Source organism: Larsenimonas suaedae (assembly GCF_023712105.1).
In the GTDB taxonomy this organism is placed as follows: Bacteria; Pseudomonadota; Gammaproteobacteria; order Pseudomonadales; family Halomonadaceae; genus Larsenimonas; species Larsenimonas suaedae.
Genome location: NZ_JAMLJI010000005.1, coordinates 1 through 56,415, shown reverse-complemented (window position 1 = coordinate 56,415; position 56,415 = coordinate 1). Strand labels below are relative to the sequence as shown.

Sequence of the window (56,415 nt, the reverse complement as noted above, 5' to 3'; positions counted from 1 at the left end):
GCACCTCGACGCCTGCGCCTAAAAACATTCATGTGGGCCAGTACCTGCCACCGACCACGGTGCGTGTACTGATCGATCAATCAGGCAAGGATCTGTCCGCCAGCGTCTCCTTCGGCGGGCTCGCGAAAAACCTTCAGCACGTCAAGAAAGGCATCGCACGCAACCTGATCAAGGACCGTCATACTCTGGTGCGCGACCTTATGGATCAGGCCGAGCAGCACGCGGACGCCTCGCTCAAGAGCGTCGTGAACGACGCCCACGCCGAGATGAGTGACACGCTTGACGCGGAAATCGATCGACTGACGGCGCTTTCACAGCGGTTCGGCAGCGTGCCCGAGGCGGAAGTCGACCTCATGCGTCAGGAAAAGGCGCAGCTTAGTGACGCCATTCGTACCTCGCGCCTGCGGCTTGATGCCGTACGCGTGATCCTGACCGTGGATGTTCCGGCCTGATCATCGCCCGTTGACGATGGCGGAGAACGCGCCATCAAGCTCTGGGTAGCGAAACTCGAAGCCCGCCGCCTCAAGGCGTGCGGGCTTCATTCGTGCCCCCGTCAAAAGAAGCCGAGACATTTCTCCCATGGCGGCTTTCAGGGCAAACCCGGGTATGCGCCAGGGCGCCGGCCGGTGCAAGGCATGGGCCAGAGACTTGGTAAAAACGCGATTGGTAACCGGGTTCGGAGCGCCGGCATTGAACGGCCCCTCGAGGGTGTCATGCGCCAACAGAAACTCGATGATTCGGATTAGATCGGTGCGATGAATCCAGGGCATGTACTGCGTCCCCGACCCAAGCGTCGCTCCTAGGCCAAGCTTATACACGGGAAGCATCGGCTTTAACGTGCCACCATCGCGCTCGAGCACCAGCCCAATACGTATGATCGCCGTCCGCACGCCAAGCGCCTCGATACGGCGTGCGGCGTCTTCCCATTTCTGACACAGCTCATGCGCAAACTCAGGGTTTGGAGGCGTTTCTTCCGTCACCTCCCGCTCGCCCTGGGCGCCGTAATAGCCCATGGCCGAACCGGACACCAGCACCTTGGGCGGCGTGCTCATTGCCTGACAGAGCCGCTCGAGTGCCCTTGTTGTTTCAACCCGGCTATCAATGAGGGTCTTCTTGCGCGAGTCGGTCCAGGGGCGACCTGCAATCGATGCGCCCGCCAGATTGATGATGGCATCGATCGGTTCATCCTTGAACGCCATGGGGTCGTCCTGTGCCTTGACCGGCATGCCAAGTTGTTCAGATACCTTTTCCGGTGAACGGCTTACCACCAATAGCCGGTGCCCCTTGGCATCAAGCGCCTTGCATAGGGGGACACCGACAAACCCGGTGGCCCCTGTTATTAAAATATTCACTGCCTGCCACTCCCTCGATGTGCTGGTAGGTTTTTTTCAACATAGTGCCTGCTAGCCTATACACGCTAGAAGAAACCTGTACCAGACTGATACATTATGACCTCACATCGATTCAGGGAAGGCTATGGCGTCGCCAAAGATTGCAGTCATTGGGGCAGGCATTTCAGGCTTGAGCGCTGCTCAAACGATAAGCCGTGCGGACTTGTCGGTCAGCGTGTTCGAAAAGGCGCGCGGCCCCGGAGGCCGCATGTCGTCGCGCCGCGAGCGCGAATGCACCATTGACCTCGGTGTGCCCTGCTTCTCGGCGCGAAGCACAGAGTTCAAGCGCACTGTGGAGCGCTGGCTGTCGGCGGGCATCATTTCTCACTGGCCCCTGTCGCCCAAGCGTCTTAAAAATCGCCAGATCCACGACTACGACATGCAGCATCTGCGCTTTGCAGGCAATCCCCGCATGAGTGCGATTACGCGCTACATGTCTCAGGGATTGAACGTTACGACTCAGGCACACGTGAGCGCCATCGAGTACGCAAACGATCAGGTTTATCTAGAGTTTGAAAATGGCCAGCGTGCCGGCCCATTCGATCATGTCATTCTGGCGCTTCCTCCTAAACAGGCATTCGCGCTTCTGCCCGAGAGCGAGCAGGACCTAAAAGCCCTGTGCAGTAAAACGGCCTTTCACCCCTGCTGGAACGTCCATGCAGTATTGAATGAATTTCCGGAGCTTGATTGGGACGCGCTCTACATCGAAAGCGGCCCGATCGGCTTTGCCGAATACCAGTCGGCCAAGCCAGGGCGCGAAAACTCACCGGCCATTCGCCTGATTGCCCGACCGGAATGGAGCCGCACCCATCTTGAAAAAACGCCGGATGCCATTGCGGCCACGCTTTGGCGCACGTTCCTGGATCGCTACCCTGACTCGTTGCCAGGCGCCATACGTCTGAAAGCGCATCGCTGGCGCTATGCCGAACCCTTGGTCGAGCGTCGATCACCCGAACATCATCCGCCGTCGTCGAGGCATTTAAGTGTGTGTGGTGATTGGTGTCTCGGTAATAACGTTGAAGCCGCCTGGCTCTCCGGCCGCACCTGCGCGCGTAACGTATTGACCCGCCTTCTTTCCAACTAAGCCTTTAATCGAGATCTTTTTTTCATGAAAACCGCATATGTCCTCATGGCCCATGGCTCCCCCGATACCCAATGGCAGCAGCCGTTCCAGGAACTGGAAGCGCATTTGAAGCAGCGCGCCGAGGCTCGAGTCGAAATGGCTTATATGGAGCTTTGTGACCCGCTTTTGGAAGACACCATTGCCAACCTCGACAAGGAAGGCTTTGAACGTATCGACATTCTTCCCCTGTTCTTTGCTGTAGGTCGCCATCTCCGCAAGGACGTTCCTGCTCAAATTGAGGCCATGAGTGAACGCCATCCAGGTTTATCGATTCAGCTCATGCCGCCGGTTGGGCAGCACCCCGCGTTCACTGATGCACTCATTCGCATCATTGAAGAAGGTATCGGTGGGCAAAACGTGGATTAATCTTGTACAATAGCGATCACGTGTACAAAATTTTACTCAAGATACAGCATTTATTTCGCGATGCGGCACTGAATGTCCGACGCTGGAATGGTGTCGAGAGCCCAGACTCAAGTGTATTTTAGAACTCTCGCTACGTTTCCAATGCTGCACCGGCAGTCATTCTGGCCCTTGCTGCATCACGAAAAGGAGGCATCACCGACATGAGCGATCAAAGCGTCACGGAAACAGGCGGCCCACTTTATCCGATCCGCGAAGTTTCCCGATTGACCGGCGTCAACTCGGTCACGCTTCGCGCCTGGGAACGGCGATATGGTCTGATTCAGCCACGTCGCACACCCAAGGGCCATCGCTTGTACGGTCGAACTGACATCGAGCGCGTCGAGCGCATCGTTCAGTGGTTGAACCGCGGTGTGCCTGTAAGCCAAGTCAGTGATCTTCTCGATAAAGAGCTTCCTGAAGACACAGCCGCTTCAGAAGCCTCGCCCGAGGCCAAGCATGCAGAGGCCCCAGCCTCACTTGAGCAAAGCGGTGAATGGTCCGAGATTGCCAATGACATACGCGCACTGATCGAGCGATTCGACGAGCAGGGGCTGGATCAGTACTACACCACGCTATTGGGCCGCTATCCGATCACTACCGTGCTCAATAACGTTTTGCGTCCCGTGGTCAATCAACTCGAGAACGCCGACTCTGAACACTCAGCGTCACGCTTGTTTCTTGAAAGCTTTCTGCGAACGCGGCTGTCACTTCGTCTTTATTACACCAACCTTGAGATCAGTACGCCGCGCCTACTTTTAGCGCCCTACCCCGAGCGTGGCGACAACCTGAGTCTTCTCATGCTTGCCAGCGCACTGTCAGCCGGTGGCTTTCACATTACGTTGATCGATCATCACATTGATGCAGACGCCTTCCTGTCGCTGTTGCAGCGCTGTCGTACCGATATTGCCGTATTTGCTGGCGCCGCTCATGACGGCACGGCCTCCAAAGACGTCGCGGACGCGGACGCTGGCATCGAGCAGATCATGAAAAATACGCACGTCCCTGTCTGCGTATATGGCTCGATGGCCTCTACCGATTCCAAAACCCTCAAGGCACATGGTGTGCAACCCCTTGAAATCGATCTCACACGCAGCGTTCGGTTGATTCGCCATTTGATCGACTGACCCGAGTATCCCCCTGACACGATGAACACGGAGGTTGTCCATGTCGGGAAACCAACTGGTCTGGTTTCGAACGGATCTTCGAATCCACGACCATGCCGCTCTTTCGCGGGCGGCTGCTCGCGGCCCCTGCATCGCCGTTTGTACGCTAACACCGTCACAATGGCGCGAGCACGGACACGGTGATAACAAGCTTTCATTCTGGTACCGAGGCATCGAGGCCTTGAGCACCGACCTGAAATCACTTCGAATCCCACTGAAACTGATTTACGCCGACACTTACGATAATTGTCCAAAGGCGCTGCTCGAGTTGGCCCAATCGCTTGAGTGCACCGATCTTCACTTCAGCAATCAATACGGCGTCAACGAACGCACACGCGATGAGGCTGTTACCACGCTCTTTCAGGACAACGACCTCAACGTCCACCGCGATGACGCCAATCTAGTAATGGCGCCAGGGTCGCTGACCACGAACGACGATGCGTACTACAAGGTATTCACGCCCTTTTACAAGGCATGGCTGAAAGCCGTTGGCGATGATGAACTCTCGCTGTATGACACGCCCAGTCGGCAGGCGCCGATCAAAGGCGTGGAAAGCGACACCCTTGAAATGCCAAAGCTCGAGTCAGCCATTGATGAAAGTCAGTGGCCTGCCGGCACTGAAGAAGCAGAAAATCGACTCGAGTATTTCTTGAGATACCGCGTACGCCATTACGATGACAAACGCGATTTTCCCTACGCGTCATCCACCAGCACTCTATCGGCTTACCTGGCCCTTGGCATGATCTCGCCAAGGCAGTGCATTGCCGCCGCCATGGGCCGCAATGATAATCGGCTCGGTGATGGCGACGCCTCGATTGTCAGCTGGATCAGCGAACTGGTCTGGCGCGAGTTCTATCAACACGTACTGGTCGGTTTTCCCAGAGTCAGCATGCATCAGCCATTTCAGGAACAAACCAAAAAGTTCAAATGGCGCCAGAGCACCAAGGACTTCGACGCCTGGTGCGCCGGAGAAACCGGGTATCCGCTGGTCGATGCGGCCATGAAGCAGCTGATCAAGACCGGCTGGATGCATAATCGCTTGCGCATGGTGACCGCCATGTTCCTAACCAAACATCTTCTAATCGATTGGCGCTGGGGAGAACGCTTCTTTCTTGAACACCTGGTCGACGGTGAACTCGGCGCCAATAACGGGGGGTGGCAGTGGTCAGCCTCAACCGGCACCGATGCAAGCCCGTATTTTCGTATCTTCAATCCGACCACTCAGTCTGAACGATTCGATCCGGAGGGCCATTTCATCGTGCAGTACCTCCCCTGCCTCGAACCGTTGGCCAAGAAGCACCGACACGCCCCGCGCAAGGAGCAGCGCAAGGAGTGCGGCTACCCTGAGCCCATTGTCGATCACAAGGCCGCACGGGAAAGAGCGCTGGACGCCTTCAAGGCGCTTTGACGCCCTACGACGTATTAACATCGAAACCCGGCCTGATTGTGTGCAATAATGCATTCGGTTGTGTATAGCCGACAGGCAGCCGAGGCTGCCTGTCTTCGTTAATGCAGATTAGGACGCGCTCCAGAGAGAGAGCATAATCCTTACTATTCTCGGAACGAGTCAGTGACCAAGCAACACTCTTTTACGCGTGATGAGCTGCTTCAATGTAGCCAAGGCGAGCTTTTCGGCCCAGGTAATGCCCAGCTCCCGGCCCCCAATATGCTGATGCTCGATCGCATCACGCATATCCATGAAGAAGGTGGCCAGTATGGCAAGGGCGAACTCATTGCCGAGCTGGATATTCGTCCCGACCTCTGGTTCTTCGAATGCCATTTTCCCGGCGACCCGGTCATGCCCGGCTGCCTGGGACTTGATGCCATGTGGCAACTTGTCGGCTTTCATCTAGGCTGGCTGGGACACCCAGGTCGTGGCCGAGCCCTCGGTTGTGGCGAGGTCAAGTTTTCGGGCCAGATTCTTCCCGATGCCAAGAAAGTGACGTATCACATCAACATCAAACGAGTGATTACTCGTCGTTTGATTCTTGGCATTGCGGACGGCACAGTCAGTGTCGACGATCGGCCGATCTATCAGGCCAACGACCTCCGCGTCGGCCTGTTCACATCTACGTCGAACTTTTAATCGGGAGGCTCCCATGCGACGAGTGGTAGTCACCGGCCTGGGCATCGTTTCCTGCTTGGGCAACGACCAGCACCAAGTCCTTGATGCCCTGAAAAATGGCCGCTCGGGTATACGCTATCGCGAAGAGTACGCTGAACGCGGAATGCGAAGCCATGTTGCCGGCGCTGTCGATATCGATCTCGACGCGCTCGTGGATCGCAAACGTCGCCGCTTCATGGGCGATGCAGCCGCATACGCGTACGTTGCGATGCAACAAGCCATCGAAGACGCCGAACTTTCTCACGATCAGGTTTCCAATGAACGAACGGGGCTGATCGCAGGTTCCGGCGGCGCGTCCTCGGCCAATCAGGTCGAAGCCGCTGACATCCTGCGCGAGAAAGGGCTTCGCCGCGTTGGCCCCTATCGTGTCACCCGCACGATGGGCAGTACCGTATCTGCGTGTCTGGCGACGCCGTTCGAGATCAAGGGACTCAATTACTCGATCTCCTCGGCCTGCTCCACCTCGGCACACTGCATCGGCAGCGCCATGGAACAGATCCAGCTTGGCAAGCAGGACATCGTGTTTGCCGGCGGCGGCGAAGAAGAGCACTGGACCCTGTCCTGTCTCTTTGACGCGATGGGCGCTCTATCCACCGGCTATAACGATACGCCGGACAAGGCCTCTCGCCCTTACGACACCTCGCGTGATGGATTTGTCATTGCAGGCGGTGGCGCCATGCTCGTGCTCGAAGAGCTCGAACACGCCAAGGCTCGCGGTGCCAAGATCTATGCGGAGCTGACCGGTTACGGCGCAAACTCCGACGGGCACGACATGGTTGCTCCCTCCGGTGAAGGGGCAGTGCGCTGCATGAAGCAGGCGATCTCCACCTTGAGTGATCCAAAGATCGACTACATCAACACGCACGGCACCTCAACCCCGGTTGGCGACATGGCCGAGTTGAAGGCGCTTAGGAGCCTGTTCGGCGATAACGTTCCGGCAATCTCATCGACCAAGTCTCTGGCTGGCCACTCACTCGGCGCTACGGGCGCTCAGGAAGCCATCTACTCGCTGCTCATGATGAAAAACGATTTCATCTGCGCCTCGGCCAATGTCGATGAAAAGGATCCGGATGCGGACGGTTTCGATATCGTGACCACTCGACGGGACAACGTTCGCCTGAACCGGGTACTGTCGAACAGCTTCGGTTTCGGCGGCACCAATGCCTGCCTGATCTTCGAGCGGTATCAAGCCGACTGAACCTGTCGCATGAGCCCCACTAAAAAAGCCGGTGTCCATCACCGGCTTTTTTACGTCAAACACTGCACCAACGACTACTTGGGCGGCGTATAGTCACGCGATATACGCATCAGCTGCTCATCCGACCAGCGCTCGACCTCTTGGATAACCTCTTTGGCACTGCGGCCATTAGCGTGAATCGGCGCACCGATAACGACGGTAATGGTGCCCGGACGCTTGATGAAGGTCTTGCCGGGCCAGCAGTCACCAGCATTATGCGCGATAGGCACGACCGGCACCCCCGCATTCGAGGCAATTAAAGCACCACTTTTATTGAATCGCCGACGCTTCCCAGGTTCAACCCGTGTTCCTTCGGGAAAGATCAGAATCGACAATCCGCTTTTCAAACGCTCTCCTCCTTCCGAAATAACCGCACGTAACGCCGCTGAAGGATTAGATCGATCTAGAGGGATCGGATTGAGCAGTCTAAGTGCCCAACCAAAAATGGGCAGACTGAGCAGCTCTTTCTTGAGCACCGTACACACCGGCGATGTAATCAGCTGCAGATATAAGGTTTCCCACTCACTTTGATGATTGGACAGCATGACAAAGGTGCCCTTGGGCAAAGGAGCCTGGTATTCAACCTTATAACGCACGCCGCACGTCCACTTTAACCACAACACCGCAAAGCGGTTGTAGCTATTAAGCAGCGCGAACCGACGACGCAGCGGTAAAAATGCAGCGATCGGGCCAAACAACACGCCAAAGAAAACGATGCCGGCAAAATAGCCGATATAAAACAGAACACTTCGAAGCGCGCTCATAGGTTGACCTCACCCGCCTGTGCCTGCTCACACCAGTGCTTTAATAACCGTTCAAGCTCGACGCGCCAAGGGCGCTGGTGCACCCCATAGGTCTCAAGCAAACGCTGACAGTTCAACACCCGGCGCATCGGTTGATCGTGATGGTGACTGAGTGCGCGAACGTCACCCAGCGGGCGCTCCAACCCCTGACCGCTCAGAAGCGTATCCAGCTGCGTGCGCACCATCGATGAAAATGCGAACGGCGTAACCGGCTCGATACCGGCCAGATGGTACGCCCCCCAATGCGTCGCCCCATAATTGATTTGAAGCAGGATACCGGTCAGCGCCATGGAGAGCGCCTCGACTGACGTTGGGCCGACCACGACATCCTGTGGGGCGCTGATCGTTTTCTGGGCCAGCAATGTGTCGATGATGTTCGGCAACCATGCGTCTTCGCCCTCGATGCCAAAGAGCGGGCCGACACGCAAGATGATGTGCTTGGCCTTGCGCGCACGAATCATCGATCCGGTTTTCACAAGCCGGCGGAGCCCTGAATCGATCGGCTCGGGAATCAAGCACTCCTTGATCGGCTCATCACCGCCGGCTTCAAACATCTGGTCGCTGACACACCACACCAATGGCAGATCATGACGCGCACAATGATCGAACACATGCTCGACCATTGCAGCATGATCGAACACTCGTGCGGGCTCTGCGCTTGCAGGATGCGACAGCGGCGGTACGACAATTGCATCGATGTCCGGCTGAGACCACCCCAGATCATCAGGCGTTGCAGGGTCGTAGGTTTCAATGGACATATCGGCTCGGCGCGCGCCGTCTCGTACAAGCGCGCGGCTCAAGCAATGTGTCGCCCCAAGAACTAGAACTTTCACACTCACCCTTTTTTCAGAACCATCGAAGATCGAACACGTCTGTAGAAAAGACACCTCACTATACATTGGCAGTCGTGGGTTGTCCCTAGAACGCCCGGTGCGCGCCCCAGGATGCGATGACCATCACTTGATACGAGAGAATGGTTCCAAAAAAAGCCCGCGTGTCAGCGGGCTCTTTAACCGGAAATTCATGACACGCCAAGCGCGCGTCTCTCAGAACGGGATCTCATCGTCGAAATCGTCAAAGCCACCCGGCTGGGGCGCATTGGCGTTCTGATTCTGCTGCTGAGTCGGAGCCTGGCGGGTTGAGTTGTTGGACTGACCGTAGTTGCCGCCCTGCTGCCCACCTTGCGAGCCCTGGCCATAGTTTTGCTGCTGGCCTTGGTTGTAATTGCTCTGCTGGCCCTGGTTGTAGTTGCCGCCCTGCTGAGGCTGATCACCACCGCTACGGCCATCGAGCATCTGCATGTCATTGGCAACGATCTCGGTGCTGTAGCGATCCTGACCGTTTTGATCCTGCCACTTGCGTGTCTGCAGGCGTCCCTCGATATAGACCTTGGAGCCTTTTTTGACGTATTGCTGAGCCACTTCCGCCAGCTTGTTGAACAGCACAACCCGATGCCATTCGGTGCGATCCTGACGCTGACCGGTTTGACGGTCCGTCCAGCTGTCAGACGTTGCCAGATTCAAGTTGGCAACCGCTGTGCCTGAGGGCGTAAAACGAACTTCAGGGTCTTGCCCGAGATTTCCGATCAGAATTACCTTGTTAATACCACGAGCCATGAAGATCTCCCTTCGTTAGCGACGCATCACACGTGCCGAACTCATTGCTGGATAGTGTCTAAAACCCTGTAGTGTAACACAGCAACGGTCTCTGACCGACGCTTGCGAATCAATTGTGTGAATGCTTTGCGACTCGACGAGCCCGCCTCCTATACTGGCACTTTTATACTGGCCGAGTAGGGTTATATGGATCAGATCTTTGTGCGCGGCGCGCGCACGCATAACTTGAAAAACATCGACGTAGACCTGCCTCGAGACAAACTGATCGTCATTACCGGCCTGTCCGGTTCCGGCAAATCGTCGCTTGCCTTCGACACGCTCTACGCTGAAGGCCAACGCCGTTACGTTGAATCGCTCTCGACCTATGCCCGCCAGTTCCTGTCCATGATGGAAAAACCCGACGTCGACCATATCGAAGGTCTGTCACCGGCCATTTCCATCGAGCAGAAATCGACCTCGCACAACCCACGCTCGACCGTCGGCACCATCACCGAAATCTATGACTACCTGCGCCTTCTGTATGCCCGCGCCGGCACCCCCCGCTGCCCCGATCACGGCACCGACCTTGAGGCTCAGACCATATCCCAGATGGTCGACCAGATCCTGACGCTGCCGGAAGGTACCAAGGCCATGCTGATGGCGCCGGTCATCAGTGGACGCAAGGGTGAACATCAGCAGTTGATCACCGAGCTTCGTGCACAAGGGTTCGTTCGCGCGATGGTCGATGGCCAGATTGTCGAATTCGATGATTTTCCGACGCTTGAGAAAACCAAGAAGCATGACATAAGCGTCGTCGTTGACCGCTTCAAGATTCGAAATGATCTCCAGCAGCGGCTTGCGGAGTCGCTTGAAACCGCCCTCGGGCTTTCAGAAGGCAGCGCACTTCTGCATTTCATGGACAGCGAGCACGACGATATGGTGTTTTCGTCCAAGTTCGCCTGCCCAATGTGTGGCTACTCCATCGCCGAGCTCGAGCCCCGCATGTTTTCGTTCAACAATCCGGCAGGTGCCTGCCCAAGCTGTGAAGGGCTTGGCAGCTACCAGTTCTTTGATCCGGAGAAATTGATCCGCCAGCCCGAACTCTCCCTGGCCGAGGGAGTGATCAAAGGCTGGGACCGACGCAGCATCTATTATTTTTCGCAGCTCGAAGCGGTGGCCAAGCACTACGGTTTTGAACTTGAGACGCCGTGGCAGGCGCTTGATACACGTATACAGAAAATCGTGCTGCACGGCAGCGGCAAGGAGGCGATCTCCTTCAGCTACGTCAACGACCGTGGCCGCAAGGTCGAACGCCAGCACCCGTTCGAGGGCATTTTGCCCAATATGGAACGCCGGTACCGAGAGACCGATTCCAACATGGTCCGCGATGACCTGGCCAAACTGCTGTCGGTACAACCCTGCCCCAGCTGCGATGGCAGCCGATTGAGAAAGGAATCGCGCAACGTATTCGTTGCGGAGCGCGCACTGCCTGATGTGGTCCGCGACCCGATCGGCGAAAGCCATACGTTTTTTGAGAACCTCGAACTACCGGGCCGCAAGGGCGAGATTGCGCTCAAGATTCTCAACGAAATCACCAGTCGATTGCAGTTTCTGGTCAACGTCGGCCTCGAATATCTAACGCTCGAGCGCAGTGCCGACACCCTCTCAGGCGGCGAAGCGCAGCGTATCCGACTGGCCAGTCAGATCGGTGCCGGCCTGGTTGGCGTCATGTATATCCTGGATGAACCGTCGATCGGCCTGCATCAGCGTGATAATGATCGCCTGCTCGGGACGCTCAAGCGCCTTAGAGATCTTGGCAATACGGTGATTGTGGTCGAACACGATGAAGACGCCATACGCGCTGCGGATCACGTCCTTGATATCGGCCCCGGCGCTGGCGTACATGGCGGCCAAGTCGTCTCCCAGGGCACCCCTGAGCATATTGCAGCCGATACGGCGTCACTGACGGGGCAATACCTGTCAGGCACTCGTCAAATCGAGATTCCGAAAACCCGAAAACCGGCTCACCCGGAACAGCAGCTCGTGCTTGAGGGCGCCCGGGGCAATAATCTTCAAAACGTCACACTTACTCTGCCGTTGGGCATGTTCGTATGCATCACGGGCGTCTCGGGCTCGGGCAAGTCAACGCTGATCAATGGCACCTTGATGCCTACCGCGGCCCGTGAGCTTAATAAGGCAACCAGCCTTAAACCTGCCCCCTACCTCAAGATTCACGGTCTGGATCAGCTCGACAAGGTCATCGATATCGATCAGAGCCCGATCGGACGAACTCCCCGCTCGAACCCGGCCACCTACACCGGTATTTTCACTCCGATTCGCGAGCTGTTCGCCGGAACGGAAGAGGCTCGATCACGAGGCTACAAACCCGGGCGTTTTTCGTTCAACGTCAAGGGAGGGCGCTGCGAGGCCTGTCAGGGTGAGGGGATGATCAAGGTCGAGATGCATTTCCTGCCGGATATCTATGTGCCCTGCGATGTCTGCAAGGGCAAGCGTTATAACCGCGAAACGCTCGACATCCACTACAAGGGCAAAAATATTCACGAAGTGCTCGAGATGACCATTGAAGAGGCACTCGAGTTCTTCAGCCCGGTACCAGCCATCGCGCGGCGACTTCAGACGCTGATGGATGTGGGACTCTCCTATGTCAAGCTGGGTCAAAGTGCGACAACGCTCTCCGGCGGCGAGGCCCAGCGCACCAAACTGGCTCGAGAACTTGCCAAGCGGGATACCGGACGCACCCTATACATTCTCGATGAGCCAACCACAGGACTTCACTTCGAAGACATCCGTCAATTGCTGGCCGTGCTGCATAAGCTACGAGATCAAGGCAATACCGTAGTCGTGATCGAGCATAACCTGGATGTCATTAAAACGGCCGATTGGCTGGTCGACCTCGGCCCGGAAGGCGGCTCTGGCGGCGGGCAAATTATCGCCGAAGGGACACCCGAAGAGGTGTGCAGGGAAACGGCGTCTCACACCGGGCATTTCCTGAAGCCCTTGCTCGAACGCGGGTACTGATCATCTAACGCTCCAGCTCGGCCAATTGACCGGAGGCAATGTGTCGAGCTGTGGGCGGGCAAAAAAATATCCCTGCTGGAGGGTGATCCCGTGGTCAAAAAGCCACTGAGCGTCACCCGCCGTCTCTACGCCTTCAGCCACTATTTTCGTTGCCTCGCCATCAAGCATCACCAGCATGGCATTGGCAATTTTCTGTTTGCGACGATCACTGCCGATACCATCGACGAGTGCTCGATCCAACTTCAAATAGTCAGGCGTTACGTGTACCAGAGTTTCTAGATTCGAGCTGCCCGAACCGAAATCATCCAAGGCTACCTTCAACCCGAGGGATCTATACGTATTCACGATATCAGCGAGATGATCAAACCTTGGAATCAGCTCAGTTTCGGTGATTTCAAAAATGATGTTCTCAAGCGGCCAGTGAAGCTTCTTGGCAATGGCAATGGTCGAGCGCAGACATGTTTCGGGGTCATAAACAGCATTCGGCATGAAGTTGATAGACACCGGATGGTGACTTTCAAGTGCAGAAATCTGTTTTAACGACTGAGTGCGACAGGCCTGATCGAATCGATAGACATCATCGCTTTGAACACGAGAGAGAATACTGTGCGCGCCTTCGCCATTAACGCCTCGAACCAGCGCTTCATAGGCATGAATGTCTCTTTTGGAAAGATCGACGATGGGCTGAAATGCCATTCTGATGTCGAACCCAAGAGGCCGATGGCACAGACACGACTGCTCGGAGGCACAGGAAGACATAGAGAGTAGGCCAGGGTCAGGAATTCCTACTCCATATCGGCCTGATGACGCGCACCTATAATGGTTTGATCATAAAAAAACCGGCCCTAAGGCCGGTTTTCACTAACGAACACGAGCGATTACTCGTCGTCGCTTTCAACAACGGGGCGATCGACCAGCTCGACAAACGCCATAGGCGCGTTGTCGCCGGCACGATAGCCGCACTTGAGTACGCGAACATAACCGCCGGGACGGGCGGTGTAACGCGGACCCAGTTCGTTGAACAGCTTACCTACAGCTTCTTTTGAACGCGTGCGATCAAAAGCAAGGCGACGGTTGGCGACGCTGTCGTTCTTGGCCAAAGTGATCAGCGGCTCGATATGACGACGCAGCTCTTTAGCCTTGGGGAGTGTGGTCTTGATCACTTCGTGCTCGACCAGGGAAACGCACATGTTCTTGAACATGGCGCTTCGATGCGAGCTATTACGATTTAGTTGGCGACCACTCTTACGATGACGCATGGTTGTGATTCCTTACCAGTCTTGGACTCGAGTCACCCGTTTAGGCGGAGGCCTTATCGTCTTTTAAACTCGCGGGCGGCCAGTTATCCAACCGCATGCCGAGCGACAGACCACGTGCTTCAAGTACATCCTTAATTTCATTCAAGGACTTTTTACCGAGGTTCGGCGTCTTCAACAGCTCAACTTCGGAGCGCTGAATAAGATCACCGATATAGTAAATGTTCTCGGCCTTGAGGCAGTTGGCGCTGCGAACGGTCAACTCGAGATCGTCTACAGGGCGAAGCAGGATCGGATCGATCTGCTCCTCTTCCTCTTCGACCTCTTGTTCCTTATCGGCTTCGAGGTCAACGAATGCTGCCAGCTGTTCTTGCAAGATAGTGGCGCTGCGACGAATAGCTTCTTCCGGATCGAGCGTGCCGTCAGTTTCCAGATCGATAACAAGCTTATCAAGGTCTGTACGCTGCTCGACACGAGCGGCCTCAACGGAATAGGAAACCCGACGCACGGGGCTGAAGGTAGCGTCAAGCTGCAAGCGACCGATCGGACGGGATTCGTCGTCGTCCTGGGCACGAACGTCGGCAGGCTCATAACCACGGCCACGCTGAATGCGCAGCTGCATCTTGAGCTCACCACCGTCGTTCAGGTGGGCAATGACGTGATCCGGGTTAACGATCTCGAGGTCATGATCGACCACGATATCGCCCGCCGTAAGTACGCCAGGGCCCTGCTTGCTCAAGGTAACGGTCGCTTCATCACGGCCGTGCATCTTGAACGCCACATCCTTCAGGTTCAGGAGGATCTCAATGACATCCTCCTGCACCCCTTCTACTGCACTGTACTCATGCAAGACGCCTTCGATCTCGGCTTCCACGACCGCACAACCTGGCATGGAAGACAAGAGGATACGACGCAATGCGTTCCCCAACGTATGGCCAAATCCGCGCTCGAATGGTTCGAGAACGATTTTTGCGTGGTTGGCGTTGACTTCTTCGACCTTGATATCGCGCGGGCGAAGAAACTCTGTCACTGAACGCTGCATAAGAACACCTTTAAGGCTGCCAAACGGATACTCTTCGTTGCGGCTTGGGGATTACTTGGAGTACAGCTCAACGATCAGATTCTCGTTGATGTCGGCAGACAGGTCAGAACGTTCCGGAAGCGCCTTGAAGGAGCCTTCCATTTTCTTGCTGTCCACATCGATCCAAGCCACATCACCGCGGTTGCCAGCGATTTGCAGTGCACTCTGGATACGAGACTGATTCTTGGCTTTCTCGCGAACGGATACGACATCGCCAGGGCGAACCTTGTAGGAAGCCACGTTGACGGTCTTACCGTTTACAGAGATCGCCTTGTGGCTGACCAGCTGACGCGCTTCGGCACGGGTAGCTCCGAAGCCCATGCGGTAGACGACGTTATCCAAGCGGGTTTCCAACAGCTGAAGAAGAACTTCACCAGTGGCGCCCTTTTGACGAGCGGCCGCTTTGTAGTAGTTGCGGAACTGTTTTTCGAGTACGCCGTACATACGACGAACCTTTTGCTTCTCACGAAGCTGCATGCCGTAGTCGGAAAGACGTTGACGGCGCTGGCCATGTTGGCCCGGGGGCTGTTCGGACTTGCACTTCTTCTCGAACGGGGTAACACCACTCTTCAGAAAGAGATCGGTACCTTCACGGCGAGAAAGTTTGCAACTCGGTCCTGTATAACGTGCCATAAGTCCTTCTCCTTAAACGCGGCGTTTTTTAGGCGGACGGCAACCGTTGTGGGGAACGGGTGTCGCGTCTGTGATGCTTTGCACGCGGAAACCGGCGGCATTCAATGCGCGCACGGCGGACTCACGGCCCGGGCCCGGGCCCTTGACCAGCACGTCGACGTTTTTCACACCATACTCGGCTGCAGCAGTCGCTGCACGTTCGCTTGCAACTTGGGCAGCGAACGGGGTGCTCTTACGAGAACCACGAAAACCCGACCCACCGGCAGTGGCCCAGGAGAGGGCGTTGCCCTGGCGGTCTGTGATCGTAACGATCGTATTGTTAAAAGAGGCGTGGATATGCGCTACGGCATCCACAACCTGCTTTTTAACCTTTTTGCGATTAGTACGCGGGTTAGCCATGTTGATGTTTCCTGATGTCAAACGCCGGAACGTGCGTTATTTGCGAATCGGTTTACGCGGCCCTTTACGGGTACGCGCGTTCGTCTTCGTGCGCTGTCCGCGCATCGGAAGACTGCGGCGATGGCGCAGACCTCGATAGCAACCCAGGTCCATGAGACGCTTAATGTTAAGCGTGATTTCACGGCGAAGGTCACCTTCTACGACATACTTGCCGACCTCGCTGCGCACTTCGTCGAGTTGCTCAGCGGACAGTTCGCCCACCTTTGCACTCGGCTCGATGCCAACAGCAACACAGATTTCCTGTGCGCGAGTCCGACCGATCCCGTAGATGTAAGTCAGCGAGATCGCCGCGTGCTTGTTGTCCGGGATATTGACGCCTGCAATACGGGCCATCAGCTTTCTCCGACTATTGAGCGGCTTGCTCGGTTGATAACTATAAAAAGGCGCGACAGTATATCCCCTCATCTGCCATCAGGCAAGAGTCAGAATATATGCCGCACCCTTTTTACTGAAACAGAGTCAGGGCTTAACCCTGACGCTGCTTGTGACGAGGTTCAGTGCAAATAACACGAACCGCACCACGACGCCGAATGATCTTGCAATTTCGGCAAATCTTCTTAACAGAGGCTCGAACTTTCATCGTTCACTCCAGTTTGCTTAGCGGGCGCCTCAGCGCATCACGCCGCCACTGCCATATCCCTTGAGATTGGCTTTTTTCATCACCGACTCATATTGATTCGACATCAAATGGGACTGCACTTGAGCCATGAAGTCCATGATCACCACGACAACGATCAGTAGCGATGTGCCTCCGAAATAGAAAGGCACCTGCCATGCGACCATCAGGAACTGAGGCATCAAGGAAACAAGCGTGATATACAAAGCGCCAAAAAGCGTTAGTCGCGTCATAACCTTATCGATATAACGCGTCGTTTGCTCACCTGGCCGAATGCCGGGCAAAAAGGCGCCGGACTTCTTCAAGTTATCAGCCACGTCTTTAGGGTTGAAGACGAGCGCTGTATAAAAGAAGCAGAAGAATACTACGGCAACTGCAAAAAGCAAGATGTAAAGCGGCTGCCCTGGGCCAAGAGCCTGAGACACCGTTTGCATCCATTCCATTCCAGGCGTCTGACCGAACCACTGGCCGACCGATGCCGGGAAAAGAAGGATACTGGATGCGAAGATCGGAGGGATAACACCCGCCATATTGACCTTCATCGGCAGATAACTGCTCTGCCCAGCATACATCTTGTTTCCTACCTGACGCCTTGGGTAATTGACCTTGATACGGCGCTGACCCCGTTCGATGAAGACAACGAACGCGACCGTTGCAATTGCAAGGACGCCCAATGCGAGAATAGGAAGAACATTCCATGCACCATCGTTACGGGCAAGTTCGAAAGACTGACCAAGCGCGCTTGGAAGCCCTGCAACGATGCCTGCAAAGATGATCAATGAAATGCCATTGCCGATACCCTTCTCGGTGATTTGCTCACCAAGCCACATCAAAAAAACGGCACCTGCCACAAATGTGACGACAGCAGTAAAGTAAAAACTGATATCGGCACTGTAGGCGACTCCATTTCCGACCAGACCTACTGCCATACCGATCGACTGAATCAGGGCAAGAATGACCGTGCCATAGCGGGTGTACTGACTGATCTTGCGGCGACCAGCCTCCCCCTCTTTCTTCAACTGCTCAAGCTGGGGCGACACGACGGTCAGCAACTGCATGATAATCGACGCGGAAATATAGGGCATGATACCCAGCGCGAAGATACTCATCCGCTCCAGGGCACCACCTGAGAACATATTGAATAGACTCAGGATGGTGCCTTGGTTTTCCCTAAACAGGGCAGCAAGCTGGTCAGGATTGATACCGGGAACCGGGATGTGGGCACCGATACGGTAAACCACGATAGCCAGAAACACGAAGCGTAAACGAGCCCAAAGCTCGGAAAGACCACTTTGTGCGTTCGCCGGCATTTTTCCTGACTTGGCCATTTAGTCCTCTACCTTGCCGCCAGCAGCTTCGATTGCAGCTCGGGCACCTTTGGTGACCTTGAGTCCGCGCACGGTGACTGCCTTATCCAGTTCCCCGGAAAGGATGACTTTCGCGAATTGCGTAGCATCTTTCAGGACATTTGCTGCTTTCAGGCTTTCCAGATCAGCCACGTCGCCATCGACAAGGCCCAGCTCAGCAAGGCGAACTTCCTGAGATTTGAGCGCTTTATGCGACGTAAAACCGAACTTGGGAAGACGACGCTGAAGCGGCATCTGACCGCCTTCAAAGCCCGGCTTAACGCTGCCACCAGAGCGAGATTTCAAGCCCTTGTGACCGCGACCGCCTGTCTTACCCAAGCCAGAACCGATACCACGACCAACGCGCTTTGCAGCGTGCTTGGAGCCCGGAGCCGGGCTAAGTGTATTCAGTTTCATGGATTACTCTCCCTCAACACGTACAAGGTAATTTACCTTGTTGATCATACCGCGTACGGCAGGGGTGTCTTCCAGTTCGACAGAATGATTGATGCGGCGCAGACCAAGACCACGTACAGTGGCCTTGTGCTTTTCCAGAACACCAATCGTGCTGCGAACCTGCTTAACTTTGATTGTCGCCATGGTGATTACCCCGTAATCGCTTCGACGGAGAGGCCACGCTTGGCAGCAACGTCTTCAGGCGAGCGCATGGACGCAAGCCCTTTTACCGTTGCACGTACTACGTTTACCGGATTGGTAGACCCGTAGCACTTCGCCAGAACGTCGTGGACTCCAGCCAATTCGAGCACAGAACGCATCGCACCACCGGCGATAATACCTGTACCCTCGGAAGCAGGCTGCATGTAGACCTTAGATGCGCCGTGGTTGGCCTTGACCGGATACTGAAGGGTATGGCCCTTCAGTTCGACCTTGACCATATTACGGTGCGCCTGGTCCATGGCTTTTTGAATCGCGATCGGCACTTCACGCGCCTTACCACGACCGAAGCCGATGCGGCCTTTGCCATCGCCAACGACAGTCAGTGCGGTGAAGCCGAAGATCCGACCACCCTTGACCACCTTGGCGACACGGTTGATCTGCACGAGCTTCTCTTGCAGTTCACCGTTCGCTTTCTGTTCGTTATTCGCCATCGTAGAACCCTTTAGAATTGCAAGCCGCCGTCACGGGCAGCGTCTGCGAGCGCCTTGACCCGACCGTGGAAACGAAAACCGGAACGGTCAAAGGCGACGTCAGTGATCCCAGCTTCTTTCGCACGTTCTGCGAGCAGGGAACCGACTTTAGCAGCAGCTTCGACGTTTCCAGAGGTCTCACCACGCAGGGATTTATCCAGAGTGGAAGCGCTTACGAGTACTTTACCGCCGTCCGCAGAAATGATCTGCGCGTACATATGACGCGGCGTGCGGTTGACACACAAGCGGTTGACACCAAGCTCGCGAATCTTTGCACGCGTACGGCGGGCACGACGGAGACGAGATTCTTTCTTCGCGTTCATAACCCTGCCTTATTTCTTCTTGGCTTCTTTACGGCGAACTTGCTCGTCGCCATAACGAATACCTTTGCCCTTGTACGGCTCCGGCGGACGGAAAGCACGGATTTCAGCCGCTACCTGCCCCAGACGCTGTTTATCAGCACTTTTCAGAACGATAACAGTGTTCTTCGGCGTCTCGGCGGTTACACCTTCCGGAAGTTGATATTCAACCGGATGGGAAAACCCGAGCGTCAGATTCAGCGTGCTGCCATTGACTTGGGCACGATAACCGACACCGTTGATTTCAAGGGTCTTGGTGAAGCCAGTGGATACACCGACGACCATGTTGTTGACCAGAGCACGAACTGTGCCGGCCATAGCCCAGCCCTTAGCGGACGGGCTCGGCTTGAAGGTCAACTGACCATCTTCCTTGGCAACAATCACGTCGTTGTGAATTGCTGTTTCAAGCTGACCCTGGCTGCCTTTGACGGTCAACTTATCATTGTCGAGATTTACCTCAACACCGTTAGGCAGCGTAACGGGATACTTTGCGATCCTGGACATCTATCACTCCTAGAATACGGTGCAGATCACTTCACCGCCAACGCCGGCCTGACGCGCTGCGCGGTCAGTCATAACACCATTGGAGGTGGAGACAATGGCTACACCGAGGCCGTCAGCTACGTTAGGTAGCTCGTCCTTGCCCTTGTAGATACGCAACGAGGGCTTGGAAACACGCTGGATATGCTCGATGACAGGCTTGCCTTCGAAATATTTCAGCGTAACGACCAGCTGCGGCTTCTGTTCACCTTCAACAACCGCTTCTGTGATATAGCCTTCTTCTTTCAATACACGGGCCACTTCAACCTTGAGCTTGGAAGACGGCATGGAAACCGTCTCCTTGGTTGCGGCCTGCGCATTACGGATACGGGTCAACATATCCGCCAGAGTGTCTTGCATGCTCATGTAGTGCGCTCCTAATAAACGTGGTTACCAGCTGGACTTGGTCAGACCAGGAACGTCACCACGCATGGCTGCTTCGCGAAGCTTGTTACGGCCAAGGCCGAACTTGTTGTAGTAGCCATGGGGACGACCGGTAATGCGGCAGCGGTTACGCTGACGCACCGGGCTGGAATCACGCGGCAGCTTCTGGAGTTGAAGCTGTGCGTCGAAGCGCTCTTCATCAGAAGCATTGACATCTTGGATGATGGCCTTGAGCTGAGCGCGCTTGGCAGCGTATTTATCTACCAGTTTGGCGCGCTTCAGTTCACGCTCAACCATGCTCTTTTTAGCCATGATCTCAACCTTATTTCTTGAACGGGAAGTTCAGTGCACTAAGGAGCGCACGACCTTCGTCGTCGGTGTTAGCACTGGTTGTGATCGTGATGTCCAGACCACGAACCCGATCGACCTTGTCATACTCGATCTCCGGGAAAATGATCTGCTCACGAACACCCATGGAGTAGTTTCCACGGCCATCGAACGATTTGGGGTTCAGGCCTCGGAAGTCACGAACACGCGGAATCGCGATGTTCACGAGACGATCGAGGAATTCCCACATGCGTTCACGGCGCAGGGTTACCTTCACACCGATGGGCCAACCTTCACGGACTTTAAAGCCCGCGACGGATTTACGTGCCTTGGTGATGATCGGCTTCTGGCCGGAAAGTTTCTCGAGATCCGCAGCGGCGTTCTCGATCAACTTCTTATCGCTGGTCGCGTCACCCACTCCCATATTGAGAGTGATTTTAGTGATGCTTGGAATCTGCATCACGCTGTCATAGCCAAACTCTTCTTTCAGTTTGGCTTTGACTTCGTTTTGGTACTGTTCTTTCAAGTTCGCCATATTGCCACCCGAGTCGCTTTAGGCGTCGATCTGCTTTTGAGTCGACTTAAAGATACGGACCTTAGTACCGTCATCTTGCACCAAAAAGCCGACCCGATCCGCCTTGCCAGTCTCCGCATTGAAGATAGCAACGTTAGAACCATGGATCGGAGCTTCGCGCTCGACGATACCCCCTTGAGTACCCAACATCGGGTTTGGCTTAGTGTGACGTTTCACCATGTTCACACCAGAGATAACAAACCGGCCGTCTTGCAGTACACGCTTTACTGTACCGCGCTTGCCCTTGTCCTTTCCGGCGATAACGATTACTTCGTCGTCACGTTTGATCTTGCGCATATTCCGCCTCGCTCCTTACAGCACTTCGGGCGCCAAGGAAATGATTTTCATGAACTTCTCGTTGCGAAGCTCACGAGTCACTGGCCCAAAGATACGTGTACCGATGGGCTGCTCGTTAGCATTGTTCAGCAGAACGGCCGCATTCCCATCGAAGCGAATCAAAGAGCCATCCGGACGACGAACGCCACTACGTGTGCGAACGACCACAGCCTTGAGTACCTGGCCTTTCTTAACGCGGCCACGCGGAATTGCTTCCTTGACCGTCACTTTAATGATGTCGCCTACACGTGCATAGCGCCGATGAGATCCACCAAGCACCTTGATGCACTGGACCCTGCGAGCGCCGCTGTTGTCGGCGACATCCAGCATTGTTTGCGTTTGAATCATTGGTTTTCTCCAAACCTAACTGTCTGCACTGGAGAGGCCAGCCGGGATTAACCCTTGGCCTGCTCCACCACTTCGACCAGAGTCCACGCTTTCTTTTTGGAAAGCGGACGACACTCTTCAATTGAAACAGTGTCACCAAGACGTGCCTGGTTGGTTTCGTCGTGGGCGTGCAGCTTCGTAGAGCGTTTCATGTACTTTCCGTAGATCGGATGACGCTCACGACGCTCGATCATTACAACGATGGATTTCTCCATCTTGTCGCTCACCACCTTGCCAGTGAGTCGACGTGCATTTGTTTCTTCGGCCATCTCAATCACCTGACTTCTCGTTGAGCGTGGTTTTGACGCGAGCGATATCGCGACGAACCTGCTTTAGCAAATGAACCTGGGTCAGCTGACCGGTATTTTTTTGCATCCGCAGATTGAACTGCTCGCGGAGAAGCTCCAGCAGCTGGTCCTTAAGCGCCTCGACTGACTTTTCGCGAAGTTCCTGAGCTTTCATCACATCACCGTCCGTTTAACAAAGGTGGTGGATACCGGCATTTTCTGAGCAGCCAGCGTGAATGCTTCACGAGCCAGCGATTCAGAGACACCTTCGATCTCGTAAAGCACCTTGCCCGGCTGGATCTGAGCAACCCAGTATTCTACTGAGCCCTTACCCTTACCCATACGAACTTCAAGCGGCTTTTCGGAAATCGGCTTGTCCGGGAACACGCGAATCCAGATTTTACCACCACGCTTTACGTGACGGGTGATTGCGCGTCGACCCGCCTCGATCTGGCGCGCCGTAATACGACCACGACCTGTTGCCTTGAGACCAAACTCTCCGAAGCTTACATCGCTACCGCGATGCGCGAGGCCGCGGTTGCGACCTTTTTGCTGCTTACGGAACTTGGTACGTTTGGGCTGTAACATCGACTACCCCCTTACTTAGAACCTTTCTTCTTGGGTGCAGAAGGTTGCTGTGCCTGTTTCTGCTTGGCACGCACTTCTTCGATACCCCCAAGGATTTCGCCTTTGAAGATCCACACTTTGACGCCAATGACGCCATACGTGGTGTGGGCTTCATACGTCGCGTAGTCGATGTCGGCACGCAGTGTATGAAGTGGTACGCGTCCTTCGCGATACCACTCGGTACGAGCGATCTCGGCACCACCAAGACGACCTGACAGCTGAACCTTGATACCTTTAGCACCCAGGCGCATCGCATTCTGTACCGCGCGCTTCATGGCACGACGGAACATGACACGACGCTCGAGCTGACCAGCGATGTTCTGAGCAACCAGAGCAGCATCGAGTTCAGGCTTGCGAATTTCTTCGATGTTAACGTGAACTGGCACGCCCATCATCTCAGTCAGTTCGCGACGAAGACGGTCAACGTCCTCACCCTTCTTGCCGATCACGATACCCGGACGGGCAGTGTGAACGGTAATACGCGCATTGTTTGCCGGACGTTCAATTTGAATACGGCTCACAGAGGCGTTTTTCAGACGATCTTCAAGAAAACGACGGACTTGGAGATCGTTGTTCAGCTTATCTGCGTAGGCTCCGCCCTCGGCGTACCAGACCGATGTATGGTCCTTAACGATCCCGAGGCGAATGCCAATTGGATTTACTTTCTGACCCATCTGGTCGACTCCTACTTCTCGGCTACCTTGACGGTGATGTGGCAAGTGCGCTTCAGAATCCGGTCTGCACGGCCTTTGGCGCGCGGACGGATGCGCTTGAGCGTCATGCCCTCATCGACGCAGATGGTCGAAACACGCAGCTCATCGATGTCCATGCCGTTATTTTCTTCAGCGTTAGCAACCGCTGACTGCAATACTTTCTTCACCAAATGCGCTGCTTTCTTTGGTGAGAAGGTCAGCAGTTCAATCGCTTCTGCGACCGGCTTTCCGCGTACCTGATCAGCAACCAAACGGGCCTTCTGAGCAGAGAGGCTAGCGCCGCGCAATGTAGCAGCTACTTCTTGCATTTCTTCGCTCCTTACCGCTTGGCTTTCTTATCTGCCGCGTGACCGCGGTAGGTACGGGTGGCAGCAAATTCACCGAGCTTGTGACCAACCATCTCTTCAGAGATGTAAACCGGCACATGCTGGCGACCGTTATGGACGGCAATGGTGAGTCCAACCATGTTTGGAAGGATCATCGAACGACGCGACCAAGTCTTGATCGGTTTACGGTCGTTCTTTTCCACAGCCGCCTCAACCTTCTTCAAAAGATGAAGGTCAATAAAAGGACCTTTCTTCAATGAACGTGGCACAGCCGTTACCCCTTAATATCCTGTTACTTGGCTTTGCGGCGACGGACAATAAGCTTGTCAGTACGCTTGTTTTTGCGCGTCTTATGACCCTTGGTCGGCATACCCCACGGGCTAACCGGATGACGACCGCCACTTGTGCGACCTTCACCACCACCATGCGGGTGATCGACCGGGTTCATCGCGACACCGCGAACGGTAGGACGAACGCCTTTCCAACGCTTGGCACCAGCTTTACCCAGCTGACGCAGGCTGTGTTCTGAGTTACCGACTTCGCCCAACGTGGCACGACATTCGGAAAGAACACGACGCATTTCGCCAGAGCGCATGCGGATTGTGGCGTAGTTACCTTCGCGCGCTACCAGCTGAGCACTGGCACCTGCACTACGCACCATCTGAGCGCCCTTACCAGGCTTGAGCTCGATGCAGTGGATAGTGGAGCCCACAGGAATATTGCGAAGCGGCAAGGTATTGCCCCGCTTGATCGGCGCATTAACACCGGATTCAAGGCGATCGCCTGCTGAAACACCTTTGGGAGCGATGATGTAACGACGCTCGCCATCGAGGTACTTGAGCAGCGCAATGTTGGCACTACGGTTCGGATCGTATTCGATACGCTCGACCGTTGCTGCGACACCATCCTTGCTACGCTTGAAATCGATCAAGCGATAGTGCTGGCGATGACCACCACCAACGTGACGTGTAGTGATACGACCGTTGTTGTTTCGGCCGCCGCTGCGATGCTGTGCTTCGAGCAGAGGCGCATAAGGACGTCCTTTATAGACGGTCTCGTCAACAATTTTGACCTTGTGACGACGGCCCGCAGACGTCGGTTTTGTCTTGACTACTGCCATGATCTGTTCTCCTGCCTCACTCGTTGCCAGTGAAGTCGTCGAGCGTCTCGCCCTGCGCCAAGGTGACGTAGGCTTTACGATACCCCTGACGGCGACCTTCACCACGAATGCTGCGCTTGACCTTGCCTTTCATGTTCAGAACCTGAACACCTGCGACCTTGGTCTCAAACAGAGATTCAACGGCCTTTTTAATTTCAGGCTTGGTCGCGTCAGCGGCCACTTTGAACACGTACTGATTGCTGTTTTCAGCAACTGAAGCCGCTTTCTCGGTCATGTGTGGGCCGAGCAGGACTTTAAAAATACGTTCTTGGTTCATGCCAACTTCTCCTCGAACTTCCGCAGCGCCGGCACTGTCATCAGGACCTTGTCGAACGCAACCAGGCTGACAGGGTCAGCTGCGGCCACGTCAACAACATCGACATTGGGCACGTTACGAGCAGCAAGGAACAGATTTTGATCAACGTCCTCGGTAACAATAAGAACTTTTTCGAGGTTAAGTTCTTTAAGCTTACCGACCAACTGTTTGGTCTTGGGCGAATCGACCGCAAATGATTCAACCGCGACCAGGCGGTCTTGACGGACCAGCTCGGACAGGATCGAACGCATTGCCGCGCGATACATCTTACGGTTGACCTTCTGCGAGAAGTCCTGAGGACGAGCAGCAAAGGTCACACCACCGCTGCGCCAGATCGGCGAGCGAATCGTACCCGCGCGAGCGCGGCCGGTGCCCTTCTGACGCCACGGCTTCTTGCCACCACCGCTTACGTCACTACGATTCTTTTGAGCACGAGTTCCTTGGCGAGCTGCTGCCATATAGGCAGTAACTACTTGATGCACCAACGACTCATTGAACTCTTTACCAAAGGTCGCATCGGAAAGTTCAACTTCCCCTGCGCCTGAACCAGTGAGATTCAAATTCATCGGAAATAACCCCTCAGCGAGCTTTAACAGCACTGCGCACGACAACGTCGCTACCGGTAGCACCAGGTACCGCGCCACGAACCAGCAGCAAGTTGCGTTCAGCGTCTACACGCACGACTTCAAGACCCTGCACTGTGGAGCGCACATTACCCAGCTGACCCGCCATCTTCTTGCCTTTGAAGACACGACCGGGGGTCTGACACTGACCAATGGAGCCAGGTGCACGGTGAGCGAGGGAGTTACCGTGAGTATTGTCCTGGGTACGGAAGTTCCAGCGCTTAACTGCGCCAGCAAATCCTTTACCCTTGGACGTACCAGTCACATCAATCTTTTGACCGGCCTCGAAGAGGGATACAGTGAGTTCACCGCCGACTTCAGGTGCTTCATCACCTTCAGACAGACGAAACTCGGAGAGGGCCCGACCAGCTTCAACACCCGCTTTCGCGTACTGACCACGTACGGAAGCAGTAAGGTGCTTGGCCTTGCGGGATCCGGAAGTGACCTGAATAGCGCGGTAGCCATCGACTTCAAGTGTCTTGACGGCAGTTACGCGATTCGGTTCGACTTCGATTACGGTTACGGGGACGGACGTGCCGTCTTCGGTGAAGATACGGGTCATACCGCTCTTCTTGCCGACTAAACCGATAGTCATGCTCAGTCTCCTATAGTGTACGGGGCTATCACCCGCTATGGCTGCCCTTTCCAGAGCATTCCACTAGCACATTGTATGGCGCCATCTCGGCGCGTCGGCTTTAAGCCGAAGTGACTAGTGTAATTTAATTAATCAACCTTGATCTGAACATCCACACCAGCAGCCAGATCCAGCTTCATCAAAGCATCAACTGTTTTCTCAGTCGGCTCGACGATATCTAGAACGCGCTTGTGCGTGCGGATTTCATACTGGTCGCGCGCGTCTTTGTTGACGTGCGGTGAAACCAAGATGGTGTAACGCTCGCGATTGGTCGGCAGCGGAATTGGACCACGAACCTGTGCACCAGTACGCTTCGCGGTATCCACGATTTCTTGTGCGGACTGATCAATCAGGCGGTGGTCGAACGCTTTCAACCGAATGCGGATTTTTTGGTTCTGCATTAGCCCTAAACTCCAACGGATTAAGGCGGCCCGACAGCTGAAGTTGACCGCCCGCCTACGCATTTAAAGGATGCGCATTATAGGCAGACCATCTTCAACTGTCAAACACGCACGACAAAGGGGCCCTTTCGAGCCCCTTCTTTTAAACATCAAGCGATAGGATCACTCAATGATCTTGGCAACAACACCAGCGCCAACGGTACGGCCGCCTTCACGAATCGCGAAGCGCAGACCGTCTTCCATAGCGATCGGTGCGATCAGAGTAATGACCATCTGGACGTTATCGCCCGGCATGACCATCTCAACGCCTTCCGGAAGTTCACAAGTACCGGTTACGTCAGTTGTACGGAAGTAGAACTGCGGACGGTAGCCCTTGAAGAACGGAGTGTGACGACCGCCTTCTTCTTTGGACAGGATGTAGACTTCGGATTCGAACTTGGTGTGCGGCTTGATCGTTCCGGTTTTCGCCAGAACCTGACCACGCTCGACGTCGTCACGCTTGGTGCCACGCAGAAGCGCGCCGATGTTCTCACCCGCACGACCTTCGTCGAGCAGTTTACGGAACATTTCAACACCGGTAACGGTGGTCTTGGTGGTGTCGTGCAGACCAACAACTTCAACTTCGTCGCCAGTCTTGACCAGACCACGCTCAACACGGCCAGTAACAACAGTACCACGACCAGAGATTGAGAAGACGTCTTCAATCGGCATCAGGAACGGCTGATCGATGGCACGCTCAGGTTCCGGAATGTACTCATCCAGCGCCTTGATCAGGTTGGCAACGGCAGTAGTACCCATGCCGTTGTCGTCCTTGCCTTCAAGCGCCATCAGAGCAGAACCGATGATGATCGGCGTGTCATCGCCCGGGAAGTCGTACTCGTTGAGGAGTTCACGTACTTCCATTTCGACCAGCTCGAGCAGCTCTTCGTCATCGACCATGTCCGCCTTGTTAAGGAAGACAACGATGAACGGAACGCCAACCTGACGAGACAGCAGGATGTGCTCACGAGTCTGCGGCATGGGGCCGTCAGCTGCAGAACAGACCAGGATAGCGCCGTCCATCTGAGCAGCACCAGTGATCATGTTCTTGACGTAGTCAGCGTGTCCCGGGCAGTCAACGTGTGCGTAGTGACGCACTTCGGACTGGTACTCAACGTGCGCAGTCGCGATAGTGATACCACGCTCACGCTCTTCCGGAGCGTTATCGATGGTATTGAACTCACGCCAGTCGCCGCCGAAAACTTCGGCAGATACGCGAGTAAGTGCCGCAGTCAACGTGGTTTTACCGTGGTCAACATGACCGATGGTACCGACGTTTACGTGCGGTTTGGAACGTTCAAATTTTTCCTTAGCCACTGCTATAACCTCTTTAACTTAACTAACGGTCATCCGTTTTGGTTAATGACGGCATCCACGATGCTTGAGGGCGCCTCATCGTATTTCGCAAACTCCATGGAGTAGCTTGCGCGGCCCTGGGTTTGTGAGCGCAGATCAGTTGCGTAACCGAACATCTCACCCAGCGGTACCGTTGCACGAATGATCTTGCCTGAGGAAGAATCATCCATACCCTGTACCAAGCCACGGCGACGGTTGAGGTCGCCCATAACATCACCCATGAACTCTTCAGGGGTAACAACTTCAACCCGCATGACAGGCTCGAGAAGTACCGCCCCAGCCTTGCGAGCGCCTTCTTTGATCGCCATGGACGAGGCAACCTTAAAGGCGTTTTCGTTGGAGTCCACGTCGTGGTAGGAACCATCGAACAGCGTAACCTTGACGTCAATCATCGGATAACCGGCAATGACACCGTTTTGAAGCTGCTCGTATGCACCTTTCTCGACGGCAGGCACGTACTCTTTCGGCACGACGCCACCAACGATCTCAGAGGCGAACTTGAAGCTCAGCTCTTCGTCTTCGCCCTTGTCTTCAGCCGTAAGGGGCTCAATACGAAGGAAGACATGACCGAACTGACCACGACCACCTGACTGACGAACAAACTTGCCTTCCTGCTCGACCTTGGTACGGATGGTTTCACGATAAGCAACCTGCGGCTTACCGATGTTCGCATCGACCTTGAACTCGCGACGCATGCGGTCAACGATAATATCCAGGTGAAGCTCACCCATACCGGAAATGATGGTCTGACCGGTTTCTTCATCGGTTTTAACACGGAAAGACGGATCTTCCTGAGCCAGCTTACCGAGTGCGACGCCCATCTTTTCCTGGTCCGGTTTGGACTTCGGCTCAACCGCAACCGAGATAACCGGATCCGGGAATTCCATACGTTCAAGAATGATCTTGTCATTCAGGTCGCACAGAGTATCACCGGTGGTTACATCTTTAAGGCCAATGCACGCCGCGATATCGCCTGCATACACTTCCTTGATCTCTTCACGAGAGTTGGAGTGCATCTGAACGATACGACCAACGCGCTCTTTCTTGCCCTTGACCGAGTTGAACACGCTGTCACCGGACTTGAGTACGCCCGAATAAACACGCATGAAGGTCAAAGTACCAACGAACGGGTCGGTTGCGATCTTGAACGCCAACGCAGAGAACGGTGCACTATCATCCGCTTCACGCGTAGCGATAGTGCCATCTTTGTCGTCGAGCTCACCCTCGATCGCCTTAACTTCTGTGGGAGACGGCATGTACTCGATAACACCGTCAAGTACCGCCTGCACGCCCTTGTTCTTAAAGGCACTACCACAGGTAACCAGAACGATTTCGTTCTCGAGCGTACGGCGGCGCAGACCTGCCTTGATTTCTTCGATGGAAAGCTCGCCTTCTTCAAGGTACTTGTCCATCAATTCTTCAGAGGCTTCGGCAGCCGCTTCGACCATCTCTTCACGATACTTCTCAGCAGTCTCTTGAAGCTCTGCCGGAATATCGACGAGGTCGTAATTCATGCCGAAGTTCGCCTCATCCCAGAGAATCGCCTTCATCTGGATAAGATCGATAACGCCCTTGAAGCCGTCCTCAGCGCCCCAGTTGATCTGGATAGGCACTGTGTTCGCGCCAAGACGTTCCTTGAGCTGATCGACGACCATAAAGAAGTCAGCGCCAGCGCGGTCCATCTTGTTGACGAAGACCATACGCGGAACTTCGTATTTGTTGGCCTGGCGCCATACGGTTTCCGTCTGCGGCTGAACGCCGGAGGAACCGCAAAGCACAACGACCGCACCATCGAGAACACGCAGTGAACGCTCAACTTCGATCGTGAAGTCAACGTGTCCAGGTGTATCGATGATGTTGATGCGGTGTTCATCAAACTGCTTGTTCATACCCTGCCAGAAGCAGGTAGTTGCAGCCGATGTAATGGTAATACCGCGCTCTTGCTCCTGCTCCATCCAGTCCATGGTGGCTGCCCCTTCGTGGACCTCGCCAACCTTATGGGACAGACCGGTATAAAACAGGACACGCTCGGTAGTGGTGGTCTTACCAGCGTCGACGTGTGCAACGATACCAATATTCCGGTAACGCTTAAGTGGAGTCTTACGTGGCACGATAGCTAATCCTATGGTTTAGAAGCGGTAGTGGGAGAAAGCCTTGTTGGCTTCTGCCATGCGATGGACGTCTTCACGCTTCTTAACAGCGGCACCTTTACCTTCTGCCGCGTCCAGAATTTCGCCAGCCAGTCGCTGAACCATGGTTTTCTCGCCACGATTACGTGCCGCATCAACCATCCAGCGCATTGCCAACGCACTACGACGCGAAGGACGAACTTCGACGGGCACCTGATAGGTCGCACCACCAACACGACGAGACTTAACCTCAACCATGGGCTGAATGGTCTCAAGTGCCTTTTCAAACATGTCCAGCGGCGCCTCATTGGAGCGTTCGGCGACGCGATCCAGCGCACCATAGACGATGCGCTCGGCCGCGGATTTCTTGCCGCTGATCATCAGGTGGTTCATGAATTTGGCGAGACGCGTGCTTCCGAACTTCGGATCAGGCAGGATCTCACGCTTTGCAACGATACGCCTTCTAGGCATGACAAGCCCTCTTTTTTAAGGGTCCTTCAGGTAACCTCGGAACAACTTCGCCCGACCTTACTCTTATCAGACCAGCATTGAATTTAGGATTTAGGACGCTTGGTACCGTACTTGGAACGGCCCTGCTTACGATTTTGAACACCGGATGTATCCAGCGCACCGCGCACAGTGTGATAACGCACACCTGGCAAGTCCTTAACTCGACCACCGCGGATCAGAACAACAGAGTGTTCCTGAAGGTTGTGACCTTCACCGCCGATGTAAGAAGTAACTTCATAGCCGTTGGTCAAACGTACACGGCAGACTTTACGCAGTGCAGAGTTCGGCTTTTTAGGGGTCGTGGTGTATACACGAGTACAAACACCACGCTTTTGCGGGCAAGCCTGAAGCGCGGGCACGTCGCTTTTGGCGACAGGGCGCTTGCGCGGCTTACGCACGAGCTGGTTTACAGTTGCCATTTCTCACTCCAATGAGGGTTTCGACACTTAAAGCAGCAGGAGAGCATAGACTCTCCCACTGTCAAAGGCTGCGAATTTTAGGTTTTTGGGCAATAGGCGTCAAGCCCGCACCGAGCGGCATCGCCCCTCGGTGCCCCACTTCCCTTAAAAATCGTCGTCAGCATCCAGTGCCGTCAGATGCTCGCCAAGTTGCTGTTCGACGTCAACCGCCGACGGATGCGCAAACCGCTCGGCTTCATCACGCTTGCGGCGACGCTCGGCGTGATGCGCAAGACCAGTACCTGCTGGAATCAGGCGGCCAACGACAACGTTTTCTTTCAGGCCGCGCAGATAGTCGCGCTTGCCGGTTACCGCCGCCTCGGTCAGAACGCGGGTCGTTTCCTGGAACGACGCCGCCGAAATGAACGACTCCGTTGCGAGCGATGCCTTGGTGATACCCAGTAGCACGCGCTCGAACTTGGCCGGGAACTTACCGTTCGCCTCGGCTGCCGCATTCACCTGAAGCACGCGATCGACATCAACCTGGTCACCCGGGATCAGCTCCGTATCGCCTGCATCGAGAATCTCGACCTTACGCAGCATCTGACGCACGATAACCTCGATGTGCTTGTCGTTGATGCCAACGCCCTGCAGACGGTAGACGTCCTGGATTTCGACGGTAATGTACTTGGCAAGCTCTTCGACACCGAGCAGACGCAGAATATCGTGCGGGTTGCTCGGACCGTCAGAGATAACTTCACCTTTCTCGACCGTCTCACCTTCAAAGACGCTGATCTGACGCCATTTCGGAATCAGCATTTCGAACGGATCGCCGTCGGCCGGAGTAATCGCCAGGCGACGCTTGCCTTTCGTTTCCTTGCCGAAGCTGACCACACCGGAAATTTCCGCCAGAATGGACGGCTCTTTCGGTTTACGTGCCTCGAAAAGATCGGCAACACGCGGCAGACCACCGGTGATGTCCTTGTTACCAGACGCCTCAACCGGAATACGGGCAACGATTTCACCGACACCGATGCCGGATTCATTCTCGACCGAGACTATCGCATTACCTGGCAGCATGTACTGCACCGGCGTATTCGAACCCGGCAGAGAGATGTACTCGCCACGCTCATCGACAAGCATGACCATCGGTCGCTTGTCACGCCCCGCTGCCGGGCGGTTACCGCTCTCGATGACCTCGATCGAGGACAGCCCCGTCATTTCATCGACGCTGCGGTTAACGGTCAGGCCGTCTTCCATGTCGGTGAACTGCACTCGACCTGCCACTTCGGCAACGATCGGATGCGTGTGCGGATCCCACTTGGCAACGGTCTGGCCAGGTTCGACGTGATCGCCGTCCTTGATAGACAGTTCGGCACCGTAGGGCAGCTTGTAGTACTCGCGCTCACGACCATGCTCATCGGCAACCGCCAGAGCGCTGGAACGCGATACCACGATCAACTTGCCATCGCTGCGCTCGACCGACTTGATGTTATGCAGACGAACACTACCACCGTGCTTGACCTGAACACTGTCGACCGCGGACGCACGAGACGCCGCACCACCGATGTGGAAGGTACGCATGGTCAACTGGGTACCCGGCTCACCGATCGACTGTGCCGCGATGACACCAACGGACTCACCGACATTGACCAGATGGCCGCGCGCCAGATCACGTCCGTAGCAGTTCGAGCACACACCGTGATTGGTATCGCAGTTGATCGAGCTGCGCACGATGATCTCATCGACGCCCATGGTGTCGAGCTTGTCACACCAGGCTTCGTCGAGAAGCGTGCCTCTCGGGATGAGGATATCCTGAGTCTGCGGATCGACCACGTCCTGCGCAACAACACGACCAAGAACACGCTGGGCGAGCGATACGATAATGTCGCCGCCTTCGATGACCGGATGCAGCGTTACGCCGTTTTCGGTACCGCAGTCCTCTTCGGTCACGACCAAGTCCTGTGCGACATCGACCAGACGGCGCGTCAGATAACCTGAGTTCGCCGTCTTGAGGGCCGTATCGGCAAGACCCTTACGGGCACCGTGCGTCGAGATAAAGTACTGAAGTACGTTCAGACCTTCACGGAAGTTGGCGGTGATCGGTGTCTCGATGATCGAGCCATCCGGCTTGGCCATCAGACCACGCATGCCTGCCAACTGACGAATCTGTGCAGCACTACCACGTGCGCCGGAGTCCGCCATGATGAAGACGCTGTTGAACGAATCCTGCTCGACTTCATTGCCGTCTCGATCGATCACGGTTTCTTTCGAAATACCGGCCATCATCGCCTTGGCAACCTTGTCGTTTGCCTTGGACCAGATATCGATGACCTTGTTGTATTTCTCACCTGCCGTTACAAGACCGGAAGAGAACTGAGACTCGATCTCTTTGACTTCGTCCTCAGCCGCATCGATGATCGATTTCTTCGAGTCAGGGATAACGAAGTCGTTGACGCCGATTGACGCGCCCGACCAGGTTGCCAGACGGAAACCGGTGTACATCAACTGGTCGGCAAAGATGACCGTTTCTTTCAGACCAACCTGGCGATAGCCTGAGTTAATCAGCTGAGAGATCGCCTTTTTCTTCATCGGACGATTCACCAGCTCAAACGCAAGCCCCTTGGGTACGATCCGATACAGAAGCGCACGGCCGACCGTCGTATCCTTGAGTGACGTGGATGGCACAAACTCACTGTGCTCATCTTCACGAGTCCACTCGGTGATACGAACGCGAACCTTGGCGTGCAGCTCGACATTTTGAGTACCGAAGGCGCGATCAAGCTCATTGAGATCGGCAAAGACCATGCCTTCGCCTTTCGCATTCACCTTCTCGCGGGTCATGTAATAAAGACCCAGAACGACGTCCTGCGACGGCACGATGATCGGCTCACCGTTAGCCGGTGATAGCACGTTGTTGGTCGACATCATCAGCGCACGAGCTTCAAGCTGCGCCTCAAGCGTCAACGGTACGTGCACCGCCATCTGGTCACCGTCAAAGTCGGCGTTATAGGCCGCACAGACCAGCGGATGCAGCTGAAGGGCCTTGCCTTCGATCAGCATCGGCTCGAACGCCTGAATACCCAGACGGTGAAGCGTCGGCGCACGGTTCAGCATGACCGGATGCTCGCGAATGACGTCAGCCAGGATGTCCCAGACTTCCGGCACTTCGCGTTCGACCATCTTTTTCGCAGCCTTGATCGTGGAGGCATAGCCCAGCGATTGAAGCTTGGAATAGATAAACGGCTTGAACAGCTCAAGCGCCATTTTCTTGGGAAGACCGCACTGATGCAGACGCAGCTGCGGACCCACGGTGATAACGGAACGACCGGAATAGTCGACACGCTTACCAAGCAGGTTCTGACGGAAACGGCCCTGCTTACCCTTGATCATGTCGGCCAGCGACTTGAGCGGGCGCTTATTCGAGCCAGTGATGGCACGACCGCGACGACCGTTGTCCAACAGGGCATCGACCGACTCCTGAAGCATACGCTTCTCATTGCGCACGATAATGTCCGGCGCATTGAGATCCAACAGGCGCTTCAAGCGGTTATTACGGTTGATAACACGACGGTAAAGGTCGTTAAGGTCAGACGTCGCGAAACGTCCGCCATCAAGCGGTACCAACGGGCGCAGATCCGGCGGCAGCACCGGCAGCACTTCCATGATCATCCATTCCGGGTTGTTGCCGGACTTCTGGAAGGCTTCCATCAGCTTCAAACGCTTGGAAAGCTTCTTGATCTTGGTCTCGGAGTTGGTCTGCGGAATTTCCTCGCGCAGCTGCTCGACTTCTTCATCCAGCTCGATATCAGCCAGCAGCGCCTTGACCGCCTCGGCACCCATGCGGGCATCGAAGTCATCACCGAACTCTTCAAGCGCTTCGAAGTATTGCTCGTCGTTAAGAAGCTGACCGCGCTCGAGTGTCGTCATACCGGGGTCGATCACGACGAAGGACTCGAAATAGAGAACGCGTTCGATGTCGCGCAGCGTCATGTCGAGCAGCATACCGATACGAGACGGCAGCGATTTCAGAAACCAGATGTGCGCGACCGGAGAGGCCAGTTCGATATGCCCCATGCGCTCACGACGCACGGCAGCCTTGGTCACCTCGACGCCACACTTCTCACAAATGATCCCACGATGCTTCATGCGCTTATATTTGCCGCACAAGCACTCGTAATCCTTGACCGGGCCAAAAATCTTGGCGCAGAACAGACCATCGCGCTCAGGCTTGAAGGTCCGATAATTAATAGTTTCGGGCTTTTTGACCTCGCCGTATGACCACGAGCGAATCATGTCCGGTGACGCCAGAGTAATCTTAATGGCGTCGAATTCGTCGGACTGTGCCTGCGATTTGAGAACTTTGACCAAATCTTTCATAGGGTCGGCTCCGTTGCGGAGTTGTCATGGGCAGGGGGGACGAATCCCCCCCGCGGACCAACAAAGGGTGTTCGGCGAATCGCCTTAGCTTTCAAGCTCGATGTCGATACCCAGCGAGCGAATCTCTTTGACGAGTACGTTGAACGATTCCGGCATACCTGCTTGCATGCTGTGATCGCCATCCACGATGTTCTTGTACATCTTGGTTCGCCCTTCGACGTCATCGGATTTGACCGTCAGCATCTCTTGAAGCGTGTAGGCTGCGCCGTACGCCTCGAGGGCCCAGACCTCCATCTCACCGAAACGCTGACCACCGAACTGAGCTTTACCGCCCAACGGCTGCTGTGTTACCAGCGAGTAGGAGCCCGTGGAACGAGCGTGCATCTTGTCATCGACCAGGTGGTTGAGCTTGAGCATGTACATATAACCGACCGTCACCGGACGATCGAACTTCTCGCCGGTACGCCCGTCGAACAGCGTCATCTGACCGGAATCCGGCAGATCAGCGAGTCGCAGAAGCCCCTTGATCTCACTTTCCTTGGCACCATCGAAGACCGGTGTCGAAATCGGCACACCCTTCGACAGGTTCTTGGCCAGGGTGATGATTTCATCATCACTGAGCTCATCGAGCGTTTCCTGACGACCGCCGCTCTCGTTGTAGACCTTGGCAAGGAACTCGCGCATTTCGCCGAGCTGCTGATCGCGTGCATTTTGCATCATGCGGTTGATCTTCTCGCCAAGCCCCCACGCGGCCAGGCCGAGGTGGGTTTCGAGAATCTGACCGACGTTCATTCGTGACGGTACACCCAAGGGGTTAAGCACCACATCGACGGGCATGCCCGTTTCGTCGAACGGCATGTCCTCGACCGGCATAATCGCGGAAATGACACCCTTGTTACCGTGACGACCCGCCATCTTGTCGCCTGGCTGAATCCGGCGCTTAACGGCCAGATAGACCTTGACGATCTTAAGTACGCCCGGCGCCAGATCATCACCCTGAGTCAACTTGCGTTTCTTGTCTTCGAAACGCTCGTCCATCTCCTTGCGGCGATTCTGAAGCTGCTCGTCGGCCTGAGACAGAAGCTCATTGAGCGTCTCGTCCTGCAGGCGCAGCTTGAACCACTGCTGGCGCGGCAGATCATCAAGATAGGCCTCAGACAGCACGTCGCCCTTCTTGAGATTCGGACCGCCGTTGACCGGCTGATCGCTCAAGGCACGATGAAGACGCTCAAACGTCGCATCCTCGGCGATACGATAGGTTTCCTGAAGATCCTTGCGCACTTCATCGAGCTGCATTTGCTCGATCGATAGCGCGCGCTGGTCCTTCTCGACCCCATCACGCGTAAAGACCTGAACGTCGATGACCGTTCCTTTCATACCCGTTGAGGCACGCAAGGATGTGTCTTTAACATCAGAGGCCTTCTCACCGAAGATGGCGCGCAGAAGCTTCTCCTCCGGCGTCAGCTGGGTCTCGCCCTTCGGCGTGACTTTACCGACCAGAATATCGCCAGGATTGATTTCCGCACCGATATAGACAATGCCGGATTCATCAAGCTTCGAAAGCGCCGACTCACCCACGTTCGGAATATCCGAAGAAATCTCTTCAGAACCAAGCTTGGTGTCTCGCGACACGCAGGTCAGTTCCTGGATATGAATGGTAGTGAACCGGTCCTCTTCAACGACACGCTCTGAAATCAGAATCGAGTCCTCGAAGTTGTAGCCATTCCAGGGCATGAACGCGAGACGCATGTTCTGACCAAGCGCCAGATCACCCATATCAACGGACGGACCATCGGCCAGGTTATCGCCACGCGCTACCAGATCGCCTGGGCGCACGACAGGCCGCTGATTCATGCAGGTATTCTGGTTCGAGCGCACGTACTTGGTCAGGTTGTAGATGTCGACGCCGGCTTCACCGCCCTCGATTTCATCTTCACTGACACGAATAACGATACGCTTGGCATCGACCGAATCGACCACACCACCGCGACGCGCTACAGCGCACACGCCAGAGTCACGTGCAACAAAACGCTCCATGCCGGTACCAACAAGCGGCTTATCGGCGCGCAGTGTCGGTACAGCCTGACGCTGCATGTTCGAGCCCATCAAGGCGCGGTTAGCGTCATCGTGCTCGAGGAACGGGATCAGCGCCGCGGCAACGGACACGACCTGACGCGGAGACACGTCCATCAGGGTGACCTTGTCAGGCGTCATGAAGGTGGTTTCACCCTTGTGACGAACCTGGACCAGATCATCAATCAGGTTGCCCTGCTCATCGACCGTGGCCGAGGCCTGAGCGATAACGAAATCGCCCTCTTCGATGGCAGACAGGTTCACGACATCGTCGGTCACCTTGCGGTCCACGACCTTGCGGTACGAGGTCTCGAGGAACCCGTAGCTATTGGTACGCGAGTACGTCGCCAGCGAGTTGATCAAACCGATGTTCGGGCCTTCCGGCGTTTCGATCGGGCACAAGCGGCCATAGTGCGTCGCGTGAACGTCACGCACTTCGAAACCGGCGCGCTCACGCGTCAGACCACCCGGACCCAATGCGGAAACACGACGCTTGTGCGTCACCTCCGACAGCGGGTTGTTCTGGTCCATGAACTGGGAAAGCTGGCTAGAACCGAAGAACTCCTTCACCGCCGCCGCAACCGGCTTGGCGTTGATCAGGTCCTGCGGCATCAGGCCTTCGCTTTCTGCCATGGAGAGGCGCTCACGTACGGCACGTTCGACACGCACCAGACCGACACGGAACTGGTTCTCCGCCATCTCACCGACGCTTCGAATACGACGGTTACCCAGGTGGTCGATGTCATCGACTTCACCAACGCCGTTACGAATGCTGATCAGCTCACGCATTACCGTTACGATGTCGTCATTGGACAACACGCCCTCGCCCTCATCGGTATCCCGACGCAGACGGCGGTTGAACTTCATTCGACCGACACCGGAAAGATCATAACGATCTTCGGTAAAGAACAGGTTATTGAACAGAGACTCTGCCGCTTCCTTGGTCGGCGGCTCGCCCGGACGCATCATTCGATAAATCTCAACCAGCGCTTCAAGGCGTGATGAGGTGGTATCGAGTTTGAGCGTATCCGAGACAAACGCACCCGTATCGAGGTCGTTGGTATATAACACCTCTAGCGAGGCAATGCCTGCCTGGCCCAACTTGGCGATCAGATCTTCCGTCAGTTCGGTATTGCAATTGCAGATCAGTTCGCCAGTATTCGGGTCGATCTGATCCTTTGCCAGCGTCTTGCCAAGCAGGTACTCCATCGGAACGTCGAGACGTTCGATACCGGCCTTTTCGAGCTGACGAATATGCTTTTGAGTAATGCGGCGACCTTCTTCGACGATCAAGCCACCTTCGTTGTCACGAATGTCGAAGATTGCAGTCTCACCGCGCAGGCGCGCCGGAACAAGCTCAACTGAGAACCCGGATTTCTCAACATGAAATACGGATGTATCGAAGAACATACCCAGCATTTCTTCTGAGCTGAAGCCCAACGCACGCAGCAGCACCGTAGCCGGCAGTTTTCTGCGGCGGTCGATACGCACATAAACGTTATCTTTGGGATCAAACTCGAAATCGAGCCACGAACCGCGATAAGGGATGACTCGCGCTGAATAAAGCAGCTTACCGGACGAGTGACTCTTACCCTTGTCGTGGTCGAAAAACACACCGGGACTGCGGTGCAGCTGAGAAACAATGACACGCTCGGTCCCGTTGACCACAAAGGTGCCATTTTCTGTCATGAGAGGAATTTCTCCCATGTAGACTTCTTGCTCTTTAATGTCCTTAATTGCCTTGTTCGAAGATTCCTTGTCATAAATGATCAAGCGAACCTTGACGCGCAGCGGTGCAGAGTAAGTCACTCCGCGCTGCTGGCACTCCTTGACATCGAAAGCGGGCGTACCAAAACGGTAGCTGACGTATTCGAGCGCTGCATTGCCCGAAAAGCTCTCGATCGGAAATACGGAGCTGAAAGCGGCATGCAGACCGACATCGCGGCGCTTTGCAGGCGCCATCTCCTGTTGGAGGAAGTCGTGATAGGAGTCAAGCTGGATGGCCAGCAAGTAAGGCACATCCATCACTTGGGGCAGTTTGCCAAAATCCTTGCGGATGCGTTTTTTCTCAGTGTATGAGTAAGCCATCTGTATTCCCCAGCTTGTTCACCATGAGTGACCGGCACGGTCGGCACGCCGCGACAGGCCCGGCCTGTCAGGCGCCAACGGCAAGCCCTGTGCTCGCCGTTGTTAAATTCGTCCGACACCTCACACCATAACGTTGACTGACGTATTGAGTATGTCGGTAGCAACAGAAAAAGGCTGGCAGCGGTTAATCCGCCACCAGCCGTGGATGCGTTAAGCAGTGCACCCCAACCAAGCAATCATGCGATTACTTGAGTTCTACAGTTGCACCAGCTTCTTCCAGCTTTTTCTTGGCTTCTTCAGCGTCGTCCTTGGACATACCCTCTTTCAGGGTAGCCGGCGCGCCGTCGACAGCACCTTTGGCTTCTTTCAGGCCAAGACCTGTGATCTCACGAACAGCTTTGATGACGTTAACTTTCTTGTCACCAGCAGATGCCAGAACCAGGTCGAATTCAGTCTGCTCTTCTGCTGCTTCGGCTTCGCCGCCACCAGGACCAGCAACAACAGCTGCTGCTGCAGTAACACCGAATTTTTCTTCCATCGCTTCGATCAGCTCAGCGACTTCCATGACAGACATTTCAGCAACAGCGTTGATGATGTCTTCTTTGTTCAATGCCATGATTACTCAATCCTAAAATCTTTGCGGAGCACCACGTGCTCAATCAATGAATGGATACACCTGCAGAGGACAGCAATTAAGCTGCTTCTTCCTCTTTCTTGTCGCGCAGTGCAGCCAGAGTTCGAACAAGCTTGCCAGCGGAGGCTTCTTTCATTACAGACATCAGCTTGGCGATCGCTTCGTCGTAAGTCGGCAGATTCGCCAGACGATCGATATCGCCCGCTGCAATGAACTCGCCCTCGTACGCCATTGCCTTGACTTCGAAAGCCTGCTCTTGCTTTGAAAACTCCTTGAACAGACGCGCTCCGGCGCCCGGATGGTCCATGGAGAAAGCCAGCAGAGTCGGCCCTACGAATGCTTCATTCAGGCATTCGTACGTAGTGCCTTCGAGCGCGCGACGAGCCAGCGTATTGCGCACGACGCGCAGCTGGACATTGTTGTCACGAGCCTGTTTGCGCAATTCGGTCATCGCGCCAACAGTAACACCACGAGAGTCGGCAACAACGACGGAGAGTGCAGCGCTAGCGGTTTCGCTGACTTCAGCAACAATTGCCTTTTTGTCTTCGAGACCTAATGGCACTTTACTTACTCCTTCGTACCCGCTTCGATTATCGAGGCGGCGGGGTTACCATCTATCTTCATCCAGGGATGAAGCCTTGAAGATGGCCAGCGCCAGGCGCTGTCACCATCTGCGTAGGCATGTCTTATAACATTAAGCCGAAGCGCCTACGGTCTTTGACGGAACCCCGCGCAAGCACGGGGACCGCAAAGTTTTCCGCTCCAGCCATTATGCTAGAGACGAATGATCGATTGTAACACCAGGACCCATCGTCGTGGAAAGAGAAACCTTCTTCAGGTAAACCCCTTTCGACGTGCTCGGCTTGAGCTTTTTGAGCTCGGCAACCAGAGCATCAACGTTGCCCTGGATGGCTTCAGCGCTAAAACCGACCTTACCGATACCGGCATGGATAATGCCGTTTTTGTCGGTACGGAAACGAACCTGACCAGCCTTGGCATTGTTGACCGCGGTAGCGACGTCCGGCGTAACAGTGCCGACTTTCGGGTTCGGCATCAGGCCACGCGGACCAAGGATCTGACCCAACTGACCGACGACGCGCATGGCGTCCGGCGCAGCGATAACAACGTCAAAATTGAGGTTACCCTTTTTGACGTCTTCAGCCAGCTCGTCCATACCAACGATGTCTGCGCCCGCTTCTTTTGCAGCGTCTGCAGCAGCGCCCTGGGCAAATACGGCAACGCGTACGTCATTACCTGTACCGTTAGGCATAACGGTCGCACCACGTACAACCTGATCCGATTTACGCGGATCGACGCCGAGATTGACAGCCACTTCAAACGATTCCTTGAACTTTACAGAAGAAAGTTCATTAAGAAGTGATACTGCCTCTTCAAGGCTGTATGTCTTGGCTGGATCCACTTTCTCGCGGACCGCCTTCATGCGCTTGCTTAGCTTAGCCATTATTAAAGGCCCTCCACATTCAGACCCATGCTGCGCGCGCTACCAGCAATGGTACGCACCGCCGCATCCATGTCAGCCGCAGTCAGATCCGGCTCTTTCGTGCGAGCGATCTCTTCGAGCTGCTCGCGAGTAACCGTGCCGACCTTGGTCTTGTTCGGAACACCAGAACCCGACTTGATGCCAGCTGCTTTCTTGAGCAGGACAGCCGCGGGCGGTGTCTTGGTGACGAATGTGAAGCTACGATCTGAATAGACCGTGATAACGACAGGTGTCGGAAGGCCCGGCTCGACATCCTGAGTCGCTGCGTTGAACGCTTTGCAGAACTCCATGATATTGACGCCGTGCTGACCAAGAGCCGGACCTACGGGCGGACTCGGGTTGGCCTTACCGGCTGCAACCTGCAGCTTGATATACGCTTGGACTTTCTTAGCCATTTTCTACTCCAGTTGGGTTATAGCGCCTGAACGGCTCCCCTGTTTTCATCCACCGAACCGGCGGACACAAACCAGACTACTCTTTCTCTACCTGAGAAAACTCGAGCTCGACAGGTGTTGCACGCCCGAAAATGAGCACGCTGACCTGAAGACGACTTTTCTCGTAGTTGACCTCTTCCACCACACCATTGAAGTCGGCAAAGGGGCCATCAGTTACACGAACGGTCTCCCCTGCGTCGAACATGGTTTTCGGACGAGGACTTTCACTACCATCCTGCACGCGCTGCAGGATTGCATCCGCCTCGCGCGTTGTGATCGGAGCCGGCTTTTCCGGCGTTCCGCCAATAAAGCCCATGACGCGGGGCGTCTCATTGACGAGATGCCAGGTCTGATCGGTCATTTCCATCTCGACCAGAACATAGCCCGGGTAAAACTTGCGCTCACTCTTGCGGCGCTTGCCATCCCGCATTTCGACAACCTCTTCCGTAGGAACAAGAATTTCCCCGAAAAGATCATCGACTTCATAAAGCTTGACCCGCTCCTTCAAGGAGCGCATCACATATTTCTCAAAACCAGAATAAGCGTGTACTACATACCAACGCTTAGCCATGACGCCTCCTAACCAATGATGCCCGACACCACCCAACCAAAGAAGGTGTCAATGAGCCAGAGCACCAGCCCTACAACCAATACGGCAACCAGTACAATAGCTGTTGTTTGAAACGTCTCTTGACGACTGGGCCAGACAACACGCTGAATTTCTTTACGTGAGTTCTTGGCGAGCGCAGACAGCTCCTTCCCCTGTTTCGTCATTAACGCAACGAACGCTGCCAACAGGCCGAGCGCGGTAATCCCGAGCACACGGTATAAAAGTGCAAGATCGGAGAAGAAGGAATTACCAACCACTATCGCCGCCACAAGAACAACAACAACCGCCCATTTCAACGCATCATGGCGCGATTCCTGCACTTCAGCCTCATGCTTCATGGAAACAAAACTCCCTAGGGCGTGCGACAGCTATTCAAAACGATTTGGACATTTCAGGAGGCTACCATCTTGCAGATGGCAGGCCAGGAGGGAATCGAACCCCCAACCTGCGGTTTTGGAGACCGCTGCTCTGCCAATTGAGCTACTGGCCTATTCAACCCTCAGAGCCTGCTAAGCGGCGGGAATACTACACCCCTGTTAACCACCTTGCAACCTTCGAGAAGTAGACAGGAAATTCATGCAACAAGACAATACACATATGGAGCTCATGGACGGAATTGAACCGTCGACCTCACCCTTACCAAGGGTGTGCTCTACCCCTGAGCTACATGAGCCTATCTGGAGCGGGCAGCGGGGATCGAACCCGCATCATCAGCTTGGAAGGCTGAGGTTCTACCATTGAACTATGCCCGCCAGCCAAGTGATATCTTGAAGTTGGTGGAGGGAGAAGGATTCGAACCTTCGAAGCTCTCGCGGCAGATTTACAGTCTGCTCCCTTTGACCACTCGGGAATCCCTCCAACTGGCGACGCATTCTACATTTGATGAATGCGATGTCAAGCCCTTTCGAATTCAGTAGCCTGCATCCGCAGGGGCTCGCCTCAAGACGGTGCGAATTGTGTCAAAGCAACGTGGAAAATGCAAGGCCTGCGCGTATCCTTTCGATCGATGGCGTATCAGGCAGCGCCGGCGCCCCACTAAGCCGCCCGGCCCGCTCTGCGTTTGTCATGGGAAACAAGGCCTCGAGACCGCCATATACCATATCGGGCCAGAGCGCGTGCGGCACACCAAGTGCAGTCGACACCACCCGCGCATCGCCTCCGGTCAACATTAATGGCAAGGCGACCGACTCCTTATCGCACACGTCGCAGTAGATGCGCTGGATGGCACTGATGGCCGCCATGAATACGCCGTGGTTAACCGCATCCACCGTGTTACGCCCCGGAGAATGAAGCTCATCGACAGCTGCGTCCGGGTCGATACTCACGCGCCGAGTGCCAAGCTTGAGCGTTTCCTTCATGAGACGAAGCCCAGGGATGATGTATCCCCCCAAATGCTGACCACCAGGAAGCACGAAGTCGATCGTGATGGCACTGCCGCAATCCACGACGCAGCAGCCCCCCGTCAACTGATACCCCGAAAGCACACCCAGCCAGCGATCCACCCCAAGCTTTGCCGGCGTATCATAACCACACGTTACACCCAGTGCCTCGACACTAGGCCGGGCAACATAAATGGAAGGAATGCGCTTTTTAAGCAACGCAACCGTTTCCTGAAGAACCTCATTCTGGGCAACACTTGAGATTCGGACCCGCTGAATCACTTCGAGATCGGGGATATCCGCGCCAGGGCGCCACTCTTCACGCGTCCAGACGGCTCCACGTGACCGTATCTCACTGGAAACCGGATCCTTGAGCCGCCACTTGGAGAGCGTATTGCCTATATCAAGGTCGAGTATCATGCACTCTCCCTTACCGTCACTTCGCCTCCGCTGAGCCACTCGATCACACCGCCTCGCTCCACCTGTAATCGACCGGACTCATCCACACCTAGGGCCAACGCCTGAAATGCATCGTTGCCTTGCGCAACCATGATTTCGCGTCCATTGAAGGCATGATAGGTATTCCATCGACCAGCAAACGCTTTGAACCCGGCCACTTCAAACTCAGGCATCAGCTTCAAAAGCTGCTCGAGTAACTCCGAGACCACCCCGTTTCGATCAAGCTCTGCGTAATCTCGCACGCCAGCCACCGGCTGAATAGCGGCCAATCGCGCAGGGTCCGGGGCATCCATATTGAGCCCGATGCCGACAACCACATCGCACGGCCCCTCCATATCACCTCGAACTTCAAGCAGAATGCCGCCCAGTTTGAAAAAGGCGCCGGATTTCTCAACGAGCACATCATTGGGCCACTTAAGCTTGACCGGCACACCATGACTTGAAAGAAGATCGGCAACGACCACCCCGACGGCAAGACTCAACCCCTCAAGCGCAGCAACGCCTTTGGAGAAGCGCCAGCCCATCGATAGATAGACGCCCTGCCCCCAGCTACTGACCCATGCTCGCCCACGGCGACCGCGTCCCGCAGTCTGAACTTCAGCCAATGCGACTTCGCCATGACCGGCCCCGTGCACAAACCTGTCGAGCATGAACGCATTCGTTGACGGGAGCGAGTCCTCAACAAACAAGCGCGTCAGCCCTCGCCGAGCTTCACGCCCCAGTCCGGCAATGATCTCGTTTCCATTGAGCGGGCCACGCCCCTTCGGCACGCGATACCCTCGCCCTCGAGTGGCCTCAAGCGGTATTCCCATCTGCTCAAGCTTTTTAAGCTGTTTCCAGATCGCGGTTCGTGACACCCCAAAATACTCACCCAGCTCTTCTCCGGAATGATATTCGCCATCACACAAAAGCCGAAGCAAGTCTCGCACGGTCATAAAAGCGACCCTATTAATAAGCTAAGTTCGACATTCTATCCAAAACCCGACGCGCAATGCGAAAACAAAAAAGGGGCGCCGAAGCGCCCCTTGAGCCAGAGGAGTTAATGATAACCTTCGCCAACCCTGACCTTTCCCTTGAATACTCGATAGCTGTAAAAGGTGTATGCAAGGATCACTGGAATCAGCACACAATATCCGACGATCAGGAAGCTCTGGCTTTTCGAGGAAGACGCCGCTTCCCACACCGTGATGGATGGCGGTATCAATAGCGGGAAGAAACTGATGATCAGGCCAATCAGCCCCAGCACGAACAAGGCGATGCTTTTTACAAAGATCAACTTTTCGTGGCGCTCGATGATGCCCTTGATAATGCTATACACCAATGCAAGAAACATGATCGGCATGATCGCAAGCCACAGCATGTTCGGCATGGTGAACCACACATCGAAAATGCGCGAGTTGGCAAGTGGCGTCCATAGTGAAACCACCGCCATGGCCACGGCCAAGAGGATCGCGAACGGGCGGGCGAGAAAGTAGAACCGCCGCTGCAATCCTCCTTCGGTTTTGACAATCAGCCACGACGCCCCCAAAAGGCCATACCCGAGCATCAAGGCAACGCCTGTGAACAGTGAAAACGGTGAGAACCAGTCGAAGGTGCCACCGGCGTACTGGCGATCAACGACTTCAACACCCTGGATGATGGCGCCAAGCACGACCCCTTGAGCGAACGTCGCGACCATCGAGCCCACGCTGAACACCGTATCGAAAAAGGGTCGGCTCCGGTTTGACTTGAACCGAAACTCGAAGGCGATGCCACGAAAGATCAATGCCAGCAGCATCAGGATCAGCGGCAGATACATGGCCGGCAGGTAGACGGCGTACGCTAATGGGAACGCGCCGTACAAGCCAGCGCCCCCCAAAATCATCCAGGTCTGATTGCCATCCCATACCGGTGCCACCGAGTTCATCATGACGTCACGGTGCTGATCATGCTTTACAAAGGGAAATAGAATTCCCACTCCCAGACTGAAGCCATCCATCACAACGTACATGGTAATGGCAAAGCCGATCAGAAAAAGCCAGATAACCGGTAAATCGAATGCCACATTCATGACCGAACCTCCTCATCGTCCAGCTCCTGCTCGACCACAGAGAATGGTCGTTTGGGATGGCGCTCATGACCTGGCCCGCCGTCCGGCACATCACCCATGGGCTCCTTACGGATCAGTTTGGCCATGTAATAAATACCAATACCAAAAATGATGGCATAGACCACAATAAACCCACTCAGACTGGCCGCTACGCTCCCCGCATTCAGCGGCGACACCGCATCGACTGTTTTTAAAAGCCCGTAAATGACCCACGGCTGCCGGCCGGCTTCGGTCGTCACCCACCCAGCAACGATCGCGATGAATCCAATGGGAAGCGTGAAAAACGTCAGCCGATGGAACCAGCGCGTGTCATAAAGGCGTTTGCGCCACCGAAGGAAAAGCCCCAGCACACCAATGCCCAGCATGGCCATTCCAAGCCCGACCATTATACGAAACGACCAGAACACAAGCGGAACGTCCGGCCATTCATCCTTTGGAAAGCTGCTCAGCCCCTGGATCTCGCCGTGCAACGAATGCGTAAGATAGAGGCTTGCCAGGTTTGGAATCTCTAGCGCGTAATCGTTCTGCGCGGTTTCCATGTTCGGAAGCGCAAAGAGGGTCAGCGGCACGCCCGTCTCGCCCGATTTCGGCCCCCAGTAGCCCTCCATCGCAGCCAGCTTGGCCGGCTGATGCTCCAGTGTATTCAAACCATGCGCGTCACCCACCATGATCTGAATCGGCAAGGTCACAACAGCCATCCACATGGCCATGGAGAACATCTTGCGGGCCGCCTTGTCTTCCTTGTCGCGAAGAAGATGATAGCCGCCAACCCCTCCTACCACGAAGCTGACCGAAATGAAAGCGGCAAGCACCATATGAAGAAGCCGGTAAGGGAACGAAGGGTTGAACATGATTTCCAACCAGCTGACCGGCTCGAAGCGCCCATCGACCATCTCGAACCCGGCCGGCGTTTGCATCCAACTGTTGGACATCAGTATCCAGGTCGCGGAGATCAGGGTACCGATCGCAACCATGCACGTAGCAAAGAAATGAAGCCGTTTACTCACGCGCGCCTGCCCAAACAGCATAATCCCAAGAAATCCTGCCTCGAGGAAAAACGCGGTCAGCACTTCATAAGTCAGAAGGACCCCGGTGATGTCACCTGCCTTTTCCGCAAAGCCACTCCAGTTAGTACCGAACTCGTAGGCCATAACGACCCCAGAGACGACGCCCAACCCAAACGCCACGGCAAAGATACGAATCCAGAAGTGATAGAGCTTTATATAGACATCTTTGCCGGTCTTGAGCCAAAGCCCTTCGAGTACCATCAAGTAGCTGGCAAGTCCGATGGAAAAAGCCGGAAAAATAATATGGAACGACACGGTGAACGCGAATTGAAATCGCGCCAGGTCGATGGCGTGCAAACCAAGCATGATCCAGCCCTCTTGCGCCGATAAGCGTTAGTACGGTCAAGAGAGAACACTAAGGTAACTGAGGGAGAAATAAAAACGAGTGCGTCAACGTGACACAGAACGTGGCACCGCTGATCTTGAAGGGAGGCTGCAAGTAAATCGGCTATTTGACCGTGAAGGTATTGAAATATAGATCTGTTTTTTGAATCCCACATTTTCTGTATGGCTATTGGTGGGATATTAGCAATCTCTGACAAAAAAAGAAACCGGCCATGCCGGTTTCCTGTTCACGCAGTAGGTTGATAATCAACCGCCATTGCAAAACTCATGACCATCACAATGATGATGGAAAAGAAAAACAAGCGCCGAGCCCATTGCGCATCATCTGTTCGCGCTTTGGGGCACACCGCAAGATACAGCCAGTACCCACCAAGAAACAGGGCAACCACAAAATAGAAGATGCCTGTATATCCCAGCAAGGTCAGCGCCAGAGACGCGATCCAGAACGCTACGATATAGATCTTGATGTGTTTTTTGGCCGTTTTTATACCGTGCTTGACCGGCAGCACGGGAATCGATGCAGACGCGTAATCGTCGTAGCGAAATATTCCGATTGCGTAAGAGTGCGGCATTTGCCACAGGCTAAAAATGATCAGTAGGCACAAGGCAGCCGCATCGAATTGTCCTGCAACCGCGCAATAGCCGATCACAGGCGGACACGCCCCTGAAATGCTTCCGATCAATGTGCCATGAACCGACCCACGCTTGAGCCAGAGCGTGTAGAGGAAGACGTAAACGAAAAAGCCGATCATTGCGAAAATGACAGCAACGACATTGGTGTAAAGCGCCAGCACCCCGACACCTGCAAGCCCCAACACTATCGAATAAGGCAGACAGATGGCGGGTGAAATAAGCCCTTGCACCAACACGCGCTGTTCGGTTCGCGCCATTCGACGATCGATATCCCGATCAACGTAGTTGTTGACCACACACCCTGACGCGATGACCAGCGACACGCCGATCAATGTGGCAAGGAAAAGGGGCCAATCCGGGCTTCCTTTAGAAGCCAGGAAAAAGCCCCCTGTTACAGATATCAGATTGCCGAAGATAATGCCTGGCTTCGTTATCTGAACATAGTTTTTCAACATTCAGCCACTGAGTCTCAGCCCATCATCATGTTGTAGTTCAGATTCAACATGATCCACAGCGAACCGATGACCAGGATGGCCACCATAATGACGGTATAAACGAACGCCATTACGTTCCACTGCTGCTCGGAAGAACGGTTCATGTGAAGGAAATAGACCAGATGCACGAACAGCTGAATGAACGCGAGCACGAAGATGCTGATCGCGGTCACGCTTTTCGAAAATGAGCCGCTCATGACCATCCAGAATGGGATGACAGTCAAAATGACCGACAGGACAAACCCTACAATGTAGGATTTGACAGTCCCATGGCTCGCTCCACCGTGTGAAGTATGCTCGTTATGTGCCATTACAACACCCCTAACAGATAGACAACGGTAAACACGAAGATCCAGATGATGTCCAGGAAGTGCCAGAACAGGCTCAGGTTCATCATTCGTGTATTGTTGTTGGTATCAAGACCGTTCTTTTTGATCTGAACCATCATGACGACCAACCAGATCAAGCCGCAGGTCACGTGAAGACCGTGAGTTCCTACCAGCGTAAAGAACGCAGAGAGGAACGCGCTGTTGTGCGGCCCGAACCCTTCGGCAATCAAATGATGGAATTCATAGATTTCCATGATGATGAACGAAAGGCCCAGCAGGAATGTCACGAACAGCCAGCCAAGCACCGATGACTTCTTGCCATGATGGCCTGCAATGGATGCAAGGCCAAAGGTAAAGCTGCTCACCAGAAGGATCATGGTTTCGGTAAGAACGAAGGGCAGCTCAAAGATTTCGGCACCTGTCGGACCGCCGGCATAACTGTTCGCCAGCACTGCAAACGTCGCAAAGATCGTTGCGAACAGAATGCAGTCCGTCATCAGATAGACCCAAAAGCCAAAGACTTTCATGTCTGATGCATCGTGGTGCTCGTGCTCATGCCCGTGGGCATGAGCGTCGTGGTTGTTTACTGCTTCAGTCGACATAGTTCACGCCTGATTTGCAATGTTTTTGAGATGTTCGGACTCGATACGTTCGACTTCTTCAGCCGGGACGTAGTAATCGATGTCATCGTTGAACATACGAACGATTACGGAGATCAAACAACCGACCGTGCCGACAATCGCCAACCACCAGATATGCCAGATAAGGGCAAAACCGATCACCAGGCTGAACGCACTGATGGTAAGTCCTGCAGCCGTATTCTTAGGCATATGAATTTTCTGATACCCCTGAGGCGTGTGGTACGCATCCTTGTTTTCTTTCATATCCCAGAATGCGTCACGCTCTTTAACAACCGGCGTATGCGCGAAGTTGTAGAACGGGGGCGGTGAAGACATGGACCACTCAAGGGTACGAGCGCCCCACGGGTCACCGGTCACATCGCGGTTTTTGTGACGCTGCATGACACTAACGACGATCTGAAGCAGCTGGAAGCCGATACCAAGCGCAATGATGCCCGCCCCGATAGCCGCAACAATCAGGTAAGCCTGCCACTCCGGGTTATCGTAGTGGTTCAAACGGCGCGTCATACCCATGAAACCGAGCACGTACAGCGGCATAAACGCGAAGTAGAACCCAACCAGCCAGCACCAGAAGGCACACTTGCCAAGACGCTCGTTCAATGTGAAGCCGAACGCTTTCGGGAACCAGTAGGTAAAGCCGGCCAGATAACCGAAGACCACACCACCGATGATGACGTTATGGAAGTGCGCAATCAGGAAGAGACTGTTGTGAAGTACAAAGTCTGCACCCGGCACTGCCAGAAGAACACCTGTCATACCGCCGATGGAGAACGTCACCAGAAAGCCCAGCGTCCAAAGGATCGGCGTCGTGAACCGGACGCGTCCCTGATACATCGTGAACAGCCAGTTAAAGATCTTAACCCCGGTCGGAATGGAGATGACCATGGTCGCGATACCGAAGAACGCGTTCACATTACCGCCGGCACCCATGGTGAAGAAGTGGTGCAGCCAGACAATAAAGGACAAGAAACCGATTGCTGCTGTTGCATACACCATTGAGGTGTAGCCAAACAGACGCTTACTGCAGAAGGTTGCCGTCACCTCGGAGAAGATACCGAAGGCAGGCAGAATCAAGATGTAGACCTCTGGATGGCCCCACGCCCAGATCAGGTTGACATACATCATCATGTTGCCACCCAGATCGTTGGTGAAGAAGTGCATCTCCAGATAACGATCAAGCGTAAGCAGACCAAGCGTTGCGGTCAGGATCGGGAACGCTGCCATGATCAGAACCGCGGTAACCAGGATGGTCCAGGTAAAGATCGGCATTTTCATCAGGCTCATGCCAGGCGCGCGCATCTTCAAGATGGTGACGAAGAAGTTCACCCCGGTCAGAAGCGTACCAATGCCCGATATCTGTAGTGCCCAAATGTAGTAATCCACACCTACGCCTGGACTGTACTTGATCCCCGACAAGGGCGGATAAGCAAGCCAACCTGTCTTTGCAAACTCACCCAGACCGAGGGAAAGGTTGACCAGGACGACACCTGCAAAGAACAGCCAGAAGCTCAGCGAGTTCAGGAATGGGAACGCAACGTCGCGCGCACCGATCTGAAGCGGAACCACGATGTTCATGAGACCGATCATGAACGGCATGGCCATGAAGAAGATCATGATAACGCCGTGCGCCGTGAAGATCTGATCGTAGTGGTGCGGAGGCAGGTAGCCTTCGTTGGCTCCGTTGGCAATCGCCTGCTGCGAACGCATCATGACGGCGTCGGCAAAGCCACGCAAAAGCATGACCATGGCGACGATGATATACATAACGCCAAGGCGTTTATGATCCACGCTGGTCAGCCACTCTTTCCAGAGATAGCCCCATTTGCGGAAATAGGTAAGTGCGGCAGCCATAGCCAGACCACCCAGGATAATAAACCCGATGGCCCCCATGATAATGGGCTCGTGGTACGGCACCGCTTCAAGCGATAATTTTCCGAACATGTTTACTCCTCGGCACCTTGATGATGCATACCTTCATTTCCGCCTACGCTCTGCCCGCCCATGTACTTCTGGATGATGCTGGCAAAGAGGTTTGGCATCACGGTCGAATAATATTCTACTGGCGCGTCTTCGCTCGGCTTGGCTAGCTGGTCATAAGTGGCCTGATCGAGCTGCTTGGAAGACTGCTTGACGCGATCGACCCACGAACCGAACTGATCATCGCTATACGCATGAGCAGTGAAGTCCATTCCCGAGAACCCAGCACCGCTGTATTGAGCCGAGAATCCGTAATAGTCGCCAGGCTCGCTCGCCAACAAGTGCAGGTCCGTTTCCATACCTGCCATGGCATAGATCTGACTGCCAAGCCGCGGGATAAAGAAGGAGTTCATGACCGTGTCGGACGTGATCTGGAAATGCACCGGACGATCGACCGGGAACGCCACTTCATTGACGGTCGCGATCTGCTGTTCCGGATAGATAAACAGCCACTTCCAGTCCAGGGCCACAACGCGGACGTTCAACGGCGCCTTCTCATGATCCAGTGGTTTGAACGGATCAAGCGAGTGGGACGTCTTCCAGGTAATGATCGCCAGAACGAGAATGATGACGCAGGGAATGCCCCATACAACGGCCTCGATCTTATTGGAATGCGACCAGTTGGGAGAGTAAGTAGCATCCTTGTTGGACGCCCGATACTTCCAGGCAAAGATAAAGGTCATCGCGATAGCAGGAATAACGACGATCAACATCAGCACGATGGCTGTGATGATCAAGGTCTTTTGCTGCTCGCCAATAGGTCCTTTCGGATCCATGAGCGCCGCGTCACAACCACTCAAAAGCATGGCCGTGCCGGCTAGTAAGGCTAACTTTTTGAAAAAGCTAGTATAGTTCGATTTTCTCATCTCGCACTCTCTTGAACGACCTGCACGATCAACTCACTTCTTTATGAGACCTCATGCCTTTACAGAGGACGTAGCCCCTGCCCTTTTGCACTTCATACAGCCAGAATTGATCGCATGAAATGCATTCCATAACCCCACGCATCGACACAGTTGTTACTTGTGACTGATGGAGTTGTCCCCATATAAAAGATGCGGGCAACACGATTCGCGGGAGTCCAGCTAGATAAACGGCAGAAACATACGCTCAATGAAAGGCGACGGAGCGCAACCGGTCGGACTGCACATCGCCGATAGGCTAGCTTTCAGCGCCAGCGAGCTTCGGTGCGAAATCACAACGCTCTGGAACTCGCCGTGTTTGCTGCTGTCTCAGCCACTTAGCGGGGTTCATATTATAGATAGCGGACAGGCCCCGACAAGCACCCGATGCACTAAAAACATACATCTTGTATGCTTTACCCTGCCTAAAAGCGCGCTACTACGCCAGTTTGGCTCGCACCCCGCGCGACATTATGCCACACACATCGTATGAACCGGATCAGAACCTGCGTGTCTGACCCGAGACCTGGATTCTATTAACCTGTAAAACGTTGGTCGCATATGAAAAAGCCCGCCCTTCTTCCTATCGAACTTAGAGCGATAGTAGGCCTTTCAAGCCTTTACGCGGTTCGTATGCTCGGGCTCTTCATGCTGCTTCCAGTGCTCGCGCTGTACAGCAGCCACCTTGATCATGCGTCGCCGACCTTGATTGGTATTGCCCTTGGCATCTATGGCCTTACTCAGGCCATTTTGCAGATTCCCTTCGGCATGCTCTCCGACAAGATCGGCAGAAAGACGGTGATCAGTCTGGGGCTTGGATTGTTCATCATTGGCAGTATTGTTGCGGCATTATCCGAATCCATTTACGGCGTTATTGCCGGTCGAGCCCTGCAGGGCAGTGGCGCTATCGCCGGGGCCATCATGGCTTTGCTGGCAGACCGGACGCGGGAAGAAGTCAGAACGACTGCCATGGCAGCAGTAGGCATGAGCATCGGACTGGCTTTCGCTGCCGCAATGGTGGCAGGCCCCGTACTTGCACGATTTACAGGACTTGAGGGCATTTTCTGGGCAACCGCAATCCTTGCCACATTGAGCCTGGTCGTACTTTGGAAGCTTGTACCTGCCGCGCCCCCCAGGAACCACCATGACGTTGGCTTGAATTTGGGTCAGATCAAAACCGTTATTACTGAACCCAACCTGCTCCGGCTCGATTTTTCGATCTTTTCACTGCACCTGATCCTGACAGCTTGTTTTGTAGCCATCCCAATCCGTTTAAAAGCAATCAGCATTCCCGCAATGGATCATGGCTTCATTTATTTGCCTGTCATGGCGGTTGCGTTCGTTGCGATGGTGCCGTTCATAATCGCCGCCGAAAAATATCGCAAGATGAAGCCCGTCTTCATGGGGGCAATCGCCACATTCATCATCGCCCTTGCCTTGATCGCACTGCTGCCCTCCAGGCTGTGGGGGCTTATAACCTTGCTTTGGGTATTTTTTATCGCCTTCAACCTCATGGAGTCCATGCTGCCATCGATGATCAGCAAGATTGCGCCTGCAGGCGCGAAAGGAACGGCCATGGGTCTCTATTCGACCAGCCAGTTCCTGGGCGCCTCTGTGGGCGGTGCTGGCGGTGGAATTATTGCCTCATCGTTTGGCACCAACGGCGTATTCTGGTTTACAAGCCTTGTAGCCATTATCTGGTTCATTGTGTGCGCACCACTCAAAACACCACGACACCTCTCAAGCGTTCTTCTGCCGCTGTCGGATGACCAGCTCAAGAACGTTGAGAGCACGCGCACCACATTGCTTAACCGCTCAGGCGTTGAAGATCTTTATATCGCTACCGATGAGGGTGTGGCCTACCTGAAAGTAGACCGAGAGCGTTATGAGAGTGCTGAAGCGAAAGAGGCATAAAGGTTTGGTCAGGCAGGTTTGGGTCAGACAGCCAATGCCATGACATGAATGCCTTATGAGAGAAAAGAAAGGGGCATAGCAAATTCCCTTTTCATAACATTCTTAAGGCTAGTTCCCTTTAGGTGCATTCAAGGCTCACTTAAAGGGCATTCCTCCTTGTAAGTGCTTCCCCTCCCCCTATTGCTGCCGCTATCGATCATTCACCGGTCGACCCTTCCTGCACCAGGTTGCCGGCCTGAAGCCAGTATTATGACCGCATGTCGCCGCTCAGGAAGCTTCTTCCTTGACCTTGAGCCTTCTCTTGCAGACCAGTCAAGCTCCAAGCTTACTGTCGCAGCCTCTTTTAAGCATGGAGGCATAGAGGCATATAAGGCCGTGCGTAAAGCCATGCGCTAGTACATAACAACACAACCGCGGTGATACCTTCGGCTTCCTTTAAGAGGCTCAATAGGAGCTCTCGTCGTTCATCGAGTTCAAGCTGGCTATGCCTCTATGCCTATATTTCAGGCATAAAAAAAGGCCCCGATCGACTGATCGGGGCCTTGGTATAGATGCCTGACGATGACCTACTCTCGCATGGAGAAGCTCCACACTACCATCGGCGCGGGGTGGTTTCACTTC

Annotated in this window: 63 protein-coding genes and 4 tRNA genes (1 of these 67 only partly in view); 9 read left to right on the top strand and 58 right to left on the bottom strand. The window is 54.7% G+C overall.

Annotated elements, in window-relative coordinates:
* A protein-coding gene (gene rapA, locus NAT49_RS14290; protein WP_251595394.1) for an RNA polymerase-associated protein RapA crosses the window boundary here: on the top strand, positions 1-452 show its 3' portion. Its footprint begins 2,491 nt before the window's first position; the window shows 452 of its 2,943 coding nt (coding positions 2,492-2,943); its start codon lies off the left edge, out of view; it ends in the stop codon at positions 450-452.
* On the opposite strand, the gene NAT49_RS14285 is transcribed toward rapA, so the two are convergent.
* Entirely contained in the window at positions 453-1,352 is a 900-nt protein-coding gene (locus NAT49_RS14285) for a TIGR01777 family oxidoreductase (RefSeq protein ID WP_251595392.1), read from the bottom strand.
* A 124-nt stretch (positions 1,353-1,476) separates the two neighbouring features.
* Between NAT49_RS14285 and NAT49_RS14280 the strand changes: the two genes are divergently transcribed.
* The 6 genes from NAT49_RS14280 (at position 1,477) to fabB (ending at position 7,405) form a co-directional block, all read left to right on the top strand.
* Complete coding sequence (locus NAT49_RS14280) at positions 1,477-2,475, top strand: NAD(P)/FAD-dependent oxidoreductase (protein WP_251595390.1); 999 nt, start codon at positions 1,477-1,479, stop codon at positions 2,473-2,475.
* A 24-nt stretch (positions 2,476-2,499) separates the two neighbouring features.
* Positions 2,500-2,880 (top strand): sirohydrochlorin chelatase, encoded by a 381-nt coding sequence (locus tag NAT49_RS14275; RefSeq protein WP_251595388.1) that lies wholly within the window; start codon positions 2,500-2,502, stop codon positions 2,878-2,880.
* A gap of 200 nt (positions 2,881-3,080) precedes the next feature.
* Positions 3,081-4,043, top strand: a complete 963-nt coding sequence (locus tag NAT49_RS14270; RefSeq protein WP_251595386.1) for a MerR family transcriptional regulator — start codon at positions 3,081-3,083, stop codon at positions 4,041-4,043.
* A 40-nt stretch (positions 4,044-4,083) separates the two neighbouring features.
* On the top strand, positions 4,084-5,490 hold the full coding sequence (phrB, locus tag NAT49_RS14265) for a deoxyribodipyrimidine photo-lyase (RefSeq protein ID WP_251595384.1): 1,407 nt from the start codon (positions 4,084-4,086) through the stop codon (positions 5,488-5,490).
* Between the two features lie 162 nt (positions 5,491-5,652).
* Positions 5,653-6,168, top strand: a complete 516-nt coding sequence (gene fabA / locus NAT49_RS14260; protein ID WP_251595382.1) for a 3-hydroxyacyl-[acyl-carrier-protein] dehydratase FabA — start codon at positions 5,653-5,655, stop codon at positions 6,166-6,168.
* A 13-nt stretch (positions 6,169-6,181) separates the two neighbouring features.
* Positions 6,182-7,405 (top strand): beta-ketoacyl-ACP synthase I, encoded by a 1,224-nt coding sequence (fabB, locus tag NAT49_RS14255; protein WP_251595380.1) that lies wholly within the window; start codon positions 6,182-6,184, stop codon positions 7,403-7,405.
* Positions 7,406-7,479: 74 nt separating this feature from the next.
* On the opposite strand, the gene NAT49_RS14250 is transcribed toward fabB, so the two are convergent.
* The 3 genes from NAT49_RS14250 to ssb all read right to left on the bottom strand — a co-directional run bounded on the left by NAT49_RS14250 (position 7,480) and on the right by ssb (position 9,863).
* Positions 7,480-8,208: a lysophospholipid acyltransferase family protein gene (locus NAT49_RS14250; RefSeq protein WP_251595378.1), complete on the bottom strand. Its 729-nt coding sequence runs from the start codon at positions 8,206-8,208 to the stop codon at positions 7,480-7,482.
* The gene (locus tag NAT49_RS14245) at positions 8,205-9,005 is read right to left on the bottom strand and encodes a sugar nucleotide-binding protein (protein WP_251595376.1); all 801 of its coding nucleotides are present in this window, start codon (positions 9,003-9,005) and stop codon (positions 8,205-8,207) included. The genes NAT49_RS14250 and NAT49_RS14245 overlap by 4 nt, the downstream gene beginning before the upstream one ends.
* Before the next feature lie 288 nt (positions 9,006-9,293).
* Positions 9,294-9,863: a single-stranded DNA-binding protein gene (gene ssb / locus NAT49_RS14240; protein WP_251595375.1), complete on the bottom strand. Its 570-nt coding sequence runs from the start codon at positions 9,861-9,863 to the stop codon at positions 9,294-9,296.
* 186 nt (positions 9,864-10,049) lie between these two features.
* On the opposite strand from ssb, the gene uvrA reads away from it, so the two are divergent.
* On the top strand, positions 10,050-12,881 hold the full coding sequence (uvrA, locus tag NAT49_RS14235) for an excinuclease ABC subunit UvrA (protein ID WP_251595373.1): 2,832 nt from the start codon (positions 10,050-10,052) through the stop codon (positions 12,879-12,881).
* Here the strand turns inward: uvrA and NAT49_RS14230 are convergent, their stop codons facing one another.
* From NAT49_RS14230 to cyoA, 54 genes are all read right to left on the bottom strand, one after another.
* Positions 12,882-13,577 carry an EAL domain-containing protein gene (locus tag NAT49_RS14230; protein WP_251595371.1) on the bottom strand — a complete coding sequence of 232 codons (696 nt, stop codon included), beginning with the start codon at positions 13,575-13,577 and terminating at the stop codon, positions 12,882-12,884.
* A 182-nt stretch (positions 13,578-13,759) separates the two neighbouring features.
* Positions 13,760-14,140, bottom strand: coding sequence for a 50S ribosomal protein L17 (gene rplQ / locus NAT49_RS14225; protein ID WP_251595369.1), 381 nt, complete (start codon positions 14,138-14,140; stop codon positions 13,760-13,762).
* A 40-nt stretch (positions 14,141-14,180) separates the two neighbouring features.
* On the bottom strand, positions 14,181-15,179 hold the full coding sequence (locus NAT49_RS14220; RefSeq protein WP_251595367.1) for a DNA-directed RNA polymerase subunit alpha: 999 nt from the start codon (positions 15,177-15,179) through the stop codon (positions 14,181-14,183).
* 51 nt (positions 15,180-15,230) lie between these two features.
* Positions 15,231-15,851, bottom strand: a complete 621-nt coding sequence (gene rpsD / locus NAT49_RS14215; RefSeq protein WP_251595365.1) for a 30S ribosomal protein S4 — start codon at positions 15,849-15,851, stop codon at positions 15,231-15,233.
* A 12-nt stretch (positions 15,852-15,863) separates the two neighbouring features.
* Positions 15,864-16,250 (bottom strand): 30S ribosomal protein S11, encoded by a 387-nt coding sequence (rpsK, locus tag NAT49_RS14210; RefSeq protein WP_251595363.1) that lies wholly within the window; start codon positions 16,248-16,250, stop codon positions 15,864-15,866.
* 36 nt (positions 16,251-16,286) lie between these two features.
* Positions 16,287-16,643, bottom strand: a complete 357-nt coding sequence (rpsM, locus tag NAT49_RS14205) for a 30S ribosomal protein S13 (RefSeq protein WP_251595361.1) — start codon at positions 16,641-16,643, stop codon at positions 16,287-16,289.
* A 133-nt stretch (positions 16,644-16,776) separates the two neighbouring features.
* Entirely contained in the window at positions 16,777-16,890 is a 114-nt protein-coding gene (gene rpmJ / locus NAT49_RS14200; RefSeq protein ID WP_077373351.1) for a 50S ribosomal protein L36, read from the bottom strand.
* Positions 16,891-16,919: 29 nt separating this feature from the next.
* Complete coding sequence (secY, locus tag NAT49_RS14195) at positions 16,920-18,254, bottom strand: preprotein translocase subunit SecY (RefSeq protein WP_251595359.1); 1,335 nt, start codon at positions 18,252-18,254, stop codon at positions 16,920-16,922.
* The gene (gene rplO / locus NAT49_RS14190; RefSeq protein WP_251595357.1) at positions 18,255-18,689 is read right to left on the bottom strand and encodes a 50S ribosomal protein L15; all 435 of its coding nucleotides are present in this window, start codon (positions 18,687-18,689) and stop codon (positions 18,255-18,257) included.
* Between the two features lie 3 nt (positions 18,690-18,692).
* Positions 18,693-18,872, bottom strand: a complete 180-nt coding sequence (gene rpmD / locus NAT49_RS14185) for a 50S ribosomal protein L30 (protein ID WP_251595355.1) — start codon at positions 18,870-18,872, stop codon at positions 18,693-18,695.
* 5 nt (positions 18,873-18,877) lie between these two features.
* Complete coding sequence (rpsE, locus tag NAT49_RS14180) at positions 18,878-19,381, bottom strand: 30S ribosomal protein S5 (protein WP_251595353.1); 504 nt, start codon at positions 19,379-19,381, stop codon at positions 18,878-18,880.
* 11 nt (positions 19,382-19,392) lie between these two features.
* Positions 19,393-19,743: a 50S ribosomal protein L18 gene (gene rplR / locus NAT49_RS14175; RefSeq protein ID WP_251595351.1), complete on the bottom strand. Its 351-nt coding sequence runs from the start codon at positions 19,741-19,743 to the stop codon at positions 19,393-19,395.
* Positions 19,744-19,752: 9 nt separating this feature from the next.
* Positions 19,753-20,283: a 50S ribosomal protein L6 gene (rplF, locus tag NAT49_RS14170; RefSeq protein ID WP_251595349.1), complete on the bottom strand. Its 531-nt coding sequence runs from the start codon at positions 20,281-20,283 to the stop codon at positions 19,753-19,755.
* 9 nt (positions 20,284-20,292) lie between these two features.
* Complete coding sequence (gene rpsH, locus NAT49_RS14165; RefSeq protein WP_251595347.1) at positions 20,293-20,685, bottom strand: 30S ribosomal protein S8; 393 nt, start codon at positions 20,683-20,685, stop codon at positions 20,293-20,295.
* Positions 20,686-20,709: 24 nt separating this feature from the next.
* On the bottom strand, positions 20,710-21,015 hold the full coding sequence (rpsN, locus tag NAT49_RS14160) for a 30S ribosomal protein S14 (RefSeq protein WP_251595345.1): 306 nt from the start codon (positions 21,013-21,015) through the stop codon (positions 20,710-20,712).
* Positions 21,016-21,025: 10 nt separating this feature from the next.
* A complete protein-coding gene (gene rplE / locus NAT49_RS14155; RefSeq protein ID WP_251595343.1) occupies positions 21,026-21,565 on the bottom strand; it encodes a 50S ribosomal protein L5 in 540 nt (179 codons plus the stop codon).
* Between the two features lie 18 nt (positions 21,566-21,583).
* Positions 21,584-21,901, bottom strand: a complete 318-nt coding sequence (rplX, locus tag NAT49_RS14150; RefSeq protein WP_251595341.1) for a 50S ribosomal protein L24 — start codon at positions 21,899-21,901, stop codon at positions 21,584-21,586.
* A gap of 15 nt (positions 21,902-21,916) precedes the next feature.
* Positions 21,917-22,288, bottom strand: coding sequence for a 50S ribosomal protein L14 (rplN, locus tag NAT49_RS14145; RefSeq protein WP_251595339.1), 372 nt, complete (start codon positions 22,286-22,288; stop codon positions 21,917-21,919).
* Positions 22,289-22,335: 47 nt separating this feature from the next.
* The gene (rpsQ, locus tag NAT49_RS14140; RefSeq protein WP_251595337.1) at positions 22,336-22,596 is read right to left on the bottom strand and encodes a 30S ribosomal protein S17; all 261 of its coding nucleotides are present in this window, start codon (positions 22,594-22,596) and stop codon (positions 22,336-22,338) included.
* 1 nt (position 22,597) lies between these two features.
* On the bottom strand, positions 22,598-22,789 hold the full coding sequence (gene rpmC, locus NAT49_RS14135; protein ID WP_251595334.1) for a 50S ribosomal protein L29: 192 nt from the start codon (positions 22,787-22,789) through the stop codon (positions 22,598-22,600).
* The gene (rplP, locus tag NAT49_RS14130; RefSeq protein WP_251595332.1) at positions 22,789-23,202 is read right to left on the bottom strand and encodes a 50S ribosomal protein L16; all 414 of its coding nucleotides are present in this window, start codon (positions 23,200-23,202) and stop codon (positions 22,789-22,791) included. The genes rpmC and rplP overlap by 1 nt, the downstream gene beginning before the upstream one ends.
* Positions 23,203-23,213: 11 nt before the next feature.
* Positions 23,214-23,915: a 30S ribosomal protein S3 gene (gene rpsC / locus NAT49_RS14125; protein WP_251595330.1), complete on the bottom strand. Its 702-nt coding sequence runs from the start codon at positions 23,913-23,915 to the stop codon at positions 23,214-23,216.
* 11 nt (positions 23,916-23,926) lie between these two features.
* On the bottom strand, positions 23,927-24,262 hold the full coding sequence (gene rplV / locus NAT49_RS14120) for a 50S ribosomal protein L22 (RefSeq protein ID WP_251595328.1): 336 nt from the start codon (positions 24,260-24,262) through the stop codon (positions 23,927-23,929).
* An 11-nt stretch (positions 24,263-24,273) separates the two neighbouring features.
* On the bottom strand, positions 24,274-24,549 hold the full coding sequence (gene rpsS, locus NAT49_RS14115; protein WP_251595326.1) for a 30S ribosomal protein S19: 276 nt from the start codon (positions 24,547-24,549) through the stop codon (positions 24,274-24,276).
* 23 nt (positions 24,550-24,572) lie between these two features.
* Positions 24,573-25,400 carry a 50S ribosomal protein L2 gene (gene rplB, locus NAT49_RS14110; protein ID WP_251595324.1) on the bottom strand — a complete coding sequence of 276 codons (828 nt, stop codon included), beginning with the start codon at positions 25,398-25,400 and terminating at the stop codon, positions 24,573-24,575.
* 16 nt (positions 25,401-25,416) lie between these two features.
* Positions 25,417-25,716, bottom strand: coding sequence for a 50S ribosomal protein L23 (rplW, locus tag NAT49_RS14105; RefSeq protein WP_251595322.1), 300 nt, complete (start codon positions 25,714-25,716; stop codon positions 25,417-25,419).
* Positions 25,713-26,321: a 50S ribosomal protein L4 gene (gene rplD, locus NAT49_RS14100; protein WP_251595320.1), complete on the bottom strand. Its 609-nt coding sequence runs from the start codon at positions 26,319-26,321 to the stop codon at positions 25,713-25,715. Before rplD ends, rplW begins: the two co-directional genes overlap by 4 nt.
* A 13-nt stretch (positions 26,322-26,334) precedes the next feature.
* Positions 26,335-26,973: a 50S ribosomal protein L3 gene (gene rplC, locus NAT49_RS14095; RefSeq protein WP_251595318.1), complete on the bottom strand. Its 639-nt coding sequence runs from the start codon at positions 26,971-26,973 to the stop codon at positions 26,335-26,337.
* A gap of 128 nt (positions 26,974-27,101) precedes the next feature.
* Positions 27,102-27,413, bottom strand: coding sequence for a 30S ribosomal protein S10 (rpsJ, locus tag NAT49_RS14090; RefSeq protein ID WP_251595316.1), 312 nt, complete (start codon positions 27,411-27,413; stop codon positions 27,102-27,104).
* Positions 27,414-27,575: 162 nt separating this feature from the next.
* Entirely contained in the window at positions 27,576-28,769 is a 1,194-nt protein-coding gene (gene tuf / locus NAT49_RS14085; RefSeq protein ID WP_251595314.1) for an elongation factor Tu, read from the bottom strand.
* A gap of 29 nt (positions 28,770-28,798) precedes the next feature.
* Positions 28,799-30,919 (bottom strand): elongation factor G, encoded by a 2,121-nt coding sequence (gene fusA / locus NAT49_RS14080; RefSeq protein WP_251595312.1) that lies wholly within the window; start codon positions 30,917-30,919, stop codon positions 28,799-28,801.
* An 18-nt stretch (positions 30,920-30,937) separates the two neighbouring features.
* On the bottom strand, positions 30,938-31,408 hold the full coding sequence (gene rpsG / locus NAT49_RS14075; protein WP_251595310.1) for a 30S ribosomal protein S7: 471 nt from the start codon (positions 31,406-31,408) through the stop codon (positions 30,938-30,940).
* A gap of 83 nt (positions 31,409-31,491) precedes the next feature.
* The gene (rpsL, locus tag NAT49_RS14070; RefSeq protein WP_251595308.1) at positions 31,492-31,866 is read right to left on the bottom strand and encodes a 30S ribosomal protein S12; all 375 of its coding nucleotides are present in this window, start codon (positions 31,864-31,866) and stop codon (positions 31,492-31,494) included.
* A 144-nt stretch (positions 31,867-32,010) separates the two neighbouring features.
* Positions 32,011-36,225, bottom strand: coding sequence for a DNA-directed RNA polymerase subunit beta' (gene rpoC / locus NAT49_RS14065; RefSeq protein WP_251595306.1), 4,215 nt, complete (start codon positions 36,223-36,225; stop codon positions 32,011-32,013).
* An 84-nt stretch (positions 36,226-36,309) separates the two neighbouring features.
* Complete coding sequence (gene rpoB / locus NAT49_RS14060) at positions 36,310-40,386, bottom strand: DNA-directed RNA polymerase subunit beta (protein ID WP_251595304.1); 4,077 nt, start codon at positions 40,384-40,386, stop codon at positions 36,310-36,312.
* 244 nt (positions 40,387-40,630) lie between these two features.
* On the bottom strand, positions 40,631-41,002 hold the full coding sequence (gene rplL / locus NAT49_RS14055) for a 50S ribosomal protein L7/L12 (RefSeq protein WP_251595302.1): 372 nt from the start codon (positions 41,000-41,002) through the stop codon (positions 40,631-40,633).
* A gap of 76 nt (positions 41,003-41,078) precedes the next feature.
* Positions 41,079-41,582: a 50S ribosomal protein L10 gene (gene rplJ / locus NAT49_RS14050; RefSeq protein WP_251595300.1), complete on the bottom strand. Its 504-nt coding sequence runs from the start codon at positions 41,580-41,582 to the stop codon at positions 41,079-41,081.
* Between the two features lie 207 nt (positions 41,583-41,789).
* Complete coding sequence (gene rplA, locus NAT49_RS14045) at positions 41,790-42,482, bottom strand: 50S ribosomal protein L1 (protein WP_251595298.1); 693 nt, start codon at positions 42,480-42,482, stop codon at positions 41,790-41,792.
* 2 nt (positions 42,483-42,484) lie between these two features.
* Positions 42,485-42,916 (bottom strand): 50S ribosomal protein L11, encoded by a 432-nt coding sequence (gene rplK / locus NAT49_RS14040; protein ID WP_251595296.1) that lies wholly within the window; start codon positions 42,914-42,916, stop codon positions 42,485-42,487.
* A 76-nt stretch (positions 42,917-42,992) separates the two neighbouring features.
* A complete protein-coding gene (nusG, locus tag NAT49_RS14035; protein ID WP_251595294.1) occupies positions 42,993-43,526 on the bottom strand; it encodes a transcription termination/antitermination protein NusG in 534 nt (177 codons plus the stop codon).
* 8 nt (positions 43,527-43,534) lie between these two features.
* Entirely contained in the window at positions 43,535-43,903 is a 369-nt protein-coding gene (gene secE, locus NAT49_RS14030; RefSeq protein WP_251595292.1) for a preprotein translocase subunit SecE, read from the bottom strand.
* Between the two features lie 76 nt (positions 43,904-43,979).
* Positions 43,980-44,055 (bottom strand) — tRNA-Trp (locus NAT49_RS14025).
* A 108-nt stretch (positions 44,056-44,163) separates the two neighbouring features.
* Positions 44,164-44,238: transfer RNA gene (locus NAT49_RS14020), tRNA-Thr, on the bottom strand.
* A gap of 5 nt (positions 44,239-44,243) precedes the next feature.
* Positions 44,244-44,317: transfer RNA gene (locus tag NAT49_RS14015), tRNA-Gly, on the bottom strand.
* Positions 44,318-44,339: 22 nt separating this feature from the next.
* A tRNA-Tyr gene (locus NAT49_RS14010) sits at positions 44,340-44,423 on the bottom strand.
* A gap of 101 nt (positions 44,424-44,524) precedes the next feature.
* Positions 44,525-45,364, bottom strand: a complete 840-nt coding sequence (locus tag NAT49_RS14005; RefSeq protein ID WP_251595290.1) for a type III pantothenate kinase — start codon at positions 45,362-45,364, stop codon at positions 44,525-44,527.
* On the bottom strand, positions 45,361-46,338 hold the full coding sequence (locus tag NAT49_RS14000) for a biotin--[acetyl-CoA-carboxylase] ligase (RefSeq protein WP_251595288.1): 978 nt from the start codon (positions 46,336-46,338) through the stop codon (positions 45,361-45,363). The genes NAT49_RS14005 and NAT49_RS14000 overlap by 4 nt, the downstream gene beginning before the upstream one ends.
* Positions 46,339-46,442: 104 nt before the next feature.
* The gene (gene cydB / locus NAT49_RS13995) at positions 46,443-47,453 is read right to left on the bottom strand and encodes a cytochrome d ubiquinol oxidase subunit II (protein WP_285836167.1); all 1,011 of its coding nucleotides are present in this window, start codon (positions 47,451-47,453) and stop codon (positions 46,443-46,445) included.
* Positions 47,450-48,865 carry a cytochrome ubiquinol oxidase subunit I gene (locus NAT49_RS13990; protein WP_251595286.1) on the bottom strand — a complete coding sequence of 472 codons (1,416 nt, stop codon included), beginning with the start codon at positions 48,863-48,865 and terminating at the stop codon, positions 47,450-47,452. The genes cydB and NAT49_RS13990 overlap by 4 nt, the downstream gene beginning before the upstream one ends.
* A gap of 266 nt (positions 48,866-49,131) precedes the next feature.
* On the bottom strand, positions 49,132-49,992 hold the full coding sequence (gene cyoE, locus NAT49_RS13985; RefSeq protein ID WP_251595284.1) for a heme o synthase: 861 nt from the start codon (positions 49,990-49,992) through the stop codon (positions 49,132-49,134).
* A 14-nt stretch (positions 49,993-50,006) separates the two neighbouring features.
* The gene (locus NAT49_RS13980; protein WP_251595282.1) at positions 50,007-50,342 is read right to left on the bottom strand and encodes a cytochrome o ubiquinol oxidase subunit IV; all 336 of its coding nucleotides are present in this window, start codon (positions 50,340-50,342) and stop codon (positions 50,007-50,009) included.
* Positions 50,342-50,962: a cytochrome o ubiquinol oxidase subunit III gene (gene cyoC, locus NAT49_RS13975; protein WP_251595280.1), complete on the bottom strand. Its 621-nt coding sequence runs from the start codon at positions 50,960-50,962 to the stop codon at positions 50,342-50,344. The genes NAT49_RS13980 and cyoC overlap by 1 nt, the downstream gene beginning before the upstream one ends.
* 3 nt (positions 50,963-50,965) lie before the next feature.
* The gene (gene cyoB, locus NAT49_RS13970; RefSeq protein WP_251595277.1) at positions 50,966-52,942 is read right to left on the bottom strand and encodes a cytochrome o ubiquinol oxidase subunit I; all 1,977 of its coding nucleotides are present in this window, start codon (positions 52,940-52,942) and stop codon (positions 50,966-50,968) included.
* A gap of 2 nt (positions 52,943-52,944) precedes the next feature.
* Positions 52,945-53,844, bottom strand: a complete 900-nt coding sequence (gene cyoA / locus NAT49_RS13965; RefSeq protein ID WP_251595275.1) for a ubiquinol oxidase subunit II — start codon at positions 53,842-53,844, stop codon at positions 52,945-52,947.
* Positions 53,845-54,441: 597 nt separating this feature from the next.
* Between cyoA and NAT49_RS13960 the strand changes: the two genes are divergently transcribed.
* Positions 54,442-55,794 carry an MFS transporter gene (locus tag NAT49_RS13960; protein ID WP_251595273.1) on the top strand — a complete coding sequence of 451 codons (1,353 nt, stop codon included), beginning with the start codon at positions 54,442-54,444 and terminating at the stop codon, positions 55,792-55,794.
* The last annotated feature ends 621 nt before the right edge of the window (positions 55,795-56,415 follow it).

Coding starts and splice junctions, on each gene's coding strand:
- NAT49_RS14280 (WP_251595390.1), top strand. CDS start 1,477: ATGGCGTCGCCAAAGATTGCAGTCATTGGGGCAGGCATTTCAGGCTTG.
- NAT49_RS14275 (WP_251595388.1), top strand. CDS start 2,500: ATGAAAACCGCATATGTCCTCATGGCCCATGGCTCCCCCGATACCCAA.
- NAT49_RS14270 (WP_251595386.1), top strand. CDS start 3,081: ATGAGCGATCAAAGCGTCACGGAAACAGGCGGCCCACTTTATCCGATC.
- phrB (WP_251595384.1), top strand. CDS start 4,084: ATGTCGGGAAACCAACTGGTCTGGTTTCGAACGGATCTTCGAATCCAC.
- fabB (WP_251595380.1), top strand. CDS start 6,182: ATGCGACGAGTGGTAGTCACCGGCCTGGGCATCGTTTCCTGCTTGGGC.
- NAT49_RS14250 (WP_251595378.1), bottom strand. CDS start 8,208: ATGAGCGCGCTTCGAAGTGTTCTGTTTTATATCGGCTATTTTGCCGGC.
- NAT49_RS14245 (WP_251595376.1), bottom strand. CDS start 9,005: ATGTCCATTGAAACCTACGACCCTGCAACGCCTGATGATCTGGGGTGG.
- ssb (WP_251595375.1), bottom strand. CDS start 9,863: ATGGCTCGTGGTATTAACAAGGTAATTCTGATCGGAAATCTCGGGCAA.
- uvrA (WP_251595373.1), top strand. CDS start 10,050: ATGGATCAGATCTTTGTGCGCGGCGCGCGCACGCATAACTTGAAAAAC.
- NAT49_RS14230 (WP_251595371.1), bottom strand. CDS start 13,577: ATGGCATTTCAGCCCATCGTCGATCTTTCCAAAAGAGACATTCATGCC.
- rplQ (WP_251595369.1), bottom strand. CDS start 14,140: ATGCGTCATCGTAAGAGTGGTCGCCAACTAAATCGTAATAGCTCGCAT.
- NAT49_RS14220 (WP_251595367.1), bottom strand. CDS start 15,179: ATGCAGCGTTCAGTGACAGAGTTTCTTCGCCCGCGCGATATCAAGGTC.
- rpsD (WP_251595365.1), bottom strand. CDS start 15,851: ATGGCACGTTATACAGGACCGAGTTGCAAACTTTCTCGCCGTGAAGGT.
- rpsK (WP_251595363.1), bottom strand. CDS start 16,250: ATGGCTAACCCGCGTACTAATCGCAAAAAGGTTAAAAAGCAGGTTGTG.
- rpsM (WP_251595361.1), bottom strand. CDS start 16,643: ATGGCCCGTATTGCAGGCGTCAATATCCCGGACAACAAGCACGCGGCG.
- rpmJ (WP_077373351.1), bottom strand. CDS start 16,890: ATGAAAGTTCGAGCCTCTGTTAAGAAGATTTGCCGAAATTGCAAGATC.
- secY (WP_251595359.1), bottom strand. CDS start 18,254: ATGGCCAAGTCAGGAAAAATGCCGGCGAACGCACAAAGTGGTCTTTCC.
- rplO (WP_251595357.1), bottom strand. CDS start 18,689: ATGAAACTGAATACACTTAGCCCGGCTCCGGGCTCCAAGCACGCTGCA.
- rpmD (WP_251595355.1), bottom strand. CDS start 18,872: ATGGCGACAATCAAAGTTAAGCAGGTTCGCAGCACGATTGGTGTTCTG.
- rpsE (WP_251595353.1), bottom strand. CDS start 19,381: ATGGCGAATAACGAACAGAAAGCGAACGGTGAACTGCAAGAGAAGCTC.
- rplR (WP_251595351.1), bottom strand. CDS start 19,743: ATGAACGCGAAGAAAGAATCTCGTCTCCGTCGTGCCCGCCGTACGCGT.
- rplF (WP_251595349.1), bottom strand. CDS start 20,283: ATGTCCAGGATCGCAAAGTATCCCGTTACGCTGCCTAACGGTGTTGAG.
- rpsH (WP_251595347.1), bottom strand. CDS start 20,685: ATGAGCATGCAAGACACTCTGGCGGATATGTTGACCCGTATCCGTAAT.
- rpsN (WP_251595345.1), bottom strand. CDS start 21,015: ATGGCTAAAAAGAGCATGGTTGAGCGTGAACTGAAGCGCGCCAAACTG.
- rplE (WP_251595343.1), bottom strand. CDS start 21,565: ATGGCGAACTTGAAAGAACAGTACCAAAACGAAGTCAAAGCCAAACTG.
- rplX (WP_251595341.1), bottom strand. CDS start 21,901: ATGCGCAAGATCAAACGTGACGACGAAGTAATCGTTATCGCCGGAAAG.
- rplN (WP_251595339.1), bottom strand. CDS start 22,288: ATGATTCAAACGCAAACAATGCTGGATGTCGCCGACAACAGCGGCGCT.
- rpsQ (WP_251595337.1), bottom strand. CDS start 22,596: ATGGCCGAAGAAACAAATGCACGTCGACTCACTGGCAAGGTGGTGAGC.
- rpmC (WP_251595334.1), bottom strand. CDS start 22,789: ATGAAAGCTCAGGAACTTCGCGAAAAGTCAGTCGAGGCGCTTAAGGAC.
- rplP (WP_251595332.1), bottom strand. CDS start 23,202: ATGTTACAGCCCAAACGTACCAAGTTCCGTAAGCAGCAAAAAGGTCGC.
- rpsC (WP_251595330.1), bottom strand. CDS start 23,915: ATGGGTCAGAAAGTAAATCCAATTGGCATTCGCCTCGGGATCGTTAAG.
- rplV (WP_251595328.1), bottom strand. CDS start 24,262: ATGCAAGAAGTAGCTGCTACATTGCGCGGCGCTAGCCTCTCTGCTCAG.
- rplB (WP_251595324.1), bottom strand. CDS start 25,400: ATGGCAGTAGTCAAGACAAAACCGACGTCTGCGGGCCGTCGTCACAAG.
- rplW (WP_251595322.1), bottom strand. CDS start 25,716: ATGAACCAAGAACGTATTTTTAAAGTCCTGCTCGGCCCACACATGACC.
- rplD (WP_251595320.1), bottom strand. CDS start 26,321: ATGAATTTGAATCTCACTGGTTCAGGCGCAGGGGAAGTTGAACTTTCC.
- rplC (WP_251595318.1), bottom strand. CDS start 26,973: ATGACTATCGGTTTAGTCGGCAAGAAGAGCGGTATGACCCGTATCTTC.
- rpsJ (WP_251595316.1), bottom strand. CDS start 27,413: ATGCAGAACCAAAAAATCCGCATTCGGTTGAAAGCGTTCGACCACCGC.
- rpsG (WP_251595310.1), bottom strand. CDS start 31,408: ATGCCTAGAAGGCGTATCGTTGCAAAGCGTGAGATCCTGCCTGATCCG.
- rpsL (WP_251595308.1), bottom strand. CDS start 31,866: ATGGCAACTGTAAACCAGCTCGTGCGTAAGCCGCGCAAGCGCCCTGTC.
- rpoC (WP_251595306.1), bottom strand. CDS start 36,225: ATGAAAGATTTGGTCAAAGTTCTCAAATCGCAGGCACAGTCCGACGAA.
- rpoB (WP_251595304.1), bottom strand. CDS start 40,386: ATGGCTTACTCATACACTGAGAAAAAACGCATCCGCAAGGATTTTGGC.
- rplL (WP_251595302.1), bottom strand. CDS start 41,002: ATGGCATTGAACAAAGAAGACATCATCAACGCTGTTGCTGAAATGTCT.
- rplA (WP_251595298.1), bottom strand. CDS start 42,482: ATGGCTAAGCTAAGCAAGCGCATGAAGGCGGTCCGCGAGAAAGTGGAT.
- rplK (WP_251595296.1), bottom strand. CDS start 42,916: ATGGCTAAGAAAGTCCAAGCGTATATCAAGCTGCAGGTTGCAGCCGGT.
- nusG (WP_251595294.1), bottom strand. CDS start 43,526: ATGGCTAAGCGTTGGTATGTAGTACACGCTTATTCTGGTTTTGAGAAA.
- secE (WP_251595292.1), bottom strand. CDS start 43,903: ATGAAGCATGAGGCTGAAGTGCAGGAATCGCGCCATGATGCGTTGAAA.
- NAT49_RS14005 (WP_251595290.1), bottom strand. CDS start 45,364: ATGATACTCGACCTTGATATAGGCAATACGCTCTCCAAGTGGCGGCTC.
- NAT49_RS14000 (WP_251595288.1), bottom strand. CDS start 46,338: ATGACCGTGCGAGACTTGCTTCGGCTTTTGTGTGATGGCGAATATCAT.
- cydB (WP_285836167.1), bottom strand. CDS start 47,453: ATGAATGTGGCATTCGATTTACCGGTTATCTGGCTTTTTCTGATCGGC.
- NAT49_RS13990 (WP_251595286.1), bottom strand. CDS start 48,865: ATGCTTGGTTTGCACGCCATCGACCTGGCGCGATTTCAATTCGCGTTC.
- cyoE (WP_251595284.1), bottom strand. CDS start 49,992: ATGTTGAAAAACTATGTTCAGATAACGAAGCCAGGCATTATCTTCGGC.
- NAT49_RS13980 (WP_251595282.1), bottom strand. CDS start 50,342: ATGGCACATAACGAGCATACTTCACACGGTGGAGCGAGCCATGGGACT.
- cyoC (WP_251595280.1), bottom strand. CDS start 50,962: ATGTCGACTGAAGCAGTAAACAACCACGACGCTCATGCCCACGGGCAT.
- cyoB (WP_251595277.1), bottom strand. CDS start 52,942: ATGTTCGGAAAATTATCGCTTGAAGCGGTGCCGTACCACGAGCCCATT.
- cyoA (WP_251595275.1), bottom strand. CDS start 53,844: ATGAGAAAATCGAACTATACTAGCTTTTTCAAAAAGTTAGCCTTACTA.
- NAT49_RS13960 (WP_251595273.1), top strand. CDS start 54,442: ATGAAAAAGCCCGCCCTTCTTCCTATCGAACTTAGAGCGATAGTAGGC.